This is a genomic window from Paracoccus salipaludis (assembly GCF_002287065.1).
GTDB classification, from domain to species: Bacteria; Pseudomonadota; Alphaproteobacteria; order Rhodobacterales; family Rhodobacteraceae; genus Paracoccus; species Paracoccus salipaludis.
On record NZ_NSJZ01000013.1, the window covers coordinates 1 to 56,013 of the forward strand.

General features: G+C 68.8%; 51 protein-coding genes, 1 pseudogene and 1 riboswitch (1 of these 53 only partly in view). Of the genes and pseudogenes, 24 read left to right on the plus strand and 28 right to left on the minus strand.

Features of this window, described 5'->3' with window-relative positions:
* From CK240_RS13065 to CK240_RS13075, 3 genes are all read left to right on the plus strand, one after another.
* Positions 1-238 (plus strand): hypothetical protein (locus CK240_RS13065; protein ID WP_205957832.1); only part of this gene is annotated, 238 nt, incomplete at its 5' end.
* A gap of 38 nt (positions 239-276) precedes the next feature.
* Complete coding sequence (locus tag CK240_RS13070; RefSeq protein WP_095640782.1) at positions 277-1,266, plus strand: formylglycine-generating enzyme family protein; 990 nt, start codon at positions 277-279, stop codon at positions 1,264-1,266.
* A 125-nt stretch (positions 1,267-1,391) separates the two neighbouring features.
* Complete coding sequence (locus CK240_RS13075; protein WP_095640845.1) at positions 1,392-2,027, plus strand: response regulator; 636 nt, start codon at positions 1,392-1,394, stop codon at positions 2,025-2,027.
* Here CK240_RS13075 and CK240_RS13080 read toward each other — a convergent pair.
* The 8 genes from CK240_RS13080 to CK240_RS13115 form a co-directional block, all read right to left on the minus strand.
* Positions 2,002-2,424 carry a DUF1622 domain-containing protein gene (locus tag CK240_RS13080; protein ID WP_095640783.1) on the minus strand — a complete coding sequence of 141 codons (423 nt, stop codon included), beginning with the start codon at positions 2,422-2,424 and terminating at the stop codon, positions 2,002-2,004. The genes CK240_RS13075 and CK240_RS13080 overlap by 26 nt on opposite strands.
* Positions 2,421-3,485, minus strand: a complete 1,065-nt coding sequence (locus CK240_RS13085) for an HAD family hydrolase (protein ID WP_205957833.1) — start codon at positions 3,483-3,485, stop codon at positions 2,421-2,423. The genes CK240_RS13080 and CK240_RS13085 overlap by 4 nt, the downstream gene beginning before the upstream one ends.
* A 244-nt stretch (positions 3,486-3,729) precedes the next feature.
* Entirely contained in the window at positions 3,730-5,274 is a 1,545-nt protein-coding gene (locus tag CK240_RS13090; RefSeq protein WP_095640784.1) for an arylsulfatase, read from the minus strand.
* Positions 5,271-6,968: an arylsulfatase gene (locus tag CK240_RS13095; RefSeq protein ID WP_095640785.1), complete on the minus strand. Its 1,698-nt coding sequence runs from the start codon at positions 6,966-6,968 to the stop codon at positions 5,271-5,273. The genes CK240_RS13090 and CK240_RS13095 overlap by 4 nt, the downstream gene beginning before the upstream one ends.
* Before the next feature lie 49 nt (positions 6,969-7,017).
* Entirely contained in the window at positions 7,018-7,689 is a 672-nt protein-coding gene (locus CK240_RS13100; RefSeq protein WP_095640786.1) for a YidH family protein, read from the minus strand.
* Between the two features lie 5 nt (positions 7,690-7,694).
* The gene (locus CK240_RS13105; RefSeq protein ID WP_095640787.1) at positions 7,695-8,216 is read right to left on the minus strand and encodes a hypothetical protein; all 522 of its coding nucleotides are present in this window, start codon (positions 8,214-8,216) and stop codon (positions 7,695-7,697) included.
* Positions 8,209-8,487, minus strand: coding sequence for a hypothetical protein (locus CK240_RS13110; RefSeq protein ID WP_095640788.1), 279 nt, complete (start codon positions 8,485-8,487; stop codon positions 8,209-8,211). Before CK240_RS13110 ends, CK240_RS13105 begins: the two co-directional genes overlap by 8 nt.
* 62 nt (positions 8,488-8,549) lie before the next feature.
* Entirely contained in the window at positions 8,550-10,868 is a 2,319-nt protein-coding gene (locus tag CK240_RS13115; protein WP_095640789.1) for an arylsulfatase, read from the minus strand.
* Positions 10,869-11,360: 492 nt separating this feature from the next.
* On the opposite strand from CK240_RS13115, the gene CK240_RS13120 reads away from it, so the two are divergent.
* Genes CK240_RS13120 through CK240_RS13130 form a run of 3 tightly spaced genes read left to right on the plus strand, consistent with a single transcriptional unit; the run spans position 11,361 to position 14,543 of the window.
* On the plus strand, positions 11,361-12,251 hold the full coding sequence (locus CK240_RS13120; protein ID WP_205957834.1) for a SphA family protein: 891 nt from the start codon (positions 11,361-11,363) through the stop codon (positions 12,249-12,251).
* Between the two features lie 18 nt (positions 12,252-12,269).
* Positions 12,270-13,700 (plus strand): arylsulfatase, encoded by a 1,431-nt coding sequence (locus tag CK240_RS13125; protein WP_095640791.1) that lies wholly within the window; start codon positions 12,270-12,272, stop codon positions 13,698-13,700.
* 57 nt (positions 13,701-13,757) lie between these two features.
* Entirely contained in the window at positions 13,758-14,543 is a 786-nt protein-coding gene (locus CK240_RS13130) for a hypothetical protein (RefSeq protein ID WP_095640792.1), read from the plus strand.
* A 33-nt stretch (positions 14,544-14,576) separates the two neighbouring features.
* On the opposite strand, the gene CK240_RS13135 is transcribed toward CK240_RS13130, so the two are convergent.
* On the minus strand, positions 14,577-15,701 hold the full coding sequence (locus tag CK240_RS13135; RefSeq protein ID WP_167650049.1) for an alpha/beta hydrolase: 1,125 nt from the start codon (positions 15,699-15,701) through the stop codon (positions 14,577-14,579).
* A 636-nt stretch (positions 15,702-16,337) separates the two neighbouring features.
* Between CK240_RS13135 and CK240_RS13140 the strand changes: the two genes are divergently transcribed.
* From CK240_RS13140 to cobF, 7 genes are all read left to right on the plus strand, one after another.
* A complete protein-coding gene (locus CK240_RS13140) occupies positions 16,338-16,523 on the plus strand; it encodes a hypothetical protein (protein WP_095640793.1) in 186 nt (61 codons plus the stop codon).
* 297 nt (positions 16,524-16,820) lie between these two features.
* Positions 16,821-18,476, plus strand: a complete 1,656-nt coding sequence (locus CK240_RS18990) for a Hint domain-containing protein (protein WP_205957835.1) — start codon at positions 16,821-16,823, stop codon at positions 18,474-18,476.
* 194 nt (positions 18,477-18,670) lie between these two features.
* Positions 18,671-19,642, plus strand: a complete 972-nt coding sequence (locus tag CK240_RS13150; RefSeq protein WP_240517419.1) for a sugar phosphate isomerase/epimerase family protein — start codon at positions 18,671-18,673, stop codon at positions 19,640-19,642.
* 411 nt (positions 19,643-20,053) lie between these two features.
* Positions 20,054-20,557, plus strand: a complete 504-nt coding sequence (gene cobU / locus CK240_RS13155) for a bifunctional adenosylcobinamide kinase/adenosylcobinamide-phosphate guanylyltransferase (RefSeq protein ID WP_095640794.1) — start codon at positions 20,054-20,056, stop codon at positions 20,555-20,557.
* Positions 20,554-21,561, plus strand: coding sequence for a nicotinate-nucleotide--dimethylbenzimidazole phosphoribosyltransferase (gene cobT / locus CK240_RS13160; protein WP_095640795.1), 1,008 nt, complete (start codon positions 20,554-20,556; stop codon positions 21,559-21,561). The genes cobU and cobT overlap by 4 nt, the downstream gene beginning before the upstream one ends.
* Positions 21,558-22,295: an adenosylcobinamide-GDP ribazoletransferase gene (locus tag CK240_RS13165; protein WP_095640796.1), complete on the plus strand. Its 738-nt coding sequence runs from the start codon at positions 21,558-21,560 to the stop codon at positions 22,293-22,295. The genes cobT and CK240_RS13165 overlap by 4 nt, the downstream gene beginning before the upstream one ends.
* A gap of 151 nt (positions 22,296-22,446) precedes the next feature.
* The gene (gene cobF / locus CK240_RS13170; protein ID WP_095640797.1) at positions 22,447-23,214 is read left to right on the plus strand and encodes a precorrin-6A synthase (deacetylating); all 768 of its coding nucleotides are present in this window, start codon (positions 22,447-22,449) and stop codon (positions 23,212-23,214) included.
* Here the strand turns inward: cobF and cobA are convergent.
* From cobA to cbiE, 5 genes are read right to left on the minus strand one after another with little or no spacing between them, the layout of a single operon-like run.
* Positions 23,172-23,918: a uroporphyrinogen-III C-methyltransferase gene (cobA, locus tag CK240_RS13175; protein ID WP_095640798.1), complete on the minus strand. Its 747-nt coding sequence runs from the start codon at positions 23,916-23,918 to the stop codon at positions 23,172-23,174. The genes cobF and cobA overlap by 43 nt on opposite strands.
* Entirely contained in the window at positions 23,915-25,222 is a 1,308-nt protein-coding gene (locus tag CK240_RS13180; protein WP_095640799.1) for a cobyrinic acid a,c-diamide synthase CobB, read from the minus strand. Before CK240_RS13180 ends, cobA begins: the two co-directional genes overlap by 4 nt.
* The gene (gene cobM / locus CK240_RS13185) at positions 25,219-25,992 is read right to left on the minus strand and encodes a precorrin-4 C(11)-methyltransferase (RefSeq protein ID WP_095640800.1); all 774 of its coding nucleotides are present in this window, start codon (positions 25,990-25,992) and stop codon (positions 25,219-25,221) included. Before cobM ends, CK240_RS13180 begins: the two co-directional genes overlap by 4 nt.
* Entirely contained in the window at positions 25,989-26,360 is a 372-nt protein-coding gene (locus CK240_RS13190; protein ID WP_095640801.1) for a cobalamin biosynthesis protein, read from the minus strand. The genes cobM and CK240_RS13190 overlap by 4 nt, the downstream gene beginning before the upstream one ends.
* Entirely contained in the window at positions 26,357-27,532 is a 1,176-nt protein-coding gene (gene cbiE, locus CK240_RS13195; RefSeq protein WP_095640850.1) for a precorrin-6y C5,15-methyltransferase (decarboxylating) subunit CbiE, read from the minus strand. Before cbiE ends, CK240_RS13190 begins: the two co-directional genes overlap by 4 nt.
* On the opposite strand from cbiE, the gene CK240_RS13200 reads away from it, so the two are divergent.
* Positions 27,504-28,274: a cobalt-precorrin-6A reductase gene (locus tag CK240_RS13200; protein ID WP_240517420.1), complete on the plus strand. Its 771-nt coding sequence runs from the start codon at positions 27,504-27,506 to the stop codon at positions 28,272-28,274. The genes cbiE and CK240_RS13200 overlap by 29 nt on opposite strands.
* Here the strand turns inward: CK240_RS13200 and cobJ are convergent.
* Genes cobJ through CK240_RS13235 form a run of 7 tightly spaced genes read right to left on the minus strand, consistent with a single transcriptional unit; the run spans position 28,253 to position 35,994 of the window.
* On the minus strand, positions 28,253-28,987 hold the full coding sequence (cobJ, locus tag CK240_RS13205; protein ID WP_095640802.1) for a precorrin-3B C(17)-methyltransferase: 735 nt from the start codon (positions 28,985-28,987) through the stop codon (positions 28,253-28,255). The genes CK240_RS13200 and cobJ overlap by 22 nt on opposite strands.
* Positions 28,984-29,700 carry a precorrin-2 C(20)-methyltransferase gene (gene cobI / locus CK240_RS13210; RefSeq protein WP_095640803.1) on the minus strand — a complete coding sequence of 239 codons (717 nt, stop codon included), beginning with the start codon at positions 29,698-29,700 and terminating at the stop codon, positions 28,984-28,986. The genes cobJ and cobI overlap by 4 nt, the downstream gene beginning before the upstream one ends.
* Positions 29,701-29,703: 3 nt before the next feature.
* On the minus strand, positions 29,704-30,333 hold the full coding sequence (locus tag CK240_RS13215) for a precorrin-8X methylmutase (protein WP_095640804.1): 630 nt from the start codon (positions 30,331-30,333) through the stop codon (positions 29,704-29,706).
* Entirely contained in the window at positions 30,317-31,426 is a 1,110-nt protein-coding gene (locus CK240_RS13220; protein WP_095640805.1) for a cobalamin biosynthesis protein CobG, read from the minus strand. Before CK240_RS13220 ends, CK240_RS13215 begins: the two co-directional genes overlap by 17 nt.
* Positions 31,423-34,626 (minus strand): cobaltochelatase subunit CobN, encoded by a 3,204-nt coding sequence (cobN, locus tag CK240_RS13225; RefSeq protein ID WP_095640806.1) that lies wholly within the window; start codon positions 34,624-34,626, stop codon positions 31,423-31,425. The genes CK240_RS13220 and cobN overlap by 4 nt, the downstream gene beginning before the upstream one ends.
* Entirely contained in the window at positions 34,626-35,642 is a 1,017-nt protein-coding gene (gene cobW, locus CK240_RS13230) for a cobalamin biosynthesis protein CobW (RefSeq protein ID WP_095640807.1), read from the minus strand. Before cobW ends, cobN begins: the two co-directional genes overlap by 1 nt.
* Position 35,643: 1 nt before the next feature.
* Positions 35,644-35,994 (minus strand): DUF1636 domain-containing protein, encoded by a 351-nt coding sequence (locus CK240_RS13235; RefSeq protein WP_095640808.1) that lies wholly within the window; start codon positions 35,992-35,994, stop codon positions 35,644-35,646.
* 122 nt (positions 35,995-36,116) lie between these two features.
* Positions 36,117-36,327: riboswitch (cobalamin riboswitch) on the minus strand.
* Positions 36,328-36,364: 37 nt separating this feature from the next.
* Between CK240_RS13235 and cobO the strand changes: the two genes are divergently transcribed.
* Complete coding sequence (gene cobO / locus CK240_RS13240; RefSeq protein ID WP_095640852.1) at positions 36,365-36,988, plus strand: cob(I)yrinic acid a,c-diamide adenosyltransferase; 624 nt, start codon at positions 36,365-36,367, stop codon at positions 36,986-36,988.
* Positions 36,989-36,999: 11 nt separating this feature from the next.
* Positions 37,000-38,430 (plus strand): cobyric acid synthase, encoded by a 1,431-nt coding sequence (locus tag CK240_RS13245; protein ID WP_095640809.1) that lies wholly within the window; start codon positions 37,000-37,002, stop codon positions 38,428-38,430.
* A 630-nt stretch (positions 38,431-39,060) separates the two neighbouring features.
* Here the strand turns inward: CK240_RS13245 and CK240_RS13250 are convergent.
* The gene (locus CK240_RS13250; RefSeq protein ID WP_095640810.1) at positions 39,061-39,834 is read right to left on the minus strand and encodes a FadR/GntR family transcriptional regulator; all 774 of its coding nucleotides are present in this window, start codon (positions 39,832-39,834) and stop codon (positions 39,061-39,063) included.
* Positions 39,835-40,448: 614 nt separating this feature from the next.
* On the opposite strand from CK240_RS13250, the gene CK240_RS13255 reads away from it, so the two are divergent.
* From CK240_RS13255 to CK240_RS13280, 6 genes are all read left to right on the plus strand, one after another.
* On the plus strand, positions 40,449-42,116 hold the full coding sequence (locus tag CK240_RS13255; RefSeq protein WP_095640811.1) for an L-lactate permease: 1,668 nt from the start codon (positions 40,449-40,451) through the stop codon (positions 42,114-42,116).
* 67 nt (positions 42,117-42,183) lie between these two features.
* Entirely contained in the window at positions 42,184-42,963 is a 780-nt protein-coding gene (locus tag CK240_RS13260) for a (Fe-S)-binding protein (protein ID WP_095640812.1), read from the plus strand.
* 4 nt (positions 42,964-42,967) lie between these two features.
* Positions 42,968-44,389, plus strand: a complete 1,422-nt coding sequence (locus CK240_RS13265) for a lactate utilization protein B (protein ID WP_095640813.1) — start codon at positions 42,968-42,970, stop codon at positions 44,387-44,389.
* Entirely contained in the window at positions 44,386-45,027 is a 642-nt protein-coding gene (locus tag CK240_RS13270; protein ID WP_095640814.1) for a LutC/YkgG family protein, read from the plus strand. Before CK240_RS13265 ends, CK240_RS13270 begins: the two co-directional genes overlap by 4 nt.
* A 33-nt stretch (positions 45,028-45,060) precedes the next feature.
* Positions 45,061-46,767, plus strand: a complete 1,707-nt coding sequence (dld, locus tag CK240_RS13275; RefSeq protein WP_095640815.1) for a D-lactate dehydrogenase — start codon at positions 45,061-45,063, stop codon at positions 46,765-46,767.
* Positions 46,768-46,947: 180 nt separating this feature from the next.
* Positions 46,948-47,811, plus strand: coding sequence for a DMT family transporter (locus CK240_RS13280; protein ID WP_095640816.1), 864 nt, complete (start codon positions 46,948-46,950; stop codon positions 47,809-47,811).
* A gap of 10 nt (positions 47,812-47,821) precedes the next feature.
* Here CK240_RS13280 and ubiV read toward each other — a convergent pair whose 3' ends face one another.
* The 3 genes from ubiV to ubiT are packed head-to-tail and all read right to left on the minus strand — an operon-like array spanning position 47,822 to position 50,242.
* Positions 47,822-48,715 (minus strand): ubiquinone anaerobic biosynthesis protein UbiV, encoded by an 894-nt coding sequence (ubiV, locus tag CK240_RS13285; RefSeq protein ID WP_095640817.1) that lies wholly within the window; start codon positions 48,713-48,715, stop codon positions 47,822-47,824.
* Between the two features lie 4 nt (positions 48,716-48,719).
* Positions 48,720-49,697, minus strand: a complete 978-nt coding sequence (gene ubiU, locus CK240_RS13290; protein ID WP_095640853.1) for a ubiquinone anaerobic biosynthesis protein UbiU — start codon at positions 49,695-49,697, stop codon at positions 48,720-48,722.
* A complete protein-coding gene (gene ubiT / locus CK240_RS13295; RefSeq protein ID WP_095640818.1) occupies positions 49,697-50,242 on the minus strand; it encodes a ubiquinone anaerobic biosynthesis accessory factor UbiT in 546 nt (181 codons plus the stop codon). Before ubiT ends, ubiU begins: the two co-directional genes overlap by 1 nt.
* Positions 50,243-50,359: 117 nt before the next feature.
* Here ubiT and CK240_RS13300 point away from each other — a divergent pair.
* Positions 50,360-51,855: pseudogene (locus CK240_RS13300) on the plus strand (UbiD family decarboxylase).
* Complete coding sequence (locus CK240_RS13305; RefSeq protein WP_095640819.1) at positions 51,852-52,427, plus strand: UbiX family flavin prenyltransferase; 576 nt, start codon at positions 51,852-51,854, stop codon at positions 52,425-52,427. Before CK240_RS13300 ends, CK240_RS13305 begins: the two are co-directional and overlap by 4 nt.
* 640 nt (positions 52,428-53,067) lie before the next feature.
* Here the strand turns inward: CK240_RS13305 and CK240_RS13310 are convergent.
* From CK240_RS13310 to CK240_RS13320, 3 genes are all read right to left on the minus strand, one after another.
* Positions 53,068-54,411, minus strand: coding sequence for an MFS transporter (locus tag CK240_RS13310; protein WP_167650050.1), 1,344 nt, complete (start codon positions 54,409-54,411; stop codon positions 53,068-53,070).
* Positions 54,412-54,781: 370 nt separating this feature from the next.
* On the minus strand, positions 54,782-55,804 hold the full coding sequence (locus tag CK240_RS13315) for a Bug family tripartite tricarboxylate transporter substrate binding protein (RefSeq protein ID WP_095640821.1): 1,023 nt from the start codon (positions 55,802-55,804) through the stop codon (positions 54,782-54,784).
* 23 nt (positions 55,805-55,827) lie between these two features.
* Positions 55,828-56,013: the end of an amidohydrolase family protein gene (locus CK240_RS13320; protein ID WP_095640822.1), read on the minus strand. Its footprint extends 669 nt past the window's final position; the window shows 186 of its 855 coding nt (coding positions 670-855); its start codon lies beyond the right edge, outside the window; its stop codon occupies positions 55,828-55,830.

Below are 56,013 nucleotides of genomic sequence, written 5' to 3' on the forward strand. Positions count from 1 at the left end.
GCCGCCCCCGCCACCGCCTCCGGCCCCCTACTGGCCCGGATACTGGCATGACGACGACGATTTCTGGTGGGGCGCCGCAGCGGCGATCGCCATCGGCAGCATCGTTGCCAGCGTGCCGCCGGATTGCCAGACCGTCTCGGTGAACGGCGTGTCCTACAAGCACTGCGGCACGACCTGGCTGCGGCCGGAATACCAGGGCCACAATCTTGTCTATGTCGTCGTGGGCGATCCGCGGTAGGCTTCGGGCACAGGTTGGGTCAGCGCGAAAGGACAGTCATGCGCGACAGCGTCTCAGCCCGCCAGGGCGCAAATGTCAGGGCCCCGTCCCTGCGCGGCATGATCCGGCTGCCGGGCGGGACGTTCACCATGGGATCGGACGCGCACTATGCCGAGGAGGCCCCCGCGCATCGTGTCACCGTCAGCGGCTTCTGGATGGATGCGACGCCCGTCACCAACGCCGAGTTCAAGCGTTTCGTGAAGGCCACCGGCCATGTCACGGTGGCCGAGCGGAAGCCTGACCCCCGCGACTATCCGGGCGCGCTGCCTCAGATGCTGTATGCGGGTTCGCTGGTATTCGAGCCCAAGCCGGATATCGTCGACCTGACGAACTGGAGCCAGTGGTGGACGCTGAAGCCCGGCGCGGACTGGCGCCACCCCTATGGAAAGGGCAGCCATATCCACGGGCTTGACGATCATCCGGTGGTGCATGTGGCCCATGCCGATGCCCTGGCCTTTGCCCGGTGGTCGGGCAAGGACCTGCCCACGGAAGCGGAATGGGAATACGCCGCCCGCGGCGGGCTTGAGGGCACGGAATTCGCCTGGGGCGACGAACTTTATCCCGAGGGCCGGCAGATGGCCAATACCTGGCAAGGCCGCTTCCCGGTCGAGAACCTGGCGCTGGACGGATACGAGCGCACCTCGCCCGTGACCGCCTTCCCGCCGAACGGTCACGGGATCTACGACATGATCGGCAACACCTGGGAGTGGACGCAGGACTGGTTTTCCAGCCGCCATCCCGCGGATGCGAAAAAGGCCTGCTGCATTCCCCGCGACCCGCGCGGCGCGGCGATCGACGGAAGCTATGACCCCTCGCAGCCGATGATCCGGATCCCGCGCAAGGTGATCAAGGGCGGCTCGCATCTGTGTGCGCCCAATTATTGCCGCCGCTACCGTCCCGCCGCACGCCATGCCGAGGCGATCGACACCTCGACGAGCCATCTGAGCTTCCGCTGCGTGGTTCGCGACGAGGAGGCCGCCGTCCAGTAAAGCCGGACCCGTCAGCCCTTCCTGACGCCCGGGAGTGTCGAATTTTCAGGGTTTCGCCCGATGGTCAGGAAAGCTGCGGGGCCTATCATGACGAAAGACCAGCGACAGCGTGGCAGGTGTACGACGTGACCCGGATCCTTATCGCCGACGATCACCACGTCGTCCGCACCGGCCTTCGCGCCGTCCTCGAGGCGCAGCCAGGGCTCGAGGTCGTGGGCGAGGTCGGAAACGGCGAGGAAGCCGTCGAGGCCGCGGTAAGGCTCAAGCCCGACCTGGTGATCCTCGATTACGCCATGCCGGTGCACAATGGCGTCGAGGCCACGCGGGAAATCCGCAAGCAACTGCCGCGCACCGAGGTGCTGATCTTCACCCTGCACGACAGCCAGGAGGTCATCGAGGACGTCCTGTCCGTAGGCGCGCGCGGCTATCTTCTGAAAAGCGACGCGAACGACCACCTGATCGCCGCCGTTCGGGCCCTGGCGCGGCACGAGGCCTATATCTCGGGCAGGGTATCGGCCGAGCTGCTCGACACGCTGCTGGACCGGCGGCGGCAAGGCAAGCAAGACCCGCTGACCCCGCGCGAGCGGCGGGTGGTGCAACTGATCGCGGAAGGCCGCTCGAACCGCGATGTCTGCGGCCAGCTTGGTGTCAGCCTGAAAACGGTCGAAACCCACCGGGCCGCCGCCATGCGCAAGCTGGGCCTGCACAACACTGCCGACCTGGTCCGCTACGCGATCAAGAACCGGATCGTGGAAGTGTAGGGCGTACGGGCGGCCCGGCTGCGCTTTCGGGATCGGCCGACTGGCGTTCGCGGATGTCGCTGAGGTCGCGTTCCAGGAAATAGTTGAGGAACGTGCGGATGACCGCAAGGATTGCGAGCCGTGCAAGCCCCTTCCAGTCGGCTGCAATCGAGGTTTCGATGATATCGGCTGCAAGCTGGAAAGTCAGGGCGGCGACCAGAACGCGGGCATAGCGCAGCCAGATCTCGCGCCTTTGAGCGTCCGTGTGACTTCCGAACGCCATCGAACGGCAGGCGGCCACGAAGGCCTGGATGGAACCGGCCAGAACGATCACGAGCGCCATGGAGTCGATGGCCAGGACCGCCAGTTCGGTCCCGCTGACCAGCCAGTTCCGCAGCCACTCTCCGCCTTCGATCATGGCGCGGCCGCATCCGGGAATACGGTCGACCAGGCGTTCTGCATGCTAACCACGGTGATGCCATAGGCGTCGGCCTTCTCCAGCGCCTCGACAAGCGGGCTCAGGGGGAAATCGCGGTCATAGGCGAACTCGCGTTCCGCGTCGTCATGGTGAAGAAGAAGCCCCAGGCGCGCTCCCTTCCCTGCAAGCGTGTAGCGCAACATGGCGAGATCGCCGTCGGAGTTCCCGAAACAGAAGATCGGTCGCCGCCCGATGTGAAGGCCGATGTTGACGACCTTCTCCTCGCGGTCGTCGAAGCTGTTGAGTTCGCCCAGCTTGACGATCGACACGCCTGCATCGCCGGCCTCGAAGCGCAGTTTCATGCTCGATCCGATGATCTGCTCGGGAGGAATGCCATAGGTGTCCTCGGAAAAGGCCCGGATGAGGTCCATGCCGCCACCCGAGGCCACGAAGATCTTGAAACCGTTGGCACGCAGAAAATCGAGAAGTTCCAGCTGCGGCTGGTAGGTGAGCTGGGGAAAGGTGCGGCCGAGCTTCGGATGCTTGGCCCGCGCAAGCCAGTCCCGCGCCAGCACGGCAAACTCGTCCTCGGTCATGCCGGCGTGGGTGGCGAAGAAAAGCTCCTGGATGCCCTGCTTGCCCAGGGCGTGCAGTGTCGCGTGATCGCCTTCGAGGAAGGCCTTGAAGGGCTGGCGCGCCGCCAAAGCGGGGTCCTTGGCGGCCAGTTCGCGCACGCGGTCGGTCAGGAAGAACACCTGCACCTGATACGGTTGCTCGCACCACAGCGTGCCGTCGTTGTCGAAGACGGCGATGCGTTCGGGCTGTGGCACGTGGTCGGGGCCGTTCTCGGCGGTCACGCGGGCGACGAAGTCGAGGATGGCGGTCCGTGCAGGCCCGTTTCTCCAAGAAGGAAGAGGGTGGTCGGTCATCATGTCATGGCACATGCGTTGAAGTCGTTGATGCGGCTGCGGCAAACAGGCACGACCATGCCTGCCCTTGCGGGCATGGTCGTCGGTGTCCCCTTGGGGCGCATGCTCACCGCCATCATTCTGCCGGGGCAACCCTCGACGGCGCGGCTTTCCAGATCCGTGTCGGGCAGGCGCCGGGCGGCGTGGCCGGCCTTGATCCGGAACTCGCCACGGCGCGTGCGGGGGGTCTCGGCGCGAGGCCGGCCACGGGCCTCCAGGCCCTGCGGCGATCCATCTGCGGCACTGGCGGACCGAACATCGTGCCTCGTCATCCTCGCCTCCCAGAGTTGCACGCGATGGTCGAAGGCGGCGCGCGGGGCGCCGCCTCCGCCCCGGGTCAGTCGCCGGCCACCGCCGCCTCGCTCATCTTCCTCATCGCGTCGTCGATGGTGAAGCTGTTGGGCTTCTGGACCGCCGGGAAGTCGCGGAAGGTCGCGGCGAACTTCGCCGCGGCCGCCTGCGCCACGATGATGAAGTAGGCGTGGTGGATGAACCAGTCGTAGTAGGTGTTCGAGGTGATGTCCGCGAACTCGTAGGGGTCCGTGCGAAGGTTGAAGATCTTGGGCAACCGCAGCCGGGTGAAGGGCTCCGCCCAGACCTGCATCGTGCCCTTCGCGCGCTGTTCCATGAACACGATCTTCCAATTGTCGAAGCGCATGCCGAGCACGTCGCCATCGTCGCTGAAGTAGAAGTAGAAGTTCCGTGGTCCCTTCTCTGCCTGCCCTGTCAGGTGGGGCAGCAGGTTGAAGCCGTCGATGTGGTTCTTGTATGTCCGCCCGATCGCCTGGTAGCCCTGCTTGAGTTGATCGACGACCTCCGGCGCCCCGACCATGGCAAGGAAGGTGGGCAGCCAGTCATGGTGCTGCACGATCTCGTTCGACACCGATCCCGCCTTTATCTTCCCGGGCCAGCGCACCAGCATGGGCACCCGGAAGGCCCCTTCCCAGTTGGTGTTCTTCTCGCTGCGGAAAGGGGTGGTGGCGGCATCGGGCCAGGAGTTGCGGTGCGGCCCGTTGTCGGTCGAGTACTGGACAAAGGTGTCCTCGGCGATGCCGAGCTCGTCGAGGAGGTCGAGCACCTGCCCGACGTTCCTGTCGTGGTCGATCATCGTATCATGATAGGGCGACTGCCAGCGGCCCGCCTGACGCAGGCTCTCGGGCTTGGTGTGGGTGATGAAGTGCATGTGGGTCGTGTTCAGCCACACGAACCACGGCTTCCCGGCCTCGTTCTGCCGCTTGATGTAGTCGATGGCAGCGGCGACGATCTCGTCGTCGATGGTCTCCATGCGCTTGCGGTTGAGCGGGCCGGTGTCCTCGATCTTCTGCTTTCCGACGCGGCCCCAGCGCGGCTCCTCGGTGGGGTCGTCGGTATCGGTCGCCCAGGAGCGCAGGACGCCGCGCGGACCGAAGTTGTTGCGGAACTCCGGGAAGTCCTTCTCGGACGGATAGTCGTACATCTCCGGCTCTTCCTCGGCGTTGAGGTGGTAAAGGTTGCCGAAGAACTCGTCGAAGCCGTGGTTGGTGGGCAGCATGTGGTTGAGGTCGCCCAGGTGGTTCTTGCCGAACTGCCCGGTGGCATAGCCCTGCTCCTTGAGAAGCGCGGCCATGGTCACGAGCTTCTCGCTCATGCCGACGGGCGCGCCCGGGTAGCCGACCTTGGAAAGACCGGTGCGATACACGCTCTGTCCGGTGATGAAGGACGACCGCCCGGCGGTGCAGGACTGCTCGCCGTAGGAATCGGTGAACATCATCCCCTCGCGGGCGAGACGGTCGATGTTGGGCGTCTTGTAGCCCATCATCCCGTGCGAGTAGCAGCTGAGGTTCGAGATTCCGATGTCATCGCCCCAGATGACCAGGATGTTGGGCTTCCGCGGGTCTGTCATTGGCTTGCTCCGCCGGGATGATCGTTCGACTGCCCGTCCTGGTCGTGCGGCTGTCCGAGCTTTGCGTGCAGCGGCGACGAGGCCGGGAGCATGTTCTTTTCCTTCACTTCCCGCAGCGCGTTCAGCGCCTTGATGCCCTTCAGCGTATGATCGAGGACGTTGGCCGGGTTGAAGCTGGGCGGGAACGAACGCGGCGGGAATTCCTTGAAGGAGGCCGCGAACTCGAACACCTTTTCCATCATGCCATAGGCTGCACCCACATGGTTCAGGTTCCAGTCCCAGTACGTGTTCGAGGTGATGTCGGCACGCTCGAGCGGGTCCTGGAACAGGTTGAAGATCTTCTGAAGGCGCAGAACGGTGAAGGGCTCGGCCCACAGGCCCATCGTGCCGGCAAGCCGCTGCTCGGCGAAGACGTACTTGTAATCGCCGTCCCGCATGCAGACGAGCAGCCCGTCGTCGTCCGAATAAAAGAAGGTCCTGCGGGCGCTCTTCTCGCCATTGTTCTTGTTGGCGGTGCCCCTGACCTTGCGGAGGAAATCGGACTGATCATAGCCGTCCAGGTGCAACTGGTATTGCTGCCCGTTGGCGACATACCCTTCCTTCAGCTTGGTGACGATGTCCGGTTCGCCCGCGATGGCCGCCAGCGTCGGGAACCAGTCGTTGTGGGACATCAGTTCGTTGGTGACCGTGCCGGGCTCGATGCTGCCGGGCCAGCGCACAAGGCAGGGGACGCGGAAGGCACCCTCCCAGTTCGTGTTCTTTTCCGAACGGAACCAGGTCATCGCGGCGTCCGGCCAGGTGTTCATGTGGGGACCGTTGTCGGTCGAATACATGACGATCGTGTTGTCGGCGATGCCGAGCCTGTCGAGCGTGTCGAGGATTTTCCCGACAACGGCATCATGCTCGATCATGCCGTCCAGGTATTCGCTGTCACCATGCGTGTACTGGCCGCGATGCTCTTCGCGCACGTGGGTGCGCAGATGCATGCGGGTGGTGTTCATCCAGCAGAAGAACGGCTTGCCTTCCGAGTTCTGCCGCTCGATGAAGTCGATGGCGGCGTCTGAAGTCTCGTCGTCGATCGTTTCCATCCGCTTCTTCGTCAGCGGGCCGGTATCCTCGATGGTCTGCTTGCCGATCTTGCCGAAACGCGGATCCTCCGTCGTGTCATCGGTGTCGGTCGCCTTGCACTTCAGGACGCCGCGCGGACCGAACTTCTTTCGGTATTCCGGATCCTTCGGGTAATCCGGAAGCTCCGGCTCCTCCTCGGCGTTCAGGTGGTAAAGGTTGCCGAAGAACTCGTCGAAGCCGTTGACGGTCGGCAGGGACTCGTTGCGGTCCCCGACATGGTTCTTGCCGAACTGCCCGGTGGCATAGCCCAGGTTCTTCATCATGCCGCCGATGGACAGGTCCTTCTGGCTCATCCCCATGGGGGCGCCTGGAAAGCCCACCTTGCTCAGCCCCGTGCGGATGATGTGCTGGCCCGTCAGAAAGGCCGAACGGCCAGCCGTGCAGGACTGTTCTCCATAATAATGGAGAAATCGCATCCCCTCGTTCGCGAGCCGGTCGATATTGGGCGTGTCGTAGCCCATGAGCCCGCTCGAATAGCAGCTGAGGTTCATGATGCCGATGTCGTCGCCCCAGATGATGAGGACGTTCGGCTTCTGGCCGTTCCGTGCTTGAGGTTCCTGTGCCATGATCGGCTCCCCAGAGGTTGATTGGACGTGGTGAAAGTGTCGGCCCTCGTCAGCCGAAGGGCCCGACCCGGAAGATCATGCTCGCAACGGCGAAGATGCCGATGACGAGCAGCACGACGGCGGTGACGAGGGTAAAGGAAACGGGGAAGTGGCTTTCCGCGTGGATAAGGCCCGAGGACTGCATCGCACCACGTTCGTGGCGCAGGCCCGCCATGAACTGTATGTGGTAGATGATGCCTATGATCAGCATCACGATCCCCAGCGAGGCCAGGGTGACGCCGAAATTGCGGGGAGCGCCGGAATGGGTGATCATTCCCGCGTCCCGCGCCTTGTCGAAGACCTGGTAGATCGTGAAGCCGAAGCTGATAAGCGACAGCGACGTGCGGATCACCGACATGAGCGTGCGATCCGCGCTGAGCCGGGTGCGCTGGAACGACATGCCGGTGCGCCGCATCGACATCTCGGTCCGGTTGGTCGAAAGCCGCGTGCGGTGGGTGGAAAGCTGCGTGCGATGGGTCGACAGGTCGCTGCGGTATTCCGACAGCGAGGTGCGATGCTCGGACAGCCCGGTCCGGTGCGTGGAAAGCTTCGTGCGGAAGTGGGAATACTGGACCGAGGCCTGGTCGGGCTTGGATTCGTCCACCACCGGGATCGGGGGCACCGGCTGCTCTGTCGTGCGCTCGGGCCTTTGCGGCAGCGGATCGATGACGTCGTCAGGCATCCTGTTCACCTTTCGCTTTTGGAAGAAGGCGGGCGGCGGCCGCCGTCGTGATGGCGCCAGCCGGCCAGACGGGCGAAAGGCCCGCGCAGAAGCACGTAGGGAAGAAAGGCAAGCAGAACCGAGATCAGCAGCATCTCGCCCGGATAGAAGGTGCCAAGCACGGTCGCCTGGTAGATGGCATCCATCGCGAACCCCAGAAGAATGATCCGCGAGGTTGCGATCACCCCTTCGCGCAACCGGCCCCCGCCCTGCCCCCGTTCGGTCAGGATCGTCCACAGGTAGGGCGAGCGGCCCAGCCGCGCATCCGTCCGCCCGTCGTGAAAGGCGGCCAGGGCCGCCATGCAGGGCTGCAGGACGAAGCGGAAGGTCATGGGCCCGCCGGGCCGCGCGGCGATGTCGCGCCAGATCCGGTGGTGGACCTCGGCCGAGAAGCCGTAAAGGACCAGGCCCAGCAGGATCAGGAAGGCCCCGATGGCGACCGCGATGCGCGCCACAAGAAGTTGGCTCCTTGTCGGTGCGTCAGCCATTGCGACCCCCTTTCTGCGCAAGGGCCGGGTGGCGCCTGTCCACGGGCATCGAAGGGCTCACGGTCTGGGCCGGGCTGCCCTTCGACAGCGCGAGGCCCTTGTCGCAGCCGACCCCGAAGGCAGGTTTGCCCTTGCAGGTCGCGCTGAACGCAACGGCGGGCAGGAAGGACTTGCGAGCCTCGTGCGCACGGCAGAAGTCGGCGTCGTCACAGGTCTGCCGCGTCGTGCCTTCCGTCGGAAAGTCGCCACTGAAATCATAGCCCGGTGCCATCTCCCCCGCCCCTGTGTTGCGACTGACGGTGCCGGAACCCACGGCCCCGGCACCCTGTGGGATCAATCCCGCGCCATCGCCGCGGCGAGCTTGCGTTCCACGTCGATGTAGATGTCATCGGCGATGTCGTAGACGACCCGGATCACCCGGCCTCCCGAGAAGGGGAACTGCGGCTTGTACTCGCCGCTGACGGCATCGCCGCCGTCGTAGCCGATGCACAGCCCCTCGCCGCAAAGCGCGTAGCGCCCCGTCATGGTGCGGAACGGCGCCTGGGCCACCACCTCCTCGTCCACGTAAAGCGTCATCTGCCCGAGCGTCTCGAGCTGCTCGGAAATGCGTTCCTTCACGAACTCGACGCCCACGACATGCCTGCCGAGCTTCGGCGCATCGCAGATGAGGCGCTGCTCGGGCGGGAGGCCAAGGAAGTTGTAGACGTAGAACAGCTTGCCCCCCTTCACGAAGAGGCTGTAGCCCCCGAAGCGCGAGCCCTGCGCGACGATCACACCCTGGCTGTCGCCGGTGAACTCGACCTCGGCCAGCATCTTGAAGGAAGTGCCAAGCGTCGGCGCCGACGAGGCCTCCGGCACCTCGGTCGTGCCGGGATAGTAGACATAGCGGTCCCGCATGGGCGCGTGGTATTCGGCCGCGTGCATGGCGGCGACGCCCAGGTCCACGAGCGGCAGGACGTTGTTCTTCTTCGCCTCCACCATCCAGAGATCGACGAGGTCCTTCAGCTTGTCGGGGTGTTCGGCGGCAAGGTCGCGCGCCTCGGCCCGATCCTCATCGGTGTGGAAGAGCTGCCAGCGGTCCTTGTCGAAATGGCCCTGGTCGGACGGGACCGGCGCGTGCAGAGCGGACGCCTTCCAGCCCTTCGACCAGATGCCGCGCGTCCCGAGCATCTCGAAATACTGCGTTTCCTTTGTGGTCGGGGCGCCCGCGTCGTCGAAGCTGTAGACCATCGACACCCCGGCAAGCGGCGCCTGCGTCACGCCGTCGATGACGTCGGGCATCGGCACGCCGCAGGCCTCGAGGATCGTCGGGACGATATCGGTGCAATGGTGATACTGGTGGCGCACCTCGCCCTTGGCCCTGATGCCTTTCGGCCAATGGATGACAAGCGGGTCGCAGGTGCCGCCGGCAAACGAGGCATAGCGCTTGAACATCTTGTAGGGGGTTGAGAAGGCCACCGCCCACCCGGTCGGATAGTGGTTGTAGGTGGCGGGCGAACCCAGCTTGTCGATCATCTCGAGGTTGCGGGCCACGTCGTCGGGAAAGCCGTTGAAGAACAGGTTCTCGTTGACCGAGCCCGAGGGACTGCCCTCGCCCGAGGCGCCGTTGTCGGCGCAGTAGAAGATCAGCGTGTTGTCAAGCTGGCCGGAGTCCTCGAGATATTCGATCACCCGGCCGATCTGGGCGTCGGTGTATTCCGAAAGCGCGGCATAGACTTCGGCCATGCGGCTGAAAAGGCGCTTTTCGTCGTCCGAAAGCGTGGCCCAGGGACGCACCATGTCGCTTTCGGCCGCGACATCCGCGGGCATCGGGTTGATGGGCGTGAGCTCCGTTCCTTCGGGCAGGATGCCGCGCTCGATCATGCGGGCCAGCACCCAGCCGCGATAAGCCTCGTAGCCGTCGTCGAACCGGCCCTTGTACTTGTCGATATAATCCTGCGGCGCGTGGTGCGGCGCATGGTTCGCGCCCGGGCAGAACCACATGTACCACGGCTTCTCGGCATCGACCTGCTTGCTGTCGCGGATGAACTGGATCGCCTTGTCGGCGAGGTCCTTGGACAGATGGTAGCCGTCCTCGGGCTGGGCGGGCTGGTCGACGTAATGGTTGTCCTCGATCAGTTCGGGGTACCACTGGTTCGTTTCGCCGCCGATGAAGCCGTAGAAGCGGTCGTAGCCGAGCCCGAGCGGCCATTTCTTCTTCGAGGCGCTCATCCCGAAGGCGTCCACGGGAACGTTGTGGTTCTTGCCGATCCAGAACGTGCTCCAGCCGGCGTCGCGCAGGATGCTGGCCATCGTGCCGTTCTCGAGCGGGATGTGGCCGCTGTACCCGGGAAAGCCCGTCGCGCATTCCGCGATCGAGCCGAAGCCGTTGGCATGATGGTTGCGCCCGGTCAGGAAGCACGAGCGGGTGGGCGAACAGACGGCCGTCGTATGCCATTGCGAATAGGTCAGGCCGTTCTGCGCCAGCCGGTCCAACGTGGGCATGTCGATGCGCCCGCCATAGGGCGACCAGGCGGCCTGGCCGATATCGTCGAACAGGATCACAAGGACGTTGGGCGCGCCCTTCGGCGCGCGGTTGTCCAGAAAAGCGTCCCAATCCGCCTGCGAATCGCGGATATCCAGTTCGACCTTGCCTTGGAATTGCCGTGCCATCTTCAGCTTCCTTTTCAGGATCGTGCTATCCGGGCAGGCACGACCTATCGCGCCAATGCCATCAAGGCTGCTTGCAAGAAGGATACTCACATTCTTCCGGCCGGGGAAAAATCGGGTGAATCCCTGAGAAACGGACAGCGGCATATCGACAGGTCGCTTCCAGCTCGGGTTCCTTGGCGGGGAACCGGTTTTTCCCAATCCCATGAAAGTCTCGGGGCCTCAGCTTGCACCATTTTCCGCCTTTCTCCGGGTTTCACCCGAGACACCCCCTGAAAGGGACATGCTAAATTCATTCCAGTGCCTTACTGACGCCTGTGTGAATGGCAGGGACATCGCGGCCGGGAATCTGCCATGTGCGGCAAGAACGGCGGCGGCTTCAGGACCGGGTCCGGGCAATCGCCTTGTGAAAGGTCCCTGCGGAACCGGGCAGAACCGGACAAGGGGGATAGTTGGATGTCCACAACAAGGATCGTCGCCGGCCTGACAGCAGCGATGCTGCTTTCGCCCCATCAGGCGGACGCGACCGAGGCCGTCGCGGGCCATTACGTGACCGGCGCCTTCGCGCTGCCGAAGGCGGCCGTGATCCCGCCGCCCGGGCTGTATTGGAACCTGACGACGAGCTACTACAATGGCTCGATCAGCGGCGATGTCGAGGTTCCCGTCGCGGGCGAGGTCCGGCTGGGACTGGACGCGACCTTCGGGGGTCCCAACTACACCGCGCTCTGGGTGCCGCAGACCGAGATGGCAGGGGGCGCGTCCTTCCAGCTGGGGCTGACCCTTCCCGTGCTGTATCTGTCGGCCGAAGCCAGCGCCGGCAGGCGGACCGTCGAGCAATCGCAGACCGATTTCGGCGACATCTCGATCTCGCCCAAGATCGGCTGGAATTCGGGGCACCATTTCTTCACCGCCGGGCTGAACATCTTCGCGCCCACCGGGGCCTGGGAGGAAGGCGCCCTCGACAACATCGGGATGAATTACTGGACCTTCTCTCCGACGGTCGCCTACACCTATTTCGACCCGGCGCGCGGGCTGGATTTCTCGATCAACGCCGGCCTGGATTTCAACACCGAAAACCCGGACACCGATTATCACAGCGGCACGCTGTTCCACATGGACGCCGTGCTCATCAAGCAGTTCAACGAACGCTTCGGGGCGGGCCTGGTCGGCTCGATGCTCTACCAGATCGAGGACGACGAGGGGGGTCTGGCCGACCGGCTGGACGGGTTCAGGGGCCGTTCCTATGCCCTTGGCCCCATCATCACCTACGAGGCGGGCCCCAAGGAAAACCCCATCAGCATCGCCCTGAGCTGGGCCTCGGAGTTCGAGGTCAAGAACCGCTTCGAGGGCGACGCCGTCTATCTGTCGATTTCCGGCACGTTCTGAGGACGAAAGGAGAAAGACATGAGGTTGGCCGACCTGGCCGGTCTCGGCCGCAGCGCGGGGCTCGCCTTAATGGCGTGCATGGCGGCCCCGCAGGCCGTTCAGGCGCAGGCGGCACGGCCCAACATCCTGTTCATCCTCGCAGACAACCTGGGCTACGGCGAACTCGGCGCCTATGGCGGCGGGGCCACGCGCGGCGCGCCCACTCCGCGTCTGGACCGGCTTGCCGCCGAGGGGCTGCGCCTGACCAACATGAACATGGAAGCCCAGTGCACGCCCAGCCGGTCCAGCATCCTGACCGGGCGTTTCGCGATCCGGTCGGGCACCCATTCCGTCCCCTTCGGCGGCGTGGCCGACGGGCTGACCCAGTGGGAAGTCACCCTGGCCGAGGCGCTTTCCGCCCAAGGCTATGCCACGGCGCTTTACGGCAAGTGGCATCTCGGCAGCAGCAACGGCCGCCTGCCCAACGACCAGGGCGTCGACGAATGGTACGGCATCCCGCGCACCACCGACGAGGCGCTGTGGACCGAGGCCCCAGGCTGGTCGCCCGAGGTGATGCCCCCCGAGCAGATCATGGAAGGCCACAAGGGCGAGCCGAGTCGCGAGGTCAAGGTTTATGACATCGCCGAGCGCCGGTTGATGGATGCCGAGATCACCCGCCGTTCCATCGCCTTCATGGAGGACCAGGCCGAAGCCGGAAAGCCCTTCTTCGCCTATGCGACGCTGACCCAGCCGCATCTGCCGACCCTGCCGAACCCGGACGTCGCGGGCCGGACCGGGCACGGGGACTGGGCCGACATGCTGGCCGAGATGGACCACAACGTGAGCCAGATGCTGGACGCGGTGGACCGGCTGGGCATCCGGGACGACACGGTGGTGATCTTCGCCAGTGACAACGGGCCGGAATTCGTCCAGCCCTGGGACGGCTGGGCCGGGCCCTGGCGCGCGCAGTATTTCACAGCCTGGGAGGGCGGGATCCGCGCGCCCTTCATGGTCCGCTGGCCCGGGAAGATCCCGGCCGGGCGCGTCAGCGACGAGATCGTGCACGGCGCGGACATCTTTCCCACGCTGGCCGTCCTCACCGGCGCCGGGCTTCCCCACGACCGCCCGATCGACGGGGTGGACCAGTCCGGCTTCTTCCTGGGCGGGACCGAGCGCTCGGCGCGCGAGGCCATCCCGATCTGGTGCGCCGAGCGCCTGCAGACCGTGAAATGGCGCAACTTCAAGGTCCATTTCTACGAGCAGGAAACCATGGTGTCGCCCGCGCTCAAGCTCGGGGTCCCGCTTCTGTTCAACCTTTACACCAACCCCCGCGAGGAAAAGGAAAAGGTCGCCATCGACAGCTGGATCATCGGCCCGGTGCTGAAGGTCGTCGCCGCCTTTGAGCAAAGCGTGGCCGAGCATCCCCTGATCGCCATGGGCACCCCGGATCCCTACGTCCCGCCGCAATAGCCCGCCAATCGCCCCGGCCCTTCCCCCTCAGGACGGCCAAGCAGGAAAGGACTTTCCATGCGCTTCATGACCATGCCCCTGGGGGCCGCCCTTGTCGCGGCCGGGCTTGCCGGTCCCGCCGCGGCCCAGCAATCGGGGGGCGGCGTCCAGGAGGAGGTGGACACCTCGGGCACCAACCCCGCGGTGCTGCAGCGGAGCCTCTCGCTGTCGAACGAGTATCGCTTCCTGTCGGATTCCTACTACGACATCACCAACCTGCGCTATACCGAGCCCTTCCCGGGCGGCAAGGCGGCGGTGCGGCTGACCCTGCCCTTCAACGCGTCGGACCTGACCGGCGACAGCGTTTCGGGCTTCGGCGACTTCGCGGCCAAGTTCACCTGGATCCCCCATGCGAACACGCGGCACGCTTTCGTGCTTAGCACCGAGATCTTCGCCCCCACCGCCGACGAGGACGCCCTGGGGGAAGGGAAATGGGTGGCGGCGCCGGGCCTGACCTATGTCCGCTTCCTCAGCCGCGAGGTGATCGTGGCGCCGGCCCTGATCCACAACTTCTCGTTCGCGGGCGACGACGACCGGCCCGATGTCAGCCGGACGGACTTCGACCTTTACGTGGTCTATCGTCCGCAGGGCAAGCGCTGGTGGATCACCTCGGACATCACCGTCAGCCACGACTTCGAAACCGACGTGACGCCGGTATCGTGGGAGCTGAACATCGGCCGCAACCTCGCGAAGCTGGCGGGCGGCGCGGCGCTCAACGGCTATATCAGGCCCGGGATCGGGATCGGCGCGGACCGGCCCTATGATGCGAACATCGAAGTCGGGCTGTCGCTTGTGAACTTCTGAGCCGGAAGCGCGGGCCCGCCGCCCGCACGTCCGCTAGCGTTCTGTGCGCAGAGCGTCGGGATCGGCCGCAAGGGTCCCCGAAATGTCAGGCACGGGTCGGGAACCGGCTTCCAGCACGGCGACCGGCGCGGTCACGACCGCGCCCACCGTGTGCAGCGCCCCTGCCGCAACCATGACGAAGCCCCCGCGCTCGATGTCCGACGTGGTCAGTTGCTGTCCCTCGGCCAGGCGGCGCCCGATGATCTGGACGATCTCGGGGCTGTCGGCGAACCTGGAATGATGCGATCCCCCCGTGTCGTCGATCCGGGTCAGGTCGATGGCCACGATTCCCGCCCGTGCCAGTCCCGAAACATAGGGTTCCTCGGCGGGATTGATATCGCCCACCCGGTCGACGCGGCCTGCTATCAGCCGGGACAAGAGCAGCGCCCGGTCGTCCTGGGCCACGAAGATGGTGAACCGTGGACGCGGACCGACGATCTCGGTGAACTGGCGGGCGAAGACCTGGATATCGATATCGGGCGAGGCGAGGATCACGTTCTGGATCTTGGGATTCAGGGGACCGGACCGGATGCTCATCTGGCGCAGGGCTTCCATGGCCAGGAAGCTCCCCATGGAATGGGCAAGGATCGTGATCTGGTTGATCGAGGGATCGTTGGCCAGCAGCCTCAGCGTCTGTTCAAGCGCCGTGCGCGAAAACAGCGTGCTTTCCCGGTCGTAGTTATACCCCAGCAGGCTGCCGCTCGATGGCCAGGTAAAAAGAACCGGAGCCGCCTCGACGCCTGAATCGGCCGTGATCTGGGCAAAGCGATAGACCGCTTCCCCGTAGGTCGTGTTGTAGCCATGCACGAACAGAAGCACATGCCCGCCCCTGCGGTGCTGGCGCATCCAGCCGCGTCCCTGTGCCACGGTGGTCAGTGTTTGCAGCCGCGTCACGTGGAAATCCGTCTGGGGCTGGGGCGGCGTGGTCCTTGGCCACTGGACCGTGCCCTCGGGCCGGCCCTTTGGCATGGCCACGCTGACCGCGGTCAGATGCAGGTGCGGATCCCGCCGGTTCCCGTAACGGACATCGGGATCGGCCACGACCTGCCGGTTTGTTGCCACCAGCAGATCAACCGAGCGGCCCTGCTCGGTGGCCTCGGCGGCCACCACCGGACGCATGAGGCCCTGGGGCCGTGGCGCACAGGCCCCAAGAAGGGCGAGCATGGTCGCCAGCACGACCACATGGGGAAATATCCCCGTGAGAAATCCGACATGTGACGGCCTTTCTGCGATCGGGCGGCTTCTCACCGTCACAGCCTCCAAGACAAACCCTCGCGACGAGAGATGATGATAGGGGCGCAGGCCGGGACGGGTATCAGGTGAATCCCTGAGATGCCGCTGCGAAGAATGCCGTGGAACGCGCGCCGGGCTCTCGGCGGATCGATCTGCAAGGCTTTCCTGTCGCTGGAATCGGAAAGGCGACAGTGCTGGCGGCGGCCCGAGCCGTTCAGCCTGAAACTGGCGATGCTTCCGAACGTCGAAAAGGGTCTGCTTGTGTCTGCGGCGACGCAAAACCGCAGGATCGATAATAAGTGTGATTTTCGAGACTTGTCTGAGTGTATGCGCGAACCCGAAGTTCGATACCGGAAAGCCGGTTCATGAATTGGACGAAGCGTCCTGTTCCATTTCGGACCTGAGTGTCGTCCGACCGGGTCTGCGGCCATGAACAGGCCCGCATGTTCACATGGAGAGTTCAAGGGTCCGGGCCGCGGACCTTGCGCCCTGCTTGTCGCAGAAGTCGGTGCGCCGCTCTCCATGACCTGCGGTCCCGTCCCGAAACAGGGCATCGACTGTCGCAAGCTGTTCCGCTCCTTCGAGGACCTGCGGTTGGCCTCCCTTCGGGAAGAAGCCGGCTGCGGCACCGCCTTGCAGCGTGCTGGCTACGAACGCGACTTGCAGGTGACGGCCGGCCGGAACGGTCATCAGGCGACCGGCCTCTGAAGCCCATATGCGCTCGGGCCGTGAGAGGCAGCCCGTGGTGCGGAAGGTGGACCCGCCAAGCCGATCCTTGCACGGGATGGGCGTCACCGCGCGCAAGCTGCAAGGGCGGCCGGAGAACCTGTACAGCTCTCCCGAACCCAACCGGGCTGCAACTGTTGCGACTGCGTCACACAATTGCAAGCTGAGTTAACTAATTAGCTTTGCGTCTTTTAGGAGAGTTGCCGGTGAAGGTAGGTGACATCTGCGGATCTTCCGAATGCCGCGCGCGTCTCCTTCACCCTTCTCCGAGGTCTATCGATGGTCCAGGCAACCAAGCTTCCTGTGGACACGTCAGTCAATGCAACCCAGCTTGCCGAGAACATGTTCGGCGAAGGCGTCGAGCTCGTCTCGGCGACCTATTCCGGTGATCCCGAATCCAAGGGGATCTATACCAGCGGCGAGGCGGTCTCGCCGGGCGTGGTGCCTTCGGACAGCGGGATCATCCTGTCCAGCGGTCGCGCCTCGGACTTCACCCACGACACGGGCTCGGGCGACGCAAACCAGGGCGGAGGCTTCGGGAGTGATGCAGCCGGAGGCGTCGACGGGAATTCCGAGCTGAACGCGGCCGCGGGGCTGCCGACCTTTGATGGCGCGATCCTCGAGGCGACCTTCATTCCCGACGGCCCGGTCCTGACGATGCAGCTGGTGTTCTCGTCCGACGAGTACCCGGAATATGCCAACACCAACTTCAATGACGCCGTCCGCATCATCGTCAACGGGCAGGTCGCGCAGCTTGCGATCGGCACCGGCGAGGTGTCGATCGACAACATCACGCAGGGCGGCACCAACGTCGACAACGAGCCGATCACGCCCAGCAACGAGAACCTGTATCTCAACAACAGCGGCAGCGACTACAACACCGAGATGGACGGCCTGACCGTCACGCTGACGATGAAGGCGCCCGTCATCCCGGGCGAGGAAAACACCATCTGGATCGGCATCGCGGATGCGGGCGACGCGCAGTACGATTCCAACCTGATGATCGTCGCCGACAGCGTGCAGACGGCCGTGATCGCCAACAACGACACGGTGCAGGCGCGGCCGAACAGCTCGGTCGATCTAGATGTGCTGGCCAACGATACCGGGCCGCAGGGGGCGACCCTGTACATCACCCAGATCAACGGGCAGGACGTGGTCGCCGGCGACAGCGTGACGCTGGTGTCCGGAACCGTCGTCACCCTCAACCCCGACGGCACGCTGAGCTTCGACACGAGCAACAGCCTCGGGGAAGAAACGATCACCTACCAGATCAGCAACGAGAACGGCACCACCGACACCGCCTTCGTCACCGTGGACGTCACCTGCTTCGCGCGCGGCACCCGGATCGAGACGCCGCGCGGCGCGGTCGCCGTCGAGGACCTGCGCCCGGGCGATCTGGTGCTGACGCGCGACCGCGGCGCACAGCCGCTGCGCTGGGTCGGATCGTCCCGCGTCGATGGCGGAACGCTGGCAAGCACGCCCCGGCTGCGGCCGATCCGGATCAGGGCCGGTGCCTTGGGACAGCACGCCCCGGCGCAGGACCTGCTCGTCTCGCCCCAGCACCGCATCCTTGTCCGTTCCAAGATCGCGCAGCGCATGTTCGGCGCCGCCGAGGTCCTGGTCGCCGCCAAGCAGCTGGTCCTTCTGGACGGCATCGACGTGGCCGAGGACCTGGCCGAGGTCGAGTATTTCCACCTGCTGTTCGACCGGCACGAGGTGGTGATCTCGAACGGAGCCGAGACCGAGTCGCTTTATACCGGCCCGCAGGCCCTGCGCTCGGTCGGACCCGCCGCCCGGCAGGAGATCCTGGACCTCTTTCCGCAGCTTCTGGACGAAGCCTTCGTGGTCGAGGCGGCGCGCCCGCTGTCCTCGGGGCGCATGGGCCGCAAGCTGGCGATGCGGCAGGCACAGCAGGGACGCGCGCTTCTCAACTAGGTGACAGGGCCCGGGCTTGCGTCCGTGCGGGCGCTTGCCGCGCATCCCTCATGCTGTCTCCCAGGAAGGCTCCGCCCCTGGGGGACAGCAGCTTCATCGCTCCGGCATGATGATGCACGGCCATTCCGTCGGAAGGCGACATGCCTGGCGGCTGGCGAATGGGGGGCCGGCTCTGCATCCGGCCAGCGCGGCCGGTGGACCGGCTTCTCGCCCCTGTGCCCCTTCCCGGCATCTCGCGGCACTGCTCTCGTCCGGTCCGATCAGGCGCCTGTCAGCCAGGGGACTGGTGGCGCGTCGCCGTCCTCCGCTATGGGGCGAGCGAACCGGATGATGGAATGTGGATGTCGGAGCTTCCCCTTGTCGGCCTGGCGGCCCAGATCTCGGATCTGCACGCCAACCCCGCACTGCTGCGCGACGAGCCGCGCGATATCGAACTGCACGATTTCTTCATGGCCGATGTGCTGGCCGGCGACTGGAGACCGCTGGCTGAACAGGCGCGCAATCTGCTGCGCGGACATGCGGGGCGGCTGGGCATCCACGGGCCGTTCTGGGGACTGGATATCTCCAGCCCCGACCCCGAGGTGCAGGCCATCGTTGCCCGCCGCATGGATCAGGCGCTGGATGTCTGCGCCTGTCTCGAAGCGTCGCAGATGGTCATCCATTCGCCCTATACGCTGTGGGACCATCACACCCTGGATCACTTCGCCTGGCGTTCGGCCTACGACTGGATCATCGCGAACTGCCATGCCTGCCTGCGTCCGGCCGTCGAACGTGCCGAGGCTCTGGGCGTCACGCTTGTGATCGAGAACGTGCAGGACAAGGACCCCGACATCCGGGCTGATCTGGTGCGCAGCTTCGGGTCGCATGCCGTGGCGTTGTCGGTCGACACGGGCCACGCGCATTTCATGAACGGGATAGCCCATGCGCCGCCGGTGGATTTCTTCATCCGCAGGGCGGGCGACCTGTTGCAGCACGTGCATCTGCACGATGGCGATGGCTGCGCGGACCGCCACTGGCCCATCGGCGATGGCTCGATCCCCTGGAAAGCGGTGTTCCGTGCGCTTGGCGAGGCACCGAAGATGCCGCGTCTGATCCTTGAGCTGAGCGACAAGGCAGGCATTCCCGCGTCGATCGCCCGGCTGCAGGAACTGGGACTGGCACGCTGAAGCCTGCGCGTGGGGCGCGGCAGCCCTTGCGCCCGGCGCAGGCAGAGGATCGACGGCCATTCCCCGGCAGCCGCAGGGGTTCCGGCGTGGTCCAGCCCCGCCCATGCCCTGCCGGCACCGGCAAGAACCTGCGCTGGATCCCCTGCGGATCCATGCTGGTGCACCGTGCCGCGGGCGAGCCTGCCAGTCCTGCGCGGCCGGGCAGGCGCGCGGCCAAGGAGGGCGAGGCTCGCGCTGCCGAACAGGTCGGCCGGCAGGTCGAGGCGGCCCGCAAGGCGCCCCGCGCCCGCGACAGGCGCGTGCCGGATCAGCACAAGTTCCGCCCGCCGGGTGTCAGCCACGGCCCGATGGCCCTTCAGTCATCCGCATGGCTGTGCTTAACCGTCGCCACGGCAAAGAAGCGGAACATCCATGGGTTCGATCATCCTTGTGACAGGCGGGGCACGGTCCGGAAAGAGCGCCATCGCCGAAAGCCGGACGCTCGTCTTCGGCAGCCCTGCGGTCTATGTCGCGACAGCGCAAGCCCTCGACGCGGAGATGGCCCAGCGCATCGCGGTCCACCGGGCACGGCGTGGCGCGCAGTGGCGGACCCATGCCGAGCCCCTCGACCTTTGCGGCGCGCTTGCGCTTACCGACGGGGCGCCGCGGCTGGTGGATTGCCTGACGCTGTGGCTCACGAACCTGATCCTGGCCGAGCGCGACTGGCAGGCAGAGGCGGCGCGCCTTGCCCGGACGCTTGCCGCCCAGGCCGCGCCCGTGGTGCTGGTGACCAACGAGGTCGGCGCCGGGATCGTGCCCGAGAACCGGCTTGCCCGTGTCTTCCGCGACGCGGCGGGTTCCCTGAACCAGCAGGTCGCGCAGGTCGCGGACGAGGTCATCCTGGCCGTGTGCGGCCTTCCAGTGAAAGTGAAATGATGCGCTTTGAAACCCTGGCCCGGATCGCGGGCCTCGCCGACACCCTGCCCTCCGCCGACGAGGAGGCGCGCGCAGCCGCCGCGCGCCGGCAGGACAGCCTGACCAAGCCGCCGGGCTCGCTCGGCCGGCTGGAGGAGATCGCGCTGTTCATGGCCGCTTGGCAGGGGACCGAGCGGCCCCGCATCGCCAGGGCGCAGGCGCTGGTCTTTGCCGGCAACCACGGGATCTGCGCGCAGGGCGTCAACCCCTTCCCGCAGGAGGTCACCGCGCAGATGGTGGCGAACTTCGCGGCGGGCGGCGCGGCCATCAACCAGCTTTGCCGTGTGAACGGCGCGGAGCTGTCGGTGATCGCGCTGGACCTCGACCGTCCCACCGCCGATTTCACCGCCGGACCGGCCATGACCGAAGCCGAAACGCTGGACGCCATGAACCGCGGCGCGGCGGCGGTCGATCCGCAGGCCGACATCCTGACCCTTGGCGAGATGGGCATCGGCAACTCGACCATCTCGGCGGCCCTCTGCGCCGCGCTGTTCGGGGGCGAGGTGGCGGAGTGGGTCGGCCGCGGCACCGGCTCGGATGACGCCGGCCTCCGGCGCAAGGCCGACGCGATCGCGCGGGGGCTGGCGCGCCACCCGGACCGGCCGCCGCTGGAAACGCTTGCCGCCCTAGGCGGGCGCGAGCAGGCGGCGATCTGCGGCGCGGTCCTGGCGGCGCGCGAGGCCCGCATCCCGGTGATCCTTGACGGCTTCATCTGCACCGCGGCCGTGGCGCCGCTGTTCGCGGCGGACCCCCGGCTTCTCGACCACTGCCTTGTCGGCCATGTCTCGCGCGAGCCGGGGCACGCGAAGCTGCTCTCCGCCATGGGCAAGACGGCCATCCTCGACCTCGACATGCGGCTGGGCGAGGGCACGGGGGCGGCGCTGGCGCTGGGGATCGTGCGCGCGGCCCTGGCCTGCCACGACGGCATGGCGACCTTTGCCGATGCCGGGATCAGCGGGCCATGAGGCAGCGCCTCGCGCAGGCGCAACTCGCACTTGTCCTTCTGACGCGAGTGCCCTGCGGATCCCTGCGCAGTCCCGTTCCAACACTGGCCTCGGCCGCCTGGGCCTTCCCCTTGGCGGGCTTCCTTGTCGGCCTGATCGCAGCCGGGGTGATGGGCGCAGCCCTGGCGCTGGGGCTGTCGCCGCCGGTTGCGGCGGGACTTGGCCTCGGCGCGCAGGTCATGGCGACGGGCGCCCTGCATGAGGACGGGCTTGCCGACATCTGCGACGGCTTCTGGGGCGGCGCCGCGCCGGAGCGCAGGCTTCAGATCATGCGGGACAGCCGGATCGGCAGCTATGGAACGGTCGGGCTGATCCTGACGCTGGGGCTGCGCTGGCTTGGGTTGGAGGCGCTGGCCGAGATGCAGGCCGTCGTGGCCGTGATCGCCGTCGCCATGGCAAGCCGCGTGGCCCCGGTCGCGCTGATGGGCTGGCTGCCGGCCGCGCGCGCCGACGGGCTCGGGGCGCAGGGAAGGACCGTAGGGGCAGGAAGCATCCTCGCGGCGGCCCTGCTGGGGGGATTGCCCATGCTGCTTGCGCCGCAGGGCTGGGTTGCGCTGGGCGCCGCCAGCCTGGCGGTCGCCGTGCTGGCCCGGATCGCCCGGGCCAAGATCGGCGGGCAGACCGGCGATGTGCTGGGGGCCGGCCAGCAGGTCGCCGAATGCGCGCTGCTGCTGACGCTTGGCGCAGGCCGATAAGTCGTTCATCGGCCCGCCTGCCCGCAGGGTGCCGCGCGCAGGCCGCCAAGGCGGGACCGCAGTCATCCTGCGGCCGGCTGTGTCCTCCCTGCCCTTGCGAGCGGCGCGGGTTTGCCTTTAGGCCGTGCCGGAAGCTCTGGGGGACCGCGCCATGGAACTGACCCTTGTCGGCATCGGGACCGGCAATCCGGGCCACCTGACCCTGCAGGCGGTCGAGGCGATCCGGGCAGCGGACATCCTGCTGATCCCCGACAAGGGCGAGGACAAGCAGGAGCTGGCCGACCTGCGCCGCAGCATCGCCGCCGGCTGCGTGGGGAAGGACGACGCCCGGCTCGTGACCTTTCCGATGCCCGGGCGCGACCCGGGCGTTCCCGACTACAAAAGGCGGGTGCAACTCTGGCACGATGCGATCGCGCAGGCGTGGCTTGATGCGCTGGCGCCCTTCGCCGGGGTGCGGAAGGTCGCGCTGCTCGTCTGGGGCGACCCCGCGCTGTTCGACAGCACCCTGCGCATCGCCGAGCGGATCGCGAAGGCCCGTCCTCTGGATCTCAAGGTCGTGCCCGGCCTGACGTCGCTGCAGGTGCTTGCGGCATCACATGCCATCCCGCTCAACCGCCTGGCCCAGCCGTTTCTTGTCACCACCGGACGGCACCTGCGCACGCACGGCTGGCCCGCGGGCATCGACACGCTTGTGGTGATGCTCGATGGAGAATCGTCGTTCAGCACCCTGGACCCGGCCGGGATCTCGATCTGGTGGGGCGCCTATGTGGGGATGGAGGGCGAGATCCTCGACCACGGGCCGCTGTCCGAGGCAGGCCCCCGCATCACCAGGGCACGGGCGGAGGCACGCGCGCGGCGGGGCTGGATCATGGACATCTACCTGCTGCGGCGCGAGGGATCAGGGGCAAGCGCCCCGTAAAGGATCAGCGTCGGGGCGGTCGAGCGCGCCTGGACGCGGCACAGTTCGACGATCTCGCGGATCGTGCCCCGGTGCAGCGCCTCGGCGGGCGTGGACACGCCGGCCGCGAGGATCGCCGGAGTTTCCGCGGGAAGGCCCTGCGCGATCAGTCTGGCTGCGAAGTCGGGAAAGGTCGCCCGCGCCATGTAGACGGCCGTCACCGCCTGGGGGTCTGCCAGCGCGGCCCAGTTCAGATCACCGGGCAGCGCCCCGGTCACGTCGTGGCCGGTCACGAACTGCACGCGCCGCGCGGTAAGGCGCCGCGTCAGCGGGATGCCCGCCGCCGCAGCCGCCGCCGCAGGCGCCGTGACGCCGGGGATGACCTCGTAACCGATCCCGGCAGCGTCGAGGGCGGCGATCTCTTCTTCAAGGCGGCCGAACATGCCCGCGTCGCCGGATTTGAGCCGCACCACCCGGGCGCCGGTTTTCGCATGGTCCACCAGCAGGCGGTTGATGTCGTCCTGCCGGGCCGAGGCACGGCCCGCGCGCTTGCCGACCGGGATCAGTTCCGCGTCGCCCGAGGCGAGATCGAGGATCGGACCCGAGGACAGGTCGTCGTAAAGCACGACCCCGGCCGCCTGCAGGCGCGTCACGGCCCTGACCGTCAGCAGCTCGGGGTCGCCCGGGCCGGATGACACGAAGCTGACGAAGCCCGCATCCCTCATGGCGCCTCCGCAATCAGGTGAAAGAAGGTGCCGGTGACATTTCCCCGCCGCGATCCGGTTTCCGGGACGGCCTTGCCTTCGGCATCGACGACCTCGGCCAAGGAGGTGTCCGGCTGCGAAAGGATCGTGGAATAATGGAACTCGTGGCCCAGCAGGTCCTGACCGCTTCCATGGCCCGGCATGGGGGAAAGCAGCCGCGCGCGCCGGTATCCCAGGTGCATCCGGCGACTTGCGTAGCTTGTTTCCAGTCCCAGCAGCCCGGCCATGCGATGAACCTGCCCCCCTGCATCCGTCAGGCTTTGCCCCAGCACCATGTATCCGCCGCATTCGCCATGGACCGGCCTGTTCTCGGCAAACCGTCTCACGCCTGCAAGGAAGTTCTGCGCTGCGGCCAGCCGTCCTGCGTGAAGTTCCGGATATCCCCCGGGAAGCCAGCAGCAATCTGCCTCCGGCGGCGGTTCGTCAGCCAGCGGCGAGAAGGGCAGGATCTCCGCCCCCGCCGCCCGCCAGCCGGCGAGAAGATGCGGATAGGTGAACGAGAACGCCGTGTCCCGTGCCAGCGCGATCCGCTGCGCCGGAGGACGGCCGCGCCGGGACGGCCCCAGGGGCATGCCGCCGGCGGCCAGCGCCCGCAATCCCGCCAGATCGACATGGGCACGCAGGAAAGCGGCATATGACGCGATGGCCGCCTGCAGGTCGGGATGCTCGACCGCCTGCACGAGGCCCAGGTGACGCTCGGGCAAGGTCAGGTCGCCGCGTCTCGGCAAGGCGCCGAAGACGGGGACGCCCGCGCCGTCCAGCGCAAGGCGGCACAGCCGCTCGTGCCGGGGCGAGGCGACGCGGTTCAGGATGACGCCCGCGACCCGCACATCCGGGCGGAAGTGCCTCAGCCCCAGCGCCAGCGCTGCCACGGTCTGCGCCTGGCCCGAGACATCCATCACCACCACGACAGGCCAGCCCGTGATCGCCGCGATGTCGGCGCTTGAACCGTTGCCAAAGGCCCCGGCCGCCGCGACCCCGTCGAACAGCCCCATCGAGCCTTCCGCCACGGCCATCTCGCCCGGCAGGTCAAGCTGGCCGGCCAGCACCCCCGGCCCCATCGCCCAGCTGTCGAGGTTGCGCGACGCCTCGCCGCAGGCGGCGCGGTGAAAGGCGGGATCGATATAATCCGGTCCGCATTTGTAGGGACGGACCTTCACGCCGTCCTCGGCAAGGCAGCGCAAGAGCCCCAGCATCACCGTCGTCTTTCCCGCGCCCGAGCGGGGGGCCGAGACGATCAGGCCGGGGATCGTGGCGCGGGTCATCGAGTCACCGCATCCGCGCGCCCGGCCCGGAACCGGCGGTCATAGTCGGCGGCATAAAGGCGGCTTTCGTCGAAGTCCTCGGCGGCCAGCGCGCGGCCGACGAGGATCAGGGCCGTCCGTTCCATCGTCTCGCCCACGGCGGCGGCGATGGACGCCAGCGTTCCCCGCACGATGCGCTGGTCCGGCCAGCTTGCGCGCCAGACCACGGCCACGGGGCAGTCGGTGCCGTAATGCGCGCCAAGCTCGGCCGCGACCTCGCCCAGCCGGTGGATCGACAGATGGATCGCCAGCGTCGCCCCGGTGGCGGCGAAGGCGGCCAGCGTCTCGCCCGGCGGCATGGGCGAGGCGCGGCCCGAGGTGCGGGTCAGGACAACGCTTTGCGCGACGCCGGGCAGCGTCAGTTCCGCGCCCAGGGCGGCGGCGCCTGCGGCAAACGAGGGAACCCCCGGCGTGACGTCACAGGGGATGCCCAGCGCCCGCAGGCGGCGAAGCTGCTCGCCCATGGCGGACCAGACCGACAGGTCCCCGGAGTGGAGCCGCGCCACGTCCAGCCCCTGCCCGTGCGCGGCGGCGATCTCCGCGATGATCTCGTCAAGGCTCAGCGGCGCGGTGTTGATGATCCGCGCCCCCTCGGGACAGTGCCGCAGCACCTCGACGGGGACCAGCGAGCCCGCATAAAGGCAGACGGGCGAGGCCGCGATCAGGTCCCGCCCCCGCAGCGTCAGAAGGTCGGGCGCGCCGGGGCCGGCGCCGATGAAATGGACGGTCATTGTTCGGGACTTTCCTCGGATCGGGCCAGGGCTAGGGTGACGCAGCCATCGGCCGAGATCACGCGCGGCAGGACCAGCCTTGCGGCGGGACCGGCGGCAACAAGCGCGCAGGCCTCGGCGATGCTGCCGGTGCCGTGGCGGGCCAGGATGCGGGGGCTGCGGGTGGGGGTGCTCACGCCCCGCAGGGAGGCTTGAGGGATAAGGCGGATGCGGTAGCCGCGCGCCTGCAGGTCCCGGACCAGCGGGTGAGCCTGCCGGAAGTCGGGGATGGCAAGCGGCAACGCGGCCGTGACGTCGTGGCGCCGGAACAGCTCGCCCAGGCTGCCAAGGTTCGCCGCCGCGCGAAGACCGAGACCGACGACCCTCATCGCACGGCACTCCATTGCAGGACGGGATAGCTGGCCTTCCAGCCCCGCTTGCCGCCCAGAGGCGTCACCTGCGACAGCTCGATCCGCAGAAGCGTTCCGCCCCGGTGCGCCTGCGCCTGCGCCAGCAGGCTTTCGGTTTCCAGCGTCACCCCATGCGCGACGATACGCGTTCCCGCCGGAAGGCAGGCCCACAGCGCGTCAAGCAGCGGGGCGTCCAGCCCGCCGCCCACGAAGACGGCATCCGGCGCAGGAAGCTCTGGCAGCAGGTCAAGCGCGCGGCCCTGCCGCACGTCAAGCTGCGGCACCCCGAGGGATGCGGCATTCGCCCGCGCCCGCGCGGCGCGGGCAGCCACGCGCTCGACGCCGATGGCGCGGTTGCGGGGATGCGACAAGAGCCACTCGATCCCGACCGAGCCGCTGCCCGCGCCGAGGTCCCACAGCAGCTCGCCCGGACGCGGGGCAAGCGCCGAAAGGGCCAGCGCGCGGACGGGGCGCTTGGTGATCTGGCCGTCATGGTCGAAATGGTCGTCCGCAAGGCCCGAGCAATGCGGCAGTCCCTTGCCGCCCCGGACCTCGATGGCGCAGGCGACGAGGTTTCCGCAGCGGGGCAGATCGTCGGTGGCGGCGTGACGGCGGATACGCTCTTTCGGGCCGCCCAGATGTTCCATGACGTGCAGCACCGAGGCGCCGAAGCCGAGCAAGGCCAGATAGCCCCCCAGGGCGGCGGGCGCCTCGCCGTCGCGAAGGGTCACGATCAGCCTTGCGCCCTCGGACAGGTGGCGGCGCAGCTTCTCGACCGGCGCGGCGTGAAGGCCGAGGCACGCCACCTCCTCGAGCCGCCAGCCGAGGCGCGCGGCGGCAAGGGACGGCAGGGAAACGCCCGGATAGGCGCGCCATTCGCCGCCGGGCAACTGCTGCGCCAGGCTGCCGCCCGCCCCGTGCCAGAAGGGATCGCCCGAGACCAGCGCCGCCACCGGCCTGCCGCGCAACGCCAGCAGGGGCGCCGGCGAGAAGGGCACCGGCCACGGGAACTTGCCGGGGTGGTCGACCATCGCCAGATGGCGCGGGCTGCCGAAGACGACCTCGGCCCGTTCCAGCGCATCCCGGCTTGCCTCGGTCAGGTCCTTGAGGCCATTTTCCCCGATGCCGATGATCGACAGCCATTCAGACATCCGGCCGACCCTCATCCTGGGCGGCACGACCGAGGCGAGCCGCCTGGCGCAGGCCATGGCCGATGCGGGCCGGCCCGCGATCCTGTCCTATGCGGGGCGGGTGGCCAGCCCCCGGGCGCAGCCGGTTGCCGTCCGCAGCGGCGGCTTCGGCGGGGCCGAGGGGCTTGCGGCCTTCCTGCGGGACAACGGCATCGGGCAGGTCATCGACGCGACCCATCCCTTTGCTGCCCGGATCAGCCGCAATGCCGTGGTGGCCTGCGCCATGGCCGGGGTGCCGCTTTGCGCCTTCGAGCGGCCGCCCTGGGTGGCGGGACCACAGGACGACTGGACCCATGTTCCCGACCCAGAGGGCGCGGCGTCCGCCCTGGACGGGCCCGGCAGGCGGGTGTTCCTGGCGATCGGCCGCCAGCATCTCGCGGCTTTCGCGCCCCTCGCGCAGCATCGCTTCCTGACCCGCCTGGTCGATGCGCCTGCCCCGGATTTCCCGTTGCGGAATGCCGAGGTGGTGGTCGCCCGCGGTCCCTTCCGGCCCGAGGACGACCTTGCGCTGATGCGCGCGCATGGCACGGAGCTGCTGGTCGCCAAGAACGCCGGCGGAGCCGGGGCCGAGGCGAAGATCCTCGCCGCCCGGACGCTCGGCATCCCGGTCATCATGATCGACCGGCCCGAACTGCCGGACCGGCCCGTGCGCGGCACTGTCGCCGGGATCATGGACTGGCTTCATGCGCGCCTCGGCGTGTAAACGAAGCGCCCGGCCTGCCGCGTGGCCGACGAACCCACGATGACAAGGGTGCGCATGTCGGCCACGTCGGGCCGCGCCGCCCGCAGCGGCACCACGCGGATCTCCTGAGCGGGCGTCGAGACGGCGCGGGCGAAGATGATCAGGCGCTCGGGCCCGGCCACGGCCTGCAGCAGGCCCAGAACGGACGCGAACTGATGCGGGCGCGATGTCGAGCGCGGGTTGTAGAAGGCCATGGCGAAATCGGCTTCCAGCGCAAGGCGCACCCGTTTCAGCACCAGGTCGAAGGGCTTGAGGTTGTCCGACAGGTTGATCGCGCAGAAATCATGGCCCAGCGGCGCACCCGCCGCCGCCGCTGCGGCCAGCATGGCAGTGATGCCGGGCAGGACGCGGATGTCCAGGTCGCGCCAATGGGCCGGACCCTGTTCCACGGCCTCGAACACCGCCGAGGCCATGGCGAAGACCCCCGGATCGCCCGAGGACACCACGACGACGTGGCTTCCCTTGGCCGCAAGCTCCAGCGCGTGCACGGCGCGATCAAGCTCGACCCGGTTGTCCGAGGGGTGCAGGCGCAGCCCCTCGCGCGGGGCGATGCGGCCGACATAGGGGATGTAGCCGATGACATCGCTCGCCCGGTCCAGCGCGGCGGCGACCTCGGGGGTGATCATGGCCTCTGCGCCGGGCCCCAGCCCCGCGATGACAAGCGATCCCGTCATGGCCTGCGCCCCTGCCCGTGCACCAGCACGATCGAGAAGTAGGGCACCGGCCCCTCGACCTCGGACAGCATCCGCACCCGCTCTTCGGCCATGGTGCCGTGCTCGACCAGCCAGGCCTGGTCCGCCCGTCCGGCGGCCTTCAGGGCGGCGCGCAGGCGCGGCAGGTTGCGGCCGATCTTCATGACCACCAGCGCATCTGTGTCACGGATGCGCCGGGTCAGGTCCTCCTCGGGCAGGGTCGCGGGCAGCACCGTCAGGATGTCGTCGCCCCAGGTGATCGGCAGGCCGGTCGCCGCCCAGCAGCCCGCCATGCCGGGGATGCCGGGCACCACCTCGACCCGCTCGCGCGGCAGCCGGGCGTAAAGATGCATGAACGAGCCGTAGAAGAAGGGATCGCCCTCGCAGAGGACCACGACGTCCTCCTTCTCGGACAGCCGGGAAAGCTCTGCCGTCCATCGCTCGTAGAAGTCCGCAAGCGCCGCGTTGTAGCGCGGGTCGGACAGGGGAATCTCGGTAGTCACCGGGTATTCCATCGGGATCTCGGCGGCATCGGGGCGAAGCAGGCCCTCGACGAGCCTGCGCGCCACGCCCCGGGCGCCCGCCTTGCGGAAGAAGGCCACACGGCGGGCATTCGTCAGATGCCGATGAGCCTTGACGCTCATCAGCTCGGGATCGCCCGGGCCGAGGCCGATGCAGATGATCTTGCCGGACATCGCCTACTCCCGCGCCGAGGCGAGCGCGTTGACCGCGGCCACCGTCATCGCCGAGCCGCCCGGGCGGCCCTCGACCACGCACCAGGGGACCGGGTCGTCCTTCATCAGCGCGGCCTTGGATTCCGCCGCGCCGATGAAGCCCACGGGGCAGCCGATGATGGCCGCAGGCCGGGGGAAATCCTGCTCGGCCAGGCGGTTGAGCAGGTGGAACAGCGCTGTCGGCGCATTGCCGATGGCCACCACCGCGCCCGCCAGATGCGGCCGCCACAACTCGATCGCCGCCGCCGAGCGGGTGTTGCCCATCCCTTCCGCAAGGGCGGGCACGCGGGGGTCATGCAGGGTGCAGACGACCTCGTTGCCGGCGGGCAGCCGGGCGCGGGTGATCCCCTCGGACACCATCCGGGCGTCGCACAGGATCGGCGCGCCGTCCTGCAGCGCCTTGCGGGCCCGCGCCGCGAAGCCGGGCGAGAAGCGGATCGCGGATGCAAGCTCCACCATCCCCGCGGCGTGGATCATGCGGACGGCGACGACCTCCTCCTCGGGGGTGAAGCGGGCGAGGTCGGCCTCGGCGCGGATGGTGGCAAAGGATGCGCGGTAGATGGCCGCGCCATCCGTTTCATAGCTGTGCGCCAAGATGGCCTCTCATCATGTCGGCAATGTCCGTGGTCGTCAGTCCGCGCCGCGAGGGCTCGTCCCCTGCCCGACCGTTCCGGATCAGGTCGAAGCGCCCTTCGCGCCCTGTCAGCGTGATCGAGGCCGGGTCGGGATGGGCGCAGCCCTTGGCGCAGCCCGAGACATGCAGGTGCCGCCCGGCCGGCACATGGGGCGCCAGCTGCCGTGCCAGCGCCCGGGTCGCCACGCTGGCCGAGGAACAACCCGGCGCACCGGTGCAGGCGCTGACGCGCAGCAACGGGGCCTCGGGGTCCGTCAGCCACAACGCGCTGTGCAGATCGCCCTCGGGCAGGACAGCCCGCCATGGCGTCAGGCGCAGACCGTGGCCGGCAAGATCCCGCAGCGCCGCCGCCGTCGCCGCCCCGAAGGGCGCGAACAGGAACGGCGCCGCCCGCAACAGGTCTTGCCGAAGCCCCTGCCGGTCGGGTGCGGCGTCCTCAAGCAGCGGCGGCTTCAGCCCCTCTCCGATCGCCTGCGCCATCCGGCCATGCCCGCTGGCCGCAAACCAGTCCAGCACCTCGGCAAGACGGGGGATCACCGTTCCGGGGGTGACCCTTTCGCCCCACGCCATCCCGTCGGCGCGCAGCAGCAGGCCGTCGCCTGCACGCTCGATGCGCAGGTCCGCCGAGGCATCCTGAAGAGCCGCGCGACTTCCGGTGTCGATGGCGAAGCCGAACTTCGGCGGAAGATCGGGCGCGTCCCGCAGGGCTTCTTCAAGCCCGCGCACCAGATCCGTCGTCCCGTCGCCCGCGCGCCAGAAGGGCGTCACCATGAAGTTGCGCCGGGCCTCGCGGCGCGGATTGGCGTCCAGCAGGCCCAGCGCCGCAAGCCGGCGCTGAACCTCGGGCAGGGCCTCGTTGCCGACGCCCCGCAACTGCAGCGTCGCCCGCGAGCCGAGATCGACCTGACCGTTCCCGAAGATCTCGGCGATCTCCGCCAGCCCGACCACCTGCGCCGGATCAAGGCGCGATCCGTGCGGACGGACGCGCAGCAGAAGGCCGTCGCCCGCAGGCATCGGACGCAGGGCCCCGGGGCACCAGCCCTTGCGGGTCATGCCGGGAACTCCCCGGTCGAATTGCGGCGCAGAACGGGGCCGAACTCGGCGAAGATCGCTTCCATCGCGGCCAGCGCCTCGGGGTTCGCATCCGCAAGGAAACCGCGCACCTCGGGCGATCCGAGGGTCGCGTCGTGATAAAGGGCGAACAGATGCGGGGGCACCGCCTGGGCCATGCGGGCGAAGGCGGCCATGTGTTCAAGGGTGGCCGCGATCTCGGCGGCGCCGCGAAACCCGTGCCGCATCATGCCCCCCAGCCAGCGGGGGCTGGCGGCGCGGGCGCGGACGACGCGGGCGATCTCCTCGGAAAGCAGCCTTGCGCGGGGCGTGTCGGGGCGGGTGGCGTCAAGGTGGTAAAGCGTCCCCGGCGCGAGCCCCAGCACCATGCGGGCGGCGGCGAAGCCCGCCTCGTGCGCCGCATGATCCATCGCCAGCAGAAGGTCGGTTTCCGCCAGGTCCTGCGACAGCACGAAGCCGTCCGCCGCCCTGATCCGCGCCTCGAGCCCCGCGCGGTCGGGCCTGCCATCCGCCCCGAACGCCGAGTTCTGCAACCATGCAAGCCCCGCGGCTTCGGCCGCCATGTCATCGTCGATCCCCGTGCCGAAGCGCCCCGGCGCCGGGGCGAAGACATGCGGGCCGGGGACGGCCACGACATAGGGGTTCATGTCGTCCGCCTCGTCGCGGGCGGCCAGCGCGTCACAGCCCTGCTGGAACAGGGTGACGAGTTCCGGGAAGGTGTCGCGGAACAGCCCCGAGACGCGCAGCGTGACCTCGATCCGGGGCCGGTCCATCAGCGCAAGCGGCGTGATCCCGAAGCCGGTGACGCGCTCGGAGGCGGGGTCCCACAGCGGTTCCAGCCCCGCGAGATGCAGCGCCATGGCGAAATCCTCGCCCGCCGTCCGCATGGTGGCGGAACCCCAGAGATTGACGACCAGCCCCGTCGGATAGCCGCCATGGTCCTGCAGATGACGGCGGACGAGTTCCCCGGCCAGCCGGACGCCCTGCGCCCATGCCGCGCGCGAGGGCACCGCGCGCGGATCGACGCCGTAAAGATTGCGCCCCGTCGGCAGCACGTCGGGCCGTCCGCGATAGGGCGAGCCGGAAGGACCCGCCTCGACGCGGTGGCCTGCCAGCGCGGCGGCGATCGCCCCGCGTTCGGACGCGAGCGAGGCAGGGTCGCCCTGTCCCCTGCCCTCTGCGTCCGGGGTGCCTTCCCCCCAGACATGCAGGCCGTCTCCGAACCGGCTTTCCTTGAGGTCGCAGACGAAACGGTCGATGGCCGTGACCGCCTCGGCGGCCGAAGCGTCAGGCGAGAGCCCGAGGTCCGCCTCGAGCCCCTGCTCGCGCGCCTCGGTCCGTATCAGCGGGATCAGCCGCAGGCGGCGAGCGGGGTCCAGCCCGTCCGCAATCGAGTATTCGTCCAGCAGGCTTTCCAGCCGCAGCAGGTTCCCGGGCATACCCGCGGCGACCAGCGGCGGCGGCAGGTGGCCCAGCGTCAGCGCGCCCAGCCTGCGGCGGGCCTGCGCCGCCTCGCCGGGGTCGTTGACGATGAAGGGATAAAGCACCGGCAGGCCGCCGGCCAGCGCGTCGGGCCAGCAGTCGCCCGACAGCGCCGCGGCCTTGCCGGGCAACCATTCCAGCGTCCCATGCGCCCCCACATGGACGATCGCATCGACCCCGGCCCCATGCCTCAGCCAGAGGTGGAAGGCCACGTAGTCATGCCCCGGCACATGCGACAGGTCGTGGTAATCGGCCTCGCGGCTGGCCACGCTGCCGCGTTCGGGCTGAAGCGCAAGAAGGATGTTCCCCGCCCAGAAGGCCCGGAACTGCGGGTCATGGACCGGCTCGCCATGGGCGGCTTCCAGGTCCCGGCGCAGCGTGTCGGGCAGGCCGGACAGCGCCGCGTCATAGGCGGCCCGCGGCCAGGCAAGCCGGGTCGCCTTCAGGTCGCGCAGCACGGCCCCGGACGTGAGGTCCTGACCAAGCTGGCGCGCGATGGCCGCCGCCGAGGCCATGGCGTCAAGCCCGACCGCATGGGCAAGCCGCCACTCCCTGCCCGGATAGGTGGACAGGACCAGCGCCACGCGGCGGGTCGAGGGGGGGCGCGCCCGCAACCGGCACCAGTTCAGCACCCTTTCCACGACCGCGCCGATCCGGCCTGCGTCGGGGCTGTGGCGTTGAAGACGGAACTGCAACGCGGGGTCGGTTTCCACCACCTCCTTGAAGGAGACGACCCCCGCATGGATGCGTCCGTCCAGTTCCGGCAACGCCACGTGCATGGCGAGATCGGCGGCGGAAAGGCCGCGCTCGGACCCCGCCCACCCCGCACGGTCCGAGGTGGCGTGGACCACCTGGAACACCGGCACCCCCGCCGCATCGAGCGGAGAGCCGTCCTCTCCCCGTCCCGAAAAGGCGGTCGCGTTGACGATGGCGGCGGGCGCAAGCCAGGGCAGGATGGACCGCAGCCAGTCGGCCGCCGCCGGGTCCTTGAGGCTTGGAAGAAACAGGCCGACAGCCTGCAAGCCTTCCGCCTCGAAGGCCCCGATCAGCGCCGCGACGGACGCGGTGTCAGAGGCCGCGGCCCATGCGCGGTAGAAGGGAACGAGGATCAGCGGACGGTCATCTTGCCCGATGGCCGTGACCGGACCCGAGGCCGGATGCCAGAACCCGTGGTTCGGCAGCGTCGTGGTCCCATCGACCGGGCCGGCCTTCAGCCCCGCCGCCCGGGCGAGTTCGCCCAGCGCCGCCGCGCAGGCGATGTCTCCCCCGGTCCCGCACAGCGCCGACAGCCGCCGCAGGACGGGAAGGGGCACTGTCGATGCGGCGTCCAGCACGGGGTCGGGACGGCCGTCCGCCGGCAGGACGGCCAGCGCGATGCCCTTGGCGCGCGCGATGCGGGACAGTTCGTCCAGCCCATAGGGCCAGTAGCTTCGGCCGCCGATCAGCCGGACGAGGATGCCCCGGGCCGCCGAAAGGGTCCGCTCGACATAGGTATCGACGGACAGCGGATGGCGCAGGCGCGAAAGATTGGCCAGCCGCAACGAAGGCAGCCCGGCCCTGCCCCACTGCCAGCCTGCCGCGAAGGCGCCGAGGTCGCTGTCCGAGAAGGACAGGACCACCAGATCCGCGGGCGCCTGCCCCAGATCCTCGGGCTGGGCGGTTTCCTCCAGCCCGTGGCTTTCGCGGAACAGGACGTGCATCAGGCCAGCGCGGCCCGGATCGCGTCCGCGTCGATGTCGCCCTTTTCGGCGATCACCACGAGACAGCCGCGCCGGGGCCGGTCGCCCCAGGGGCGGTCGAACTGGTGGCGCACGCGCGCGCCCACGGCCTGAACGAGAAGCCGCAGCGGCTTTCCTTGGATGGCGGCATGGCCCTTGATCCGCAGGATCTTCTGCGCCTCGGCCAGCCTTGCCACCTTCGCGGCCAGGGTCTGCGGGTCAGCCTGCTCGGGCAGGTCGATCACCACCGTGTCGAAGTCGTCGTGGTCATGCTCGTCTTCGCCGTCATGGTGCGAAGGGCGCGCGGCCAGGTCGTCCTCGGCCGCGGCGTTGATCCCCAGCACCACGCGCGGGTCGATCACCCCTTCGGTCAGCGGGATCATCGGCAACGGACGCGGGGCCTCGGCCGCGATGATCCCGCGGGCCGCGGCCACCCCGTCCGGGCCGGCCAGATCGGCCTTGGACAGCAGCACGATGTCGGCGCAGGCGATCTGGTCCTCGAACACCTCGGACAGCGGCGTCTCGTGGTCCACCTGGCCCTCGTCGCCGGGATGGGCGGGGTCGGGGGCGAAGCGGCCCGCCGCGACGGCCTCGGCATCCGCCACGGCAACCACTCCGTCAATGGTGATGCGCGACCGCAGGTCCGGCCAGTCGAAGGCCTTGAGCAGCGGCTTGGGCAGCGCCAGCCCCGAGGTCTCGATCACGATATGGTCTGGCCTGGGGTCGAGCGCCAGCAGCCGCTCGATCGAGGGGATGAACTCGTCGGCCACGGTGCAGCAGATGCAGCCGTTGGTCAGTTCGACGATGTTCGCCTCGGGGCAGTTCGCGTCGGCGCAGGCGCGGATCAGGTCGCCATCGACGCCCACGTCGCCGAATTCGTTGACCAGGACCGCTAGGCGGCGCCCCTGCGGGTTCTGCAGCAGATGGCGGATCAGCGTGGTCTTGCCCGCGCCGAGGAAGCCGGTGACAACGGTGACAGGGGTTTTTTCCAGCGACATGTCAGTCCTCGAACGGGGGAATGCGGGCGACGGTATGCTTGCGGATCACCTGGGGGCGCGCGCTCCACGGAACGACCCCGCGCGGCGCTGCCGCATAGGCGCGGGCCATGCCGGCAATGTCGTCGAGGTGCCGGTCAGGGTCGATGTCGCCCTGCACATAGGTCCACGAGCCCGGTCCCCGGAACACGACCACGCAGGACCGCCCGCAGGCCGAAAGGCACTCCTGCCGGTCATGGGGAACGCCACGCGCGGCCAGCGCCTCGGACAGGCGCATCCCGTCGCTGGGGGTCAGCGGATCGGCGCCCGCGCGCCTGCAGGTGGTGCAGACCACCAGCATGTTCTTCCTGGCCATCTGCCCTCCCGGCAAGCCAATGAGGCGGAGGACTGGACAGGCGCAGGACATGCGGGGGCGGCGCGAGCCCCATCATGGCTTGCACACGGTTCACCCCGACCGCAACACACCGCGGATGCGAGATCTCGCACCGCACGCTGGCAGGTCTCCCGGCTTGCGGATCATGGGGATTGCTCCCCTGCGGTCACCCGACCTTCCCAGGCCTTCCGGCCCAGTGGCATCCGGGTGACCTCTCCGGTCACGGTCGCGGGGGCGGCTGCGCTTCGCTGGAAACCAGCTATCGCATTCCCTCTTAGCTCGCTTTGTGCGAGAACCAACGATGCGCGAGGGAAGCCACGAGACGGCCGCGCTTGTCAAGGGAAAGGGAGCGATGGCGAACCGGGCGGACCCCGACGACGCGGCGCGCCATGCCGAGAAGAAGGCGCGGATCAAGGCCGCCCGCGACCGGATGATGGTGGAGAAGACCGGCGAGAAGGGCCTGATCCTTGTCCTGACGGGGCCGGGCAAGGGCAAGTCGTCCTCGGCCTTCGGCATGGTGATGCGGGCGATCTCGCACGGGATGCGAGTAGGCGTGGTCCAGTTCATCAAGGGCGCCATGGCGACCGGAGAACGGGACTTCCTTCAGGCCCACTTCCCCGACCTTTGCGAGTTCCACACCATGGGCGAAGGCTTCACCTGGGAAACGCAGGACCTCGGGCGTGACCGCGCCGCAGCCGCACGGGCCTGGGACAAGGCCAAGGACCTGATCCGGGACGACCGCAACCGGCTTGTCCTGCTGGACGAGATCAACATCGCCCTTCGCTATGACTATCTCGACATCGGCGAGGTGGTGGCGTTCCTCGAATCCGAGAAGCCCCCGATGACCCATGTCCTGCTGACGGGCCGCAATGCCAGGCCCGAGCTGATCGGGATCGCCGATCTGGTCACGGAAATGGCCGTGGTGAAGCACCCCTTCCGGCAGGGGATCGGGGCACAGGCGGGGATCGAGTTCTGACGCGCGCACTGATGCTGCAGGGGACCGGCTCGAACGTCGGCAAGTCGCTGCTGGTGGCGGGGCTCTGCCGGGCGGCGGTCCGGCGCGGGCTGACCGTGCGCCCGTTCAAGCCGCAGAACATGTCGAACAACGCCGCCGTGACGGCGGACGGCGGCGAGATCGGCCGCGCGCAGGCGCTTCAGGCGCTGGCCTGCGGGGTCGAGCCGCATACCGACATGAACCCGATCCTTCTGAAGCCCGAAACCGACATCGGCGCGCAGGTGATCGTGCAGGGCAAGCGGCGCGCGACCCTGAAGGCGCGCGACTATGCCAGGCTGAAGCCCGAACTGATGGCGCCGGTCCTGGAAAGCTTCAATCGACTGAAATCACAGGCGGATCTCGTGGTCGTCGAAGGCGCGGGCAGCCCCGCCGAGATCAACCTGCGCCCCGGCGACATCGCCAACATGGGCTTTGCCGCCGCCGCCGACGTTCCCGTGGTGCTGATCGGGGACATCGACCGCGGGGGCGTCATCGCGCAGCTGGTCGGCTCCCGGGTCGTTCTCGACCCGGAGGACGCGGCGCGCATCGGGGGCTTCATCGTCAACCGCTTCCGCGGCGATCCCTCGCTGTTCGACGACGGCTACCGGATGATCGCCGAACGGACCGGGTGGCGGGGCTTCGGCGTGCTTCCGTGGTTCGCGAGGGCCGCGCTGCTTCCCGCCGAGGACGCGCTTGACCTGCGGCCCTTCGGGGACGGCGAGGTCAGGATCGCCTGCCTCGCCCTGTCGCGGATCGCCAATTTCGACGACCTCGACCCGTTGAAGATGCACCCCGGCGTCCGGCTTGACATGGTGCGCCCCGGCCAGCCGATCCCGGGGGACGCGGCGGTGGTGATCATCCCCGGCTCGAAATCCACGCGGGCCGACCTCGCGTTCCTGCGGGCGCAGGGCTGGGACACCGACCTCAGGGCCCATCACCGCCGCGGCGGCCGCATCCTGGGGATCTGCGGCGGCTTCCAGATGCTGGGCCGCAGCATCGCCGATCCGCAGGGCCTCGAAGGCGAGCCGGGGGTGACAGAGGGCCTCGGCTACCTGGATGTTGAAACCGTGCTGGCAACGGACAAGCGCCTGACCCGCGTCACCGCCGTCCACGCCCCTTCCGGCCTGCAGGTCGACGGTTATGAGATCCACCTGGGCCGCACCGATGGCCCCGACTGTGTCCGGCCCTTCGCCCATGTCGATGATCTTCCTGAAGGAGCCCGGTCGAGCGACCGCCGGGTCGAGGGAACCTATCTGCACGGGCTGTTCACGTCGGACGACTTCCGCACCGCCTGGATTCAGGAACTCGGGGCGACAACGGGTGCGTTTTCCTATGCAGCCGAGATCGAAGCAGTGCTCGATGAACTCGCCGCCCACATCGAGGCACATCTGGACGTGCAGGAATTGCTGAGACTGGCGCGCTAAGTCGAGGACCGGCTTCTGCGCGGCCTCTTCCTCGCGCATGACCACCGGCGAGTGCCGGGGTGTGGACCCGGAGACATGGGCACCTGCCCCGTCCGCGCCTTCATGGAGGGGCTAATCGGTGTGCTTGGCCCTGACACCCTCGGAGATCAGGCGTAGGCTGACGATGAGTCGGATGCGGAGGTAGATGCGGGGGTGGAGATCTCCCCGGCTGCCGCGTCCGGGTCACCGGTCACCCCGGCAGAAGACGTTGGTTCCGCGATCCTGCGCAGGGCGCTGCCCCTGACTGCGATCACCCGTCCTGCCTCACGCGGCAAGCGCAGCAGCCGACAACGCCCAGAACGGCACGCCCATCGCCACTGCGCGGACCGCCGCATCCTCTCTGGCGCAGCGGAGGGGTGTCGTCGGGTGATGGTTCCTCTGCGCGGACGAGGCGAACCCCGCGCCGCTCCCGCGCTCCAGCTATCTGACGCACGGCGCAGGATGTTTGCAGACGGCGCTGCTGTCGTCTGCGGCAACCGCCGCGGAGCCGTGGAGCAAGCAGGACCGGAGAGCGCGGCAGCTCGACTTGGCCCTGCGGCGCGCCGGGATCGGGTGCGGTGATGCCGCGGCGCTGGTCCGCCGGCACTTCGCTCAGTCCACCGAATTGAGGCGCATCCGGGCCCGCCGTTCGCGGCGCTGGAGTTCGCGGCCGCGGTGAATCGACTTTTCCACGAAGTCCAGATGGTCCCTAGCGGCCCTTTCGCTGCGCTCGGGGTCGCCCGCCTCGATCGCGTCGATGATCTCGAGGTGCTGGTCCAGAAGCGCGCGGCCAGTGCCGTCGATGCTGCGCAGCAGGTCGCGGTTGTAGAAGATGTCCCGCCGGGTCAGGTCGAAGACCGAGGCCATCATGTGGATCAGCGTCGTGTTATGGCTGGCGTCCACGATGGCGCTGTGCAGCCTGAAGTCGGCCTCCTGTTCGGCCTCACGGTCATCGGCCTGCCAGGCGGCCTCAAGCTCGGCGCGGATCGCCGCCAGCCGCTCGCGGTCGGCGGCCGTGGCGCGCTGGGCGGCCAGGCGGGTGGCAAAGGCCTCCTGCTCGCGCCGGTATTCCAGGAAGTCGTGGAAGGCCTCGCCGTGACGGGCATATAGCGCCAGCATCGCGGGCGACATCGCCCGGCCGGTCAACTCGGCAATATAGGTCCCGTCGCCGTGCCGGACTGTCACGAGGTCGCGGCTTTCGAGGATCTGCAACGCCTCGCGCAGCTTCGGACGCGACACGCGGAAGGCCTCGGCCATCTCTCGTTCCGAGGGAAGGCGCGCGCCGCCCTTCAGCACACCCTCGACGATCATCGTCTCGATCTTGTCCACCACGGCCTGGACCACCGATTCGTGGGCGATGGGTTCGAAAACCTGTGCCGCGATCATGGGTCGCCAACCTTCCGCATCAGTGCCGTTTCCTCAAGACGTCAACAATATTGTCCTGCCAAGGGTCGATTTCAAGTGGATACGGCTCGATAGCACTTCGGAATTCACAAATTTGTCAATTAGTTATCACGCAGACGGTCGACCTCCCGCCCACCGCCGTGCTGCATCGCAGAAAATTTTCTGTTGCCGCAGGAAAGTGGTAAAGAGTATGAACCTCTTCGGCGCAGCATCGCTGGGCCACGAGGAGGCAGCCCCATGATCGTGCCTATCCGGTTGAGGAGCCGGGCGGTCATGCGGCCAGGGAGGCTTGTTGATTGGCACCACCGCAAGGCTGCGGCGCGAACTGACGGGTGGGCTGCCGGCTGGTCCCGGGCGGCCGCGTGATCCTGCCCACGACCGCGCGCCAGTGGCCCGCATCGAAGCCCGACCCCAGCCGGCGGACCGGCTTCGGTCCACGACAGGGGCACCGTCCCCCGCCCGTCACGGCAGGGCGGACCGGCCGCGAACCCCGGCAAGAACCCAGTCGCAAGAACGATCGGAAGAATCCGCGTCCCTGCCCCCTCTGACCTCTCGAGCCGGCAGATTCCCTTAACCCGCAACCGAAGGAACGCTTCATGGTCTGGTCGCAAGTCTATGACCCGTTGAACAACATGTGGCTGTCGGCACTGGTCGCCGCGATCCCCATCATCGTCCTGCTCGGCGCCATCGCCATCTTCGAGATCCGGGCGCATATCGCGGCCGCCCTCGGGCTGGTGGCGGCGCTGCTGATCGCGATCGTCGGCTTCGGGATGCCCGCCGGCATGGCCGGGGCGACCGCCGTCTACGGCGCGGCCTACGGGCTGCTTCCGATCGGCTGGATCATTCTCAACGTGATCTTCCTGTATCGCCTGACGGACGAGGCCGGGCTGTTCTCGGTCCTGCGCGACAGCATCGCGGCCCTGACCCCCGACCGGCGGCTGCAGCTGCTGTTCATCGCCTTTTCCTTCGGCGCCTTCTTCGAGGGCGCGGCCGGCTTCGGCACGCCCGTGGCCGTGACCGGCGCCATGCTGATCGGCCTGGGCTTCGCGCCGCTGGCCGCGTCCGGCCTGTCGCTGATCGCGAACACCGCGCCGGTGGCCTATGGCGCGCTGGGCACGCCGGTCATCGCGCTGGCCGCGGTGACGGGCCTCGACCTGCTGGAACTCTCGGGGATGATCGGACGGCAGCTGCCGTTCTTCTCGCTCATCGTGCCCTTCTGGGTCGTCGCCGCCTTTGCGGGCCTGCGCGGCATGTGGCAGGTCTGGCCGGCGCTGCTGGTCTGCGGCGTCAGCTTCGCCATCCCGCAATACCTGGTGTCGAACTTCCACGGGCCGTGGCTGGTGGACGTGGTCGCGGCCATTGTCTCGATGCTCTGCCTTGCGGGCTTCCTGAAGATCTGGAAACCCAAGACCCTGTGGCTGGCCACCAGCCGCGACGGCGATCCTTCGGTTGACACCGCCCCGCGCCCGCAGTCGCTGGGCGCGGCGGCTGCACCCGCCACCAGGGGCGCCGTCCTGCGCGCCTGGCTGCCCTGGGTGATCCTGTCGCTGTTCGTCTTCGCCTGGGGCATCCCGCAGTTCAAGGCCTTCCTGGACAGCATCTGGGTCCTGAAGGTCCCGGTCCCCGGCCTGCACGAGATGGTGCAGAAGGTCCCGCCGGTCGTGGCCGAGCCCCATGTCGAGGCCGCTGTCTACAACTTCAACATCCTGTCGGCGACCGGCACGGGCATCCTGCTGTCGGCCATCGTCGGCGGGCTGCTGATGGGCTATTCGCCCCTGGCCCTGCTGCGGTCCTATGCCCGGACCTTCTGGGTCATCCGCTATTCGCTGCTGACCATCGCGGCGATGCTCGCGCTCGGCTATGTCACCCGCTACTCGGGGACGGACGCCACGCTGGGGCTGATGTTCGCCCAGACCGGCTGGATCTACCCGCTGTTCGGCACCCTTCTGGGCTGGCTGGGCGTCGCGCTGACCGGCTCGGACACCGCGTCCAACGTGCTGTTCGGGGGCCTTCAGAAGGTGACGGCGGAACAGCTTGGCCTGAACCCGGTGCTGATGGCCGCGGCCAACTCGTCGGGCGGGGTCATGGGCAAGATGATCGACGCGCAAAGCATCGTCGTCGCCTCGACCGCGACCAAGTGGTACGGGCATGAAGGCGACATCCTGCGCTATGTCTTCATCCACTCGATCGTGCTGGCGGTGCTGGTCGGCCTGGTCGTGATGCTGCAGGCCTATGTCTATCCCTTCACGCTGATGGTGCCCTGACACCCCTGCGCCGCGCGGGCCCCTTCCGCGCGGCGCACCCCATTTTCCTCCACTGAAGGTCGCGCCCATGCCCGCCACCCTTCCGGACCCCGCCGGCCCACGCGTCGGCCTTTTCGTAACCTGCCTCGTCGATGCCATGCGGCCCGGGATCGGCTTTGCCGCCCTGCAACTGCTGGAGGAGGCCGGCTGCCGGGTCGAGGTGCCTCAGGGCCAGACCTGCTGCGGCCAGCCGGCGCTGAACAGCGGCGACGACCGCGACGCGGCGGACCTCGCGCGCCAGACCATCGCCGCCTTCGAACATTGCGACCATGTCGTGCTGCCCTCGGGCTCCTGCGCGGGAACCATGGTCCATGCCTACCCCGAGCTTCTGGCGCATGACCCCGCATGGGCGCCGCGCGCCCGCGCACTGGCCGCAAAGACGCACGAGATCACCAGCTTCCTGGTGGATGTCATGGGCTACCGTCCCCAAGGCCGCCGCCTTGACGCGACCGCCACCTATCACGACAGCTGCGCGGGCCTGCGGGAACTGGGTATCGCGGCCCAGCCCCGCGCGCTGCTGGCCGAAGTCGAAGGGCTTCAGATGCGCCCGCTTGAAGGCAACGATGTCTGCTGCGGCTTCGGCGGCACCTTCTGCGTGAAATACCCCCGGATCTCGGACGCCATCACCACCGAGAAGGCCCAGGCCATCGAGCGCACCGCGGCGGACATCCTTCTGGCGGGCGATCTCGGCTGCCTGATGAACATGGCGGGCAAGCTGCACCGGCGCGGCGCCGCCACCCGCTGCTTCCACACCATCGAGGTTCTCGCGGGCCGCGCCGACGGTCCCGCCATCGGCGAGGAGGGCTGAGCCCATGGACGCCCCGCAGCTTGCCTTCAAGGAACGCGCCGCCGCCGCACTGGCCGATGGGGCGCTGAAGATCGCCATCGAACGCACCACCGGCAACGCCGAGCGCAAGCGCGCCGCCGCCGTCGCCGCCTTCCCCGAGTTCGAGGCCGCCCGCGCCCGCGGAAAGGCAATCAAGGACCACGTCATCGCCCATCTCGACCATTACCTCGAGATGTTCGAGCGCAACGCCACCGCCGCGGGCGCGCAGGTCCACTGGGCCGCCGACGACGCCGAGGCGCGGGCCATCGTCACCCGCATCTGCCTCGACGCGAAAGCAAGGATCGTGACCCGTTCCAAGTCGATGCTGGGCGAAGAGATCGGCCTGCCCCATGCGCTGGCCGACGCAGGCATCGAGCGGGTGGAAACGGACCTTGCCGAGCACATCATCCAGCTTGCGGGCGAGCGTCCCTCGCACATCGTCTGGCCTGCGATGCACCGCACGCGCGAGCAGGTGGCGCAGCTTTTCATGTCGGGCCACGATCCGGCCCCCGCCGCCGACGATCCCGCGACCATGGTGCAAAGCGCCCGGCGCATCCTGCGGGCCAAGTTCCTGGGCGCCGACGTCGGCATCTCGGGCGCGAACTTCCTGGTCGCGGACACCGGCGCCACCTGCACCGTCACCAACGAGGGCAATGCCGAGCTGACCACCACGCCGCCCCGCATCCACATCGTGACGGCAGGGATCGAGAAGCTGGTGCCCTCGACCGCCCATGCCTTCGCGCTGCTGCGGCTGCTGGTGCGCTCGGCCACGGGCGGCGAGATGACGCAATACACGACCTTCCACCACGGGCCGAAGCGCGCGGGCGATGCCGACGGCCCCGAGGAAAAGCACATCGTCCTGGTGGACAACGGCCGCACCCGGATGCTGGGCGACGAGTTCCGCGCCATGCTGCGCTGCATCCGCTGCGGCGCCTGCATGAACCACTGCGTCGTCTACCGCCAGATCGGCGGCCACGCCTATGGCGGCACCTATCCCGGGCCCATGGGCGCGGTGCTGACCCCGGTGCTGGACGGTCTTGCGCAGTCGCGCGACCTGGCGCACGCCTGCACCATGAACGGCCGCTGCGCCGAGGTCTGCCCCGTGGGCATCCCCCTGCCCACCCTGCTGCGCGCCTGGCGCAGACGAAGCTGGCGCGAGCGGCTTGAGCCGGGCAGCGTCCGCGCGGGCCTCGGGCTCTGGGCCATGGTCGCGCGACGGCCCCGGCTGTATCGGCTGGCCAGCCGCATCGGCGTGCGCGCCCTGCGGCTGATGGGGCGGCGGGGCTGGGTCCGCAGCCTGCCGCTGGCAAAGGGCTGGACCGCCTATCGCGACATGCCCCGTCCGTCGGGGCGGACCTTCATGGAACAGTATCGCGCCGAGCAGGCCGGGCGGAGGACGCCGGAATGACGGCGCGCGAACGTATCCTCGCCGCCATCCGCGACAGCCTCGGCCCCCGCCGGGCCGCGCCGCAGGCCGTCGCCGCCGAGGCCGCCGCCCTGCTGGAGAACCCGCAGGCCACGCGCCCGCGCCTCGCCGCGCCCGACCTGGCCGAGGCCTTCGCGCTGAAGGCCACCGCCCTTGGCACAACCATCGACCATGTGCCGGACATGGCCGGGGTGCCCGCCGCCCTGCGCCGCTATCTGGACGCGCACGGCCTGCCCCCTGCCCTCGCCCTTCAGCCCGCGGCGGAACTGGCGAGGCTGGATTGGGACGGGATCGCCACCCGCCCGACCCTTGCCCCGGACGAGCCCGTGGGCCTCGGGCTTGCCGTCTGGGGCATCGCGGAAACCGGGTCGCTGGTGATCCATTCGGGACCCGACAACCCCATCCTGCTGGCCTTCCTGCCCCTGCATCACGTCATGGTCCTGCGCCGCGATCATCTGCTGGCGCATCTGGAAGGCTACGCCGCCGCCATGCAGGGGGCGGCGCAGCCCCGCAACGCCATCCTGATCACCGGCCCCAGCGGCACCACCGACATCGAGGGCAGCTATGTCCGGGGCGCCCACGGCCCCGGCTTCCTGCACGTCATCCTCGTCGGGCCCTGAGGCCACCCTTCCCCTGCCTGGAGCCCGAGGCCCATGACGCAGCATTCCCACGACGACACGATCCCCCTCGCGGCAGTCGCCCCCGCGCCGGAGTTCCTCGATGCCCTGCGCGGGGTGGTGGGCGCGGCCCATGTCCTGACGCGGCCCCGCGACACTGAACGCTTCCGCATGGGCTATCGCTCGGGCGGGGGCGAGGCCGAGGCCGTGGTCCGCCCCGGCACCCTGGTCGAGATGTGGCGCGTCCTGCGGCTGTGCGTGGACGCGGGCCGCATCGTGATCGCGCAGGCGGCCAACACCGGGCTGACCGAGGGCTCGACGCCGAAAGGCGCCTATGGCCGCCCGGTGGTGATCATCAACACGCTGCGGCTGTCGCGCATCGACCCGATCCTGGATGGCGAGCAGGTCGTCTGCCACGCGGGCGCCACGCTTTACGGGCTGGAACGGCTGCTCGACCCGATGGGGCGCGATCCCCATTCGGTGATCGGCTCAAGCTGCCTTGGCGCCTCGGTCGTGGGCGGGGTGTGCAACAACTCGGGCGGGGCGCTGGTCCGGCGCGGCCCGGCCTATACGGAACTGGCGCTGTTCGCGCAGTTGGGCGCGGACGGCACGCTGCGGCTGGTCAACAACCTCGGCCTGCATCTGGGGGACGACCCCGAGGAGAACCTGCGCCGGCTGGACGCGGGCGAGATCGGGCCGGGGGACGTGGACGCGCAGGCGGGCGCGGCCTCGGACCACGGCTACATGGACCGCGTGCGCGACGTGGACGCGGGCACGCCGGGACGCTTCAATGCCGATCCGGGGCGGCTGCACGAGGCGTCGGGCTGCGCCGGGCGGCTCGCGGTCTTCGCGGTGCGGCTGGACAGCTTCCCCCGCCCCGCCGCGACCGAGGTGCTTTACGTCGGCACCAACGACGCGGGGGCGCTGGCCACACTGCGCCGCCGGCTTCTGACGGAACTCGATCCGCTGCCGATCGTCGGCGAATACATCCACCGCGAGGCCTGGGACATGGCCGCCCGCTTCGGCCGCGACACGCGGCTGTTCATCGAATGGTTCGGCACTGCGAGGATGCCCCTGATGTTCGCGGTCAAGGGCTGGGCCGATGCGCGGCTGCGCAAGCTGCCGCTGGGAACGGACCTCAGCGACCGTTTCCTGCAGTTCGCGGGCCAGGTCGCGCCGGGCCGCCTGCCCCGCCGGATGCGCGACTTCCGCGCCCGCTACGAGCATCACCTGATCCTCAGGCTGGAATCCCCCGCCGACGCGGCCGAGCGCATCCTGGACGAGACGGTCGGCCCCGACGGCTGGTTCCGCTGCACGGCGGCCGAGGGCTCCAAGGCGCTGCTGCACCGCTTTGCCGTGGCGGGCGCGGCCGTGCGCTATGAGGCGATGAACCGCCGCCGCACCGGGGGGCTTGTCGCGCTGGACGTGGCGCTGCGCCGCAACGACCGCGACTGGATCAAGCCGGTGCCGCCGGAATGGGCGGACAAGGTGGCGGCGACCCTCTCCTACGGGCATTTCCTCTGCCACGTCTTCCACCTCGACTATGTGCTGAAGAAGGGGGCCGATCCCGCGGCCTTCAAGAAGGCCATGCTGGCGATGCTGGACGACGAGGGCGCCGAATACCCGGCCGAGCACAACGTAGGCCATCTTTACCACGCCAAGCCCCAACTTGCCGCCTTCTACGAGGGCCTCGATCCCCTTGCCCGATTCAATCCCGGCATCGGCGGCACGCGGCGGTCTTGAAGGGATGTCCGGCGGGCATGGCGGCATCCTGCCCGGCGGGCTTCATCATTCGGGCCGGGCGGGCTATCCGGGTAAGGCGGGTCCCCGGACCTGCCCTTGAACCCGAAATCTTCCGGGCCTATTCCTCCCGCTCCCCTCGCCGGGGCGGGAAGGCCCCTTGCGGACCGAAGGAAGTTGCCGATGCAGGCCCATGCGCCCCTGACCGTCCTCGGCCTCGTCGCCCTTGCCACCACGGCGATCGTCTGCGGCGACACGGCCGGCAAGCTGCTGACCGGCGCGGGGGTGCAGCCGCTCTTCGTGGCATGGTCGCGCTTTGCACTGGCGGCGCTGGTGCTGGCGGGGGTGCTGGGACTGCGGCTGTCGAACCTGCGCCGCCTGCTGGACTGGCGGCTGGTCCTGCGGGCGGCGCTGATCGTGGGCGGCATCGCCTCGATCCTGACGGCCTTGCGGACCGAGCCCATCGCCAATGTCTTCGGCGCCTTCTTCGTCGGTCCCATCGTGGCCTATGCGATCTCGGCCCTGTTTCTGGGCGAACGGGTGTCCTGGCCGCGCACCGTGATGCTGGCCCTGGGATTCGCGGGTGTGCTGCTGGTGGTCCGGCCGGGAGGCGAGATGGGCACGGGCATGATCTTCGCCCTGATGGCGGGGGCCTTCTACGGGTCATACCTTGCCGCGACGCGCTGGCTGGCGGCGGTCCATCCCGCGCCCTTCCTGCTGGGCTCGCAACTGGTGATCGGGGCGATCCTGCTGCTGCCCGCCGGGGTGGTCAGCGTCCCCGCCAGCGCCGGTCCGGGGATCTGGGCGCTGGTGATCGTCAGCTCGCTCGCCTCGGCCTTCGGGAACTACCTGCTGGTGGTGGTCAGCCGGACAACCCCGGCGACGGTCTCCGCACCGCTGATCTATTTCCAGCTGATCGCCGCAACCGCCATCGGCTTCCTCGTCTTCGGCGACTGGCCGGAACCGCTGGCGCTGCTTGGCCTGGCTGTGATCTTCGCCTCCGGCATCGGGGGCCTTGCGCTGGCGCCGAAGCGCCATGCCGCCTGATCCGGGATCGCTATGCGCCCGACCAGCTCGCACCCGCGGGGCCGGTCAGGAAACCGTCCGACAGCGCGCCGCCCGGCACCCAGACCCGCAGGGCCGAGGCCAGTTCCCCGGCCCCCGTCTCTCCGGCCAGCCGCCGGTGGTAGAGCGCCACGGTTTCCGCGAAGCCCCGGCTTTGCGGCGACAGGCGCAGGGCGCTGACGCCCGCCTCGCGCAGCGCCTCGACCTGGTGGGCGGCGGTGGCGGTGGACTGGCTCAGCGTCTGGATGCCGTTCACGGCCAGGAAGGGCTGGCCGTCCAGCGTTTCCACGTCGCGGCCGTCGGGGTCCTCCTCGCAGACGAACTGGCAGGAGTCCTTGGCGCGGTCGTGCAGCCGCGCGTGATAGCAGCGCCCCGACAGCGCCAGCGGCAGGCGGCCGTGGCCCCAGACCTCGACGGCAACGCCAAGATCCGTCCCCGCGCGGGCCAGCGTCGCGACCGAGGCCAGCGGCAGTTCGGGCGGCAGGCAGACCCGCACCGCGCCGCGCTTTGCAAGCCAGCGCAGGGTGCCCTCGTTGTAGACATTCACCAGCGGCCCGACCCAGAAGGGCCGGCCCACGGGCATGTGGCGCAGCGCGGTCAGGTCGTTGACCTCGACGGGCAGCCCGAGGTCCATCAGGTCGGCGGTCAGCCGGCGTTCGCGCTTCAGCGTGACCAGCGCCAGCGTGGTCAGCGCGACCTCTTTCCCCGCCGCATGCAGGGCCTCGATCGCGCCGGGAAGCTCCCCCTCCCAGAAGGGCAGGCGCTTGGAACAGACGAGTTCGCCCAGAACCACGCGGGCCGCGGGGCTCGGGGCCACCTGCCGGTAGAAGCCGCGCACCGTCTCGGCGGGCCAGAAGAACTGGTTGGGTCCGATGGTCAAGTCCATGATCTCACCTCCAGGTCTTGGCATAGGCGCCGGTCGTCGCGGCCTGCCCCTCGGTCAGCCGCGCAAGCAGGCTGACCGGCAGGGGCAGGCCCGCGGCCTCGGCCTCGACCGCGGCGCGGAAGGCGCGCACCACCTCGGCCACATAGGCGCGCGAACGCTGCCGCCCCTCGATCTTCAGCGCGCTGACGCCCGCGCGGGCCAGCGCCGGGATCAGCTGCGTGGCGTCCAAGCTTGCCGGGTCCTCGAAGACGTGGCCCGTCTGCTCGCCCGAGGCGAAGCACCCCTTGCAGAGCGTCGGGTAAGGCGCAGGCCGGCCCGGCGGCGTGCGGTGAATGGTGAAGCCGCCCAGAGCGGCGCGCAGGCCGTCCGGTTCCTCGGAATAGACCACATGGCTCGCGGGCGAGCAGACGCCGTTCATGTTGGGCGAGCGGCCCGTCGCATAGGAGGACAGCGAGCAGCGCCCCTCGGCCATGACGCAAAGGCCGCCGAAGACGAAGACCTCGGTTTCCACGTCGATCTCGCGGTTGATGGCGGTGATCTCGGCCACGGTCAGGACGCGCGGCAGGACCACGCGGCGGACGCCCAAGGCCTCGGCATAGAAGTTGATCGCATCCGGGTTCGCGGCCGCAGCCTGCACCGAGAGATGCCGCCGCAGCCCCGGGTGGTGCTCCGCCGCATGGGCCAGCAGGCCCGGATCGGCCAGGATGACTGCGTCGGCCCCTGCCGTTTCCGCATCGGCCACGGCACGGTGCCAGATCGCCTCGGCGCCGGCGCGGGGAAAGGTGTTGATCGCGACCAGCACCTTGGCGCCGCGCGCATGGGCATGGGACACCGCGTCGGCCATTTCCTCGCGCGAGAAGTTCAGGCCGGGGAAGTTCCGGGCGTTCGTCTCGTCGGCAAAGCCGCAGTAGATGGCGTGCGCCCCGGCCTCGGCGGCGGCACGCAGGGCGGCGGGGGTGCCCGCCGGGCAGACGAGTTCCATCATGGATGTGCTCCGTCCGGCAGGTCTTCGCGGTGCAGGCTGAGGCCGCTGGCGCGTTCGGCCAGGGCTACCGCTTGCCGGACCGCCGGACCGAAGGGACCGGCCAGCGCCGCCAGTTCCCCCGCCAGGTCCAGTTCGGCGTCGTCCAGTGCGTTGCGCAGCGCCAGCACGGCCGCCGTGTCGCCCTCGATCACCAGGTCGCGGGAGAAGAACAGCGCGTCGCCGTCATAGCGCCCGTGCAGCATCCCCGTCAGCGCCGACAGCGGCCCGGCGATGCGGGCGGCGGCCTGCGGCGCGCGACCCCGGCGATGGGTGGTGACGCGCGGCCCGGCCGAAGGCTCCATCCGCAGCACAAGGGGCAGGTCGGTCGGGTCGATCAGCACCGCATGGTCGGCATATGCACCCAAGCGGCGCAGCATTCCGGGATGCCGCGCCGACAGGCGGCGGGACAGGGCCGTCAGGGCCAGTCCCAGTGGCAGAAGCGGAAGCGGCTGCAGGGCGCGCGCGAGGAGGCGCGGGCAATGTGGCAGGTCGGTTTCGGTCATCGGTGCACCTTTCTGGGCCGACCCCTAACGCGGCGTCCCTGCCCCCGACTTGACCCAAGCCAAGTCGCCCCGGTCTTTCCGCTGCTAGCTGCGCGCCTGATCCCTGCGGAGCCTGCCTTGCGTACCCTTCCCGTCTTTCCCGACCTGCGCGCCTTCCTTGACTGGACCGAAAGCCGGAACGAGCTTGCCCGCATCCCCGATCCGGTCGCGGTCCGCCACGAGATGACGGCGGTGCAACTGGCCTCGCTCCGCGCGGGCGGCCCGGTGCTGCGCTTCGACGCGCCGGTGCTGGACGGGGGCAGCCGGTCGGCGGTCCCGGTCGTGACCAACCTTTTCGCCACGCGGGAACGGGTCGCCGCCGGTCTGGGGCTGGCGCCAGACCAGGTGCCGGGCTTCGGCGCCTTCCTTGCCGCGCTGCGCAGCCCTGCGCCGGTGGAAGGGATGCGCGACGCCCTGTCCCGCTGGCCCATGCTGCGCGCGGCGCTGTCCACCCGCCCGCGCATCGTCTCCCGCGCGGCAGCCCAGCAGCAGGTCGAGGCCGCCCCCGACCTTTCCGCCCTGCCCGTGCAGGGCCCTGGCCGGGCGACGCGGGGCCGCTGCTGACATGGCCCGTGGTCGTCACGCGCCCTCATGGCAGCGAACCCGCGCAGGCCGCGCGCTACAACCTCGGGGTCTACCGGGCGCAGGTGATCGGGCGGGACCGGTTGATCCTGCGCTGGCTTGCGCATCGCGGCGGCGCGGCCCATGTCCGGACCTGGGCGCAGGCGGGCCGGTCGATGCCCGTCGCCGTGGTCCTGGGCGCGGACCCCGCCACGCTGCTGGCCGCCGCCCTGCCCTTGCCGGAAACCGTGTCGGAACTGACCTTCTCGGGCGTCCTGCGCGGCGCGCGGACCGAACTGGTCCCAGCCAAGACCGTCCGCCTGCTGGTTCCGGCGCAGGCAGAAATGGTGATCGAGGGCTGGGTCCACCCCGGCGAGACCGCGCCCGAAGGGCCCTTCGGCGACCACACCGGCTATTACAATGCCGTCGAGCCCTTCCCCGTCATGCGCGTCACCGCCCTGACGCACCGGCGCGACCCCTTGTATCTTTCCACCGTCACCGGCCGCCCGCCCGACGAGCCCTCGGTCATCGGAGAGGTCTTCAACGACCTTGCCCTGCCCGTCATCCGCGCCCAGATCCCCGAGGTCCGCGACCTCTGGCTGCCGCCCGCCGCCTGCTCCTATCGCATGGCAGTGATTTCCATCGACAAACGCTATCCGGGACAGGCGCGGCGGGTGATGATGGCGCTGTGGGGAATGCTGCCGCAGTTCAGCTATACCAAGATGCTGGTCGTCGTGGACGCCGATATCGACGCGCGCAACTGGGACGACGTGGCCTGGGCCTTGTCCACCCGCATGGACCCCGCGCGCGACGTGACGATCCTGGACCGCACGCCGATGGACTACCTCGACTTCGCCTCGCCGGTGGAAGGACTGGCGGGCAAGATCGGCATCGACGCCACGACCAAGATCGGCACGGAAACCGCGCGCGACTGGGGGCAGGTCATGGCGCTGGACCCGGTGCATGAGGCCCGCGCGGCCGAGCTTCTGGCCCGCCGGGGCCTTGCGCGATGAGGGTCGTGCTGGGCGTCTCGGGCGCTTCCGGCGCGGCGCTGGCGCTGGCCTGCGCGCGGCATCTGGCACGGCTCGGCGCGCGGTTCGATCTGGTCCTGTCGCCGATGGCGGAACGGACGCTGGGCACCGAGGTGGGGCCGGACGCCCTGCGGGAGCTTGAGGCCATGGCCGCCCGCCGCCACGACATCCGCGACATGGGCGCGACACTCGCCTCGGGCTCGCATCCCGTGGCCGGGATGATTGTCGCGCCCTGCTCGATGCGCAGCCTCGCGGCCATCGCGCACGGGCTTGACGACAACCTGCTGACCCGCGCCGCAGGCGTGCAGTTGAAGGAGCGCCGCCCCCTTGTTCTGCTGGCGCGCGAGGCTCCGCTGACGCTGGCGCACCTGCGCAACATGACGGCAGCCACCGAAATGGGCGCGGTGATCCTGCCGCCGGTGCCCGCCTTCTACCTGCGGCCCGCCTCGGTTGACGAGATCGTCACCCAGATCGCCGCCCGTGCCGTCGATCTGCTGCATCTGGGACCGCCAGCGGCGGCCGCATGGGACGGGGGTGCTGGGGCGTCCCGATGAGACCATGCAATCCGGTCTGGAAAGCTCCGCGCTGTCGTGAAGCGAGCCTGCCGGCCTGACTTCGCGGCGACAGGCGGGCTTCGCCATTCTTCCGCGAGGCAACCTTCACCATGGCCTTGTTTGGCCTGGGGTCCCGGTCCCGCCGCTTCAGTGCCGAATTGTCTTCCTCAAGCTGCTTCATTCCGTTGCCGCTCGTGCCGGTCTCTGCCCGCTTCGGTGCGAGTCCGTTCTTCCGTCAGCCGTCCCTTCGGTGTCCGGACATTCCCTCGCTTCGGAAGTGTGCCCGAGATGTCGGCGTCGGAACGGACCAGCTTCAGAGACAGGGCCAAACGGTTTCCAAGGGAGAAAGACGATCTTCCCGGCGGGACTCCGGGCAAGGCGCCCTGGCGTCGCTGGCCGCGCCCTGCCGAAATTGCCGAGGCACGGGAAGCCCCTCTGCATGAGACCGCCTGTGTTCCCGCGATGCCTTCGTCAGCAATCCGGCAAGGGGCGACCCGATGCGGATGGTCGCGACGCAACTGCTCAAGGGAAGCCGGTGCAACAGGGCACCGGCTTCCCTGATCCTGATCCTGCCACCCTTTGTCCCGCCAGGGGCGCAAGATGGCAGGACGGTTCTGGAAGACGCAGGGGTCGCCCGGTGTCAGGCTTCCACGCGGCTCTCCTCGGCACGGCCATAGGTGGCGCCATTGACCAGGATCGCGCCGGCCGCCAGCGCGGCCGGCACGGCCAGCACGCAGAAAATGGTCGTGAAGCTCCAGCCGAAGCCCAGCAGCACGCCGCCGATGGACGACCCCAGGATCGACCCCAGTCGCCCAACGCCCAGCATCCAGCTGACGCCCGTGGCACGCATCGGCGTCGGATAGCAGGTCGGCGCATAGGCGTTCAGGCCCGTCTGGCCACCGCTCATGAAGAAGCCGACCAGACCCACGATCAGCGCAAGCCCCGCCGCGTGCAGGCCGCTGGTGCCCAGCAGGATCAGGGCAGCCCCGCCGCACAGATAGGCCAGCGCGATCGAGCGGGCCGCGCCGAACCGGTCCATCGCCAGTCCCACGAGGATGGCGCCGATGGTGCCGCCAAGCTGGAACATCGCCGTGACGGTGGCCGCGCGGTCGACCGACATGCCGCCGTCGCGGATCATCGTCGGCAGCCAGCTCGTGGTCAGGTAGATCACCAGCAGGCCCATGAAATAGCAGACCCACAGTGTGAAGGTGCGCAGGGCGAAGGCGCCGGTGAACAGCGCAGCAAAGGGCTGGCGCGCCCCGACCTTCTCCTCGACCAGGGAGAAATGCCTGACGTTGCCGAGGTCGGCGCCGGTGACGCGGCCAAGGACCCGCCCGATGGCCTGGACCGGCCGGCCGCGGACCAGCATGAAGCGCGCCGATTCCGGCAGGGCGAACAGCATCACCAGCCACAGGATCAAGGGGATGAACGCGCCGAAATGCAGCACCGACTGCCATCCCCAGCGGGGCAGCATCCAGGCCGCAACGAAGCCGATGAGAGCCGAGCCGAAGTTGAAGCCGGTGAACATCGTCGCCAGCAGGAAGGAGCGCGAGCGCTTCGGCACGTATTCCGACAAGAGCGTCGTGGTGTTGGGCATCGCCGCCCCAAGCCCAAGGCCGGTGGCGAACCGCAGGGCCGCCATCTCTGTCGGGTTGCGCGACAGCGCGGTCAGCCAGGTCAGCACGCCGAAGGCGAAGACCGAACCCAGCAGCACCTTGCGCCGCCCCAGCCAGTCCGAGGACGAGCCGGCCAGGATCGCCCCCACGGCCAGGCCGATGGGCGCGGCGCCCATGACAAGCCCGAAGGCAGCGCGAGAGATGCCCCATTCCTCGATGATCGAGGGGGCCAGAAAGCCCATGACCGCCACGTCCATGCCGTCGCAGAACACGATGGCAAAGCACAGCGCGGTCAGCATCCATTGCTGCGCCGACATGCGGCGGCTGTCGATAAAGGACTGGATTTCCAGATTATCGGTTTGTTGCACGTTTCCTCCCCGCCGAGCGGCAGGATCACCTGGAAGAGACTGGTCCCTTCCCCGCACGACCTGCCGGATCGGCTGATTTCGGGCCACCTCTCCCTGAAGGTCACCCATGATGGTGCATTCTAGCCGCCTGACGGCCCGCAGCCATTTCGAAGCTGTCGCCGCGCTATAACTTTCAGACAGACCCGTCCCCGGTCGACCCCGCCGGATCAGCTCATTGGACGCCCTCGCCGGGTGTCCGAAGGTCGATCAGACGAAAGACCCGCGGCGGGCAGTCAGGCAGGCGACGGCGGCCTCGTCAGGCAGGGAAAGACGACTTCGGCTGCTTTCCCCGGGCCGGTCGGGCTGCCCGAGGAGAACCGCCCGCTGCGCCCTATTGCTGTTGGATCCCCGCCTCGCGGATCACCTTGCCCCATTTGGCGATGTCGTCGGCAAGGCGCTGGCCGATCTCGTCGGGCGTGCTCGAGCGTGCCTCGACTCCCAGTTCGGCAAAGCGCTGCTGGATCGAAGGATCGGCCAGCACCTCGACCAGCGTCGCATTCAGCTTTCCGACCACCTCGGGCGGCGTTCCCGCAGGCGCGAAGATCGCGTTCCACGAGGTCACCTCGAATCCCGGCACACCCTGCTCGACCGCCGTGGGCACGTCGGGCAGAAGGGCCGAGCGCACCGACCCGGAGGACGCGACCACCGTCGCCTGCCCTTGTTCGATCGGGGCCTTCAGCGCCGTCTGGCTGTCGATGATGACGTCCAGTTCCCCGCCCAGCATCGCCACGACCAAGTCCGGCGTGGCCTTGTAGGGGATGATCGTGAAGTCCACGCCCGACGCGGATTTGAACAGTTCGGCCGCGAGGTTCTGGCTGCTGCCCACCGTGATCGTGCCCACGTTCAGTGCGCCCGGGTTTGCCTTGGCCGCGGCCAGCACGTTTTCCAGCGTCTTCAGCTCGCCGTCCGCCCGCGTGGCGAAGACAAAGTCGAAGAAGGCCATGCTGGACACCGGCACGAAATCCTTGACCGGATCGAACTGCAGGTCCTTGAACAGCGAGGCGCTGATGGCGGTGCCATTGGACAGCAGTGCCAGCGTGTAGCCGTCGGCGGGCGCATTAAGCACGGAGCGGGCGGCCGTCAGCCCGCCGGCGCCCGGCTGGTTCATGATGGTGATCTGCTGGCCCAGCCTGTCCCCCAGAGCCTCGCCGACCACCCGGGCGGTGATGTCGGCGATACCGCCTGCCCCGAATGGCAGCACCAGCGTGATGTTCCGCGTGGGATAGTCGGCCTGCGCCCATGCACTTCCCGGCACGGTCAGCGCAGCCGAGGCTGCAAGCGCGATGCCCAGGAACGCGCGGCGGCATGTCTGGATGGCCGCGCGCGGGACGGCCCTGTTCTTCTCTTTCTTCACGATCTTCCTCCCCGATGATTGCCTTAGGTCGCGAAGCCGTAGAGCCGCGCGGGATTGTCCACGAGCAGCCTCTGCTGCGCCTGCACGGTCGGGGCGACGCGCGGGACCAGGTCGACCAGATCCGCCTCGCTCACTTCGACCTTGAGATTGGGATGCGGGAAATCCGTGCCCCACAGCACGCGGTCGGGGATCGCTTCGACCAATGCCGC

What these genes read in the sequence shown, in the direction of transcription:
- CK240_RS13135 (WP_167650049.1), bottom strand. Translation starts at nt 15,701, where the DNA reads ATGCGTCCGGTGGTGGCCGCCGAGGCCACCGAGCAGGGCCGCTCGGTT.
- CK240_RS13130 (WP_095640792.1), top strand. Translation starts at nt 13,758, where the DNA reads ATGCGCTTCATGACCATGCCCCTGGGGGCCGCCCTTGTCGCGGCCGGG.
- CK240_RS13270 (WP_095640814.1), top strand. Translation starts at nt 44,386, where the DNA reads ATGACGGCGCGCGAACGTATCCTCGCCGCCATCCGCGACAGCCTCGGC.
- CK240_RS13235 (WP_095640808.1), bottom strand. Translation starts at nt 35,994, where the DNA reads ATGGCCAGGAAGAACATGCTGGTGGTCTGCACCACCTGCAGGCGCGCG.
- cobJ (WP_095640802.1), bottom strand. Translation starts at nt 28,987, where the DNA reads ATGACGGGATCGCTTGTCATCGCGGGGCTGGGGCCCGGCGCAGAGGCC.
- CK240_RS13120 (WP_205957834.1), top strand. Translation starts at nt 11,361, where the DNA reads ATGCTGCTTTCGCCCCATCAGGCGGACGCGACCGAGGCCGTCGCGGGC.
- CK240_RS13265 (WP_095640813.1), top strand. Translation starts at nt 42,968, where the DNA reads ATGGACGCCCCGCAGCTTGCCTTCAAGGAACGCGCCGCCGCCGCACTG.
- cobM (WP_095640800.1), bottom strand. Translation starts at nt 25,992, where the DNA reads ATGACCGTCCATTTCATCGGCGCCGGCCCCGGCGCGCCCGACCTTCTG.
- CK240_RS13180 (WP_095640799.1), bottom strand. Translation starts at nt 25,222, where the DNA reads ATGACCCGCGCCACGATCCCCGGCCTGATCGTCTCGGCCCCCCGCTCG.
- CK240_RS13140 (WP_095640793.1), top strand. Translation starts at nt 16,338, where the DNA reads ATGACCTGCGGTCCCGTCCCGAAACAGGGCATCGACTGTCGCAAGCTG.
- CK240_RS13095 (WP_095640785.1), bottom strand. Translation starts at nt 6,968, where the DNA reads ATGGCACAGGAACCTCAAGCACGGAACGGCCAGAAGCCGAACGTCCTC.
- CK240_RS13100 (WP_095640786.1), bottom strand. Translation starts at nt 7,689, where the DNA reads ATGCCTGACGACGTCATCGATCCGCTGCCGCAAAGGCCCGAGCGCACG.
- ubiT (WP_095640818.1), bottom strand. Translation starts at nt 50,242, where the DNA reads ATGACCGAAACCGACCTGCCACATTGCCCGCGCCTCCTCGCGCGCGCC.
- cobT (WP_095640795.1), top strand. Translation starts at nt 20,554, where the DNA reads ATGATGCGCTTTGAAACCCTGGCCCGGATCGCGGGCCTCGCCGACACC.
- ubiU (WP_095640853.1), bottom strand. Translation starts at nt 49,697, where the DNA reads ATGGAACTCGTCTGCCCGGCGGGCACCCCCGCCGCCCTGCGTGCCGCC.
- cobO (WP_095640852.1), top strand. Translation starts at nt 36,365, where the DNA reads ATGGCGAACCGGGCGGACCCCGACGACGCGGCGCGCCATGCCGAGAAG.
- CK240_RS13090 (WP_095640784.1), bottom strand. Translation starts at nt 5,274, where the DNA reads ATGACAGACCCGCGGAAGCCCAACATCCTGGTCATCTGGGGCGATGAC.
- CK240_RS13250 (WP_095640810.1), bottom strand. Translation starts at nt 39,834, where the DNA reads ATGATCGCGGCACAGGTTTTCGAACCCATCGCCCACGAATCGGTGGTC.
- cobF (WP_095640797.1), top strand. Translation starts at nt 22,447, where the DNA reads ATGGAACTGACCCTTGTCGGCATCGGGACCGGCAATCCGGGCCACCTG.
- cobI (WP_095640803.1), bottom strand. Translation starts at nt 29,700, where the DNA reads ATGTCCGGCAAGATCATCTGCATCGGCCTCGGCCCGGGCGATCCCGAG.
- CK240_RS13305 (WP_095640819.1), top strand. Translation starts at nt 51,852, where the DNA reads ATGAGGGTCGTGCTGGGCGTCTCGGGCGCTTCCGGCGCGGCGCTGGCG.
- dld (WP_095640815.1), top strand. Translation starts at nt 45,061, where the DNA reads ATGACGCAGCATTCCCACGACGACACGATCCCCCTCGCGGCAGTCGCC.
- cobU (WP_095640794.1), top strand. Translation starts at nt 20,054, where the DNA reads ATGGGTTCGATCATCCTTGTGACAGGCGGGGCACGGTCCGGAAAGAGC.
- CK240_RS13260 (WP_095640812.1), top strand. Translation starts at nt 42,184, where the DNA reads ATGCCCGCCACCCTTCCGGACCCCGCCGGCCCACGCGTCGGCCTTTTC.
- CK240_RS13070 (WP_095640782.1), top strand. Translation starts at nt 277, where the DNA reads ATGCGCGACAGCGTCTCAGCCCGCCAGGGCGCAAATGTCAGGGCCCCG.
- CK240_RS13125 (WP_095640791.1), top strand. Translation starts at nt 12,270, where the DNA reads ATGAGGTTGGCCGACCTGGCCGGTCTCGGCCGCAGCGCGGGGCTCGCC.
- CK240_RS13190 (WP_095640801.1), bottom strand. Translation starts at nt 26,360, where the DNA reads ATGAGGGTCGTCGGTCTCGGTCTTCGCGCGGCGGCGAACCTTGGCAGC.
- CK240_RS13245 (WP_095640809.1), top strand. Translation starts at nt 37,000, where the DNA reads ATGCTGCAGGGGACCGGCTCGAACGTCGGCAAGTCGCTGCTGGTGGCG.
- CK240_RS18990 (WP_205957835.1), top strand. Translation starts at nt 16,821, where the DNA reads ATGGTCCAGGCAACCAAGCTTCCTGTGGACACGTCAGTCAATGCAACC.
- CK240_RS13200 (WP_240517420.1), top strand. Translation starts at nt 27,504, where the DNA reads ATGCCGATGATCGACAGCCATTCAGACATCCGGCCGACCCTCATCCTG.
- CK240_RS13115 (WP_095640789.1), bottom strand. Translation starts at nt 10,868, where the DNA reads ATGGCACGGCAATTCCAAGGCAAGGTCGAACTGGATATCCGCGATTCG.
- CK240_RS13110 (WP_095640788.1), bottom strand. Translation starts at nt 8,487, where the DNA reads ATGGCACCGGGCTATGATTTCAGTGGCGACTTTCCGACGGAAGGCACG.
- cbiE (WP_095640850.1), bottom strand. Translation starts at nt 27,532, where the DNA reads ATGTCTGAATGGCTGTCGATCATCGGCATCGGGGAAAATGGCCTCAAG.
- cobW (WP_095640807.1), bottom strand. Translation starts at nt 35,642, where the DNA reads ATGTCGCTGGAAAAAACCCCTGTCACCGTTGTCACCGGCTTCCTCGGC.
- CK240_RS13255 (WP_095640811.1), top strand. Translation starts at nt 40,449, where the DNA reads ATGGTCTGGTCGCAAGTCTATGACCCGTTGAACAACATGTGGCTGTCG.
- CK240_RS13165 (WP_095640796.1), top strand. Translation starts at nt 21,558, where the DNA reads ATGAGGCAGCGCCTCGCGCAGGCGCAACTCGCACTTGTCCTTCTGACG.
- ubiV (WP_095640817.1), bottom strand. Translation starts at nt 48,715, where the DNA reads ATGGACTTGACCATCGGACCCAACCAGTTCTTCTGGCCCGCCGAGACG.
- cobA (WP_095640798.1), bottom strand. Translation starts at nt 23,918, where the DNA reads ATGAGGGATGCGGGCTTCGTCAGCTTCGTGTCATCCGGCCCGGGCGAC.
- CK240_RS13220 (WP_095640805.1), bottom strand. Translation starts at nt 31,426, where the DNA reads ATGACCCGCAAGGGCTGGTGCCCCGGGGCCCTGCGTCCGATGCCTGCG.
- CK240_RS13280 (WP_095640816.1), top strand. Translation starts at nt 46,948, where the DNA reads ATGCAGGCCCATGCGCCCCTGACCGTCCTCGGCCTCGTCGCCCTTGCC.
- cobN (WP_095640806.1), bottom strand. Translation starts at nt 34,626, where the DNA reads ATGCACGTCCTGTTCCGCGAAAGCCACGGGCTGGAGGAAACCGCCCAG.
- CK240_RS13105 (WP_095640787.1), bottom strand. Translation starts at nt 8,216, where the DNA reads ATGGCTGACGCACCGACAAGGAGCCAACTTCTTGTGGCGCGCATCGCG.
- CK240_RS13080 (WP_095640783.1), bottom strand. Translation starts at nt 2,424, where the DNA reads ATGATCGAAGGCGGAGAGTGGCTGCGGAACTGGCTGGTCAGCGGGACC.